Raw genomic sequence first — 45,466 nt, forward strand, 5'->3', positions numbered from 1 at the left:
CAATTGTTTTAATGCCCACAATTTATCTTTAAATTTATAATGTTTCATAAAAGACACCACCCTTTCCGAGTTGTGTCTTAAATTTTTATCCTAATATAGTTGCTATTTCTATATTTATTAATTATATATGCATAGTTAAAATAATTAATAATGTCATTTAATTACAATAAATATAACGTCTAAAGTATCTTTAATCTAGTTATTACCAATATTAAAATTATATATATTTGCTATTGTCAACTTTAATCAAAATTTTCATTTTAATCTTATTTATTTGGATAATAGGGCAAATATATTTTGCAAAATAAAAAAGCGATTATTTTTCGCTTTTTATGAATTTATCAGCAATTTCATACAAATTCTCTACTTCTTTTTCATTAAATATTTTAGAAATAATTTCAGAGTGAATAATTTGACGAGCTTCATTATAAACCCCATATGCCCTTTCACCCTCTTTAGTTAATAAAAGAGTTGATGTTCTAGTATCAATCTTAGATCTTTTCTTTTTAACAATACCTTTAGTAACTAATGCTTTAACAGCTTTTGAAAAAGCACCTTTACTCAATGCCATAACATCACATATATCCATCATATTCATTCCTTGACAATCTTTTAAGAAAACAATGTAAATAAGTTCTCTATGTGATATATTTAATTTTCTTTTTATAATTAAGTCTTCTTCTATTCTTCTGGTGTTTTGTTGGATCAAAAATAGCACTCTACTAAGTCTTTCTTCTTGATTTAAATCTAACTTTTGAATGTGTGTTTTAAGTTTCATAGAAAAATTATATAACTATTATTTTAAAAAGCAACTATTATTCAAGCCAAATTATAAATTTTGGCTCTCTCAACTAAATAGTATTTAAAAAACAAGAAAGAAAAAACCAACCTTTAGAGTTGATTTTAACACTGGCGGGCAAAGAGGGATTCGAACCCCCGCGGGCCGTGAAGCCCCTGCTGGTTTTCAAGACCAGTCCCTTCAGCCAGACTTGGGTATTTGCCCATGGTGGACCCAACAGGACTCGAACCTGTGACCGATCGGTTATGAGCCGAGTGCTCTAACCAACTGAGCTATAGGTCCCTATCTGTAATATATTGGGTTGTCCATTTGGTGTCACAAGAGAGATTTGAACTCTCGACCTTCCGGGTATGAACCGGATGCTCTAACCAACTGAGCTACCGTGACAATTTGGTGGAGAGGATGGGGATCGAACCCACTACCTCCTGCGTGCAAGGCAGGCGCTCTAGCCAGATGAGCTACCCCCCCAAATGGTGAAGAAGAAAGGATTTGAACCTTCGACCACTACGTCCCAAACGTAGCGCTCTACCAAGCTGAGCTACTTCTCCAATATTAGGTTTACAAAATACTTTGTTTCATATTGTGCTTAATTATTATATATAAAAAAATGCAAGTTTGTTAAAAAAAATCAAATATTTCGAATATAACCTATTAAAATCTTGAAATTTCACCTATTAATAACAATATAAAAGGTAGAAAAGTAGAAAATAATTAACTTTTTTGCTTAAACAATTCTTTAATTAACTGGTAAACCATTATCATTGCTCTAACATCATTTTCACAATATTCTTTAAGAACACCTTGTTTTTCTTCTCACTCATTATCACCAACAACACCGATAGCTCTTTGAATAGCAGCTTCCATGGCCATACCACCATTTTGAATAGTTAAATCTTTATAAGGTTTAATCATATCCTTAAATCAATAGTTATTTTTAGTGATATATTTTTCAATTAATTTTATTGAGTGTTTCCCTTTTAATTCGGGAATAAATACAATTGGTAAAGAATCTTTTGAACCTGCAGCAAAAGGTTTTGCTAAATCTACTGTTCTTTCTATAATTCAAAGAACCTTCTCTTGAACTTCAACTCATCCAGGATAGTTCATATCTCTTAATGTTGCAACCATTTCCATCATACGTGGATTTTCATAGCCAGCATTATAGACAACATAATAATCAGCTTTATTTGAATAAATCATATCTATTAATTCAGGAAAATCAGTATATGAGAATGTTTGTGGGTCATAGATGTGATTAATCTTTTTTTTCTCTTCCATATTATTTGTTTCTATTATCGATACTTGAAAAGTTGCTTGTTGGAATGGTGTAAATCCAGCAATAGTTGGAAAGGGTAGAGAAAATCCTTCAAAGTCATATCAAATAACTCTTGATTTTTCTAGCCTTTCTATATATGAATGGGCTTCATCACGTTCTGTAATTGTTACGGGTTCATTTAAAATAGATTGAATCAATAAACTATTATCAGCAATTTCCTGCAATGTCTTACCTTCTTGGATATCTTTCTTTTTAACAAATTTACCATTGTAACCAACAAATTGAGGATGAAGATATTCAATAATTGTTGGTGTCGCTGGATTACTACCAAAAGCTTGATTATCTTCAGCTGTTAATCCGTTTTCAAATTCTGCATCCTTTGCTTCTTTTATCAATCTAATATAATAATCAATACCTTCAAATTGAATTGGTTTTGACTTAGAACCAAATTCTGCAGCGCAAGCAACTATATTAAAAATTGTATTTTTTTCGTCGTGAACACCTTTTTTATTAACACCATTACCAGTTTTCTTTCTACGCATTGATACAAAATCATTATGTTGCTTTGCATTTTTATCATTTCTTGATGTTGTAGATGTATTAACTTTAAAAGTTTCATAAAAAGCAATTTCAAAAGCCTTATATTTTTTTGTATCTAAAACAAAGTATGAGATAGCTTCTACCTTAACATTACATTTATTTGCTATTTGATAATCAAAATATGGTTTAACTAAATCAATTCTTTTTGTTGAGGAAGAGATTTTTAAGTTAGAAATTTTTTTATTTTTTTTATCGTATATTGTTGGTACAGAGAATGCATCTCCATACCTAAAAACAGGTTCAAAGATAATATCTACACCTGGATTTCTTAATAATTTTTTAGTTTCTTCAGCTCTTTCTTCCATTGAACTCATCTTTGAAGTTCATGCAACTCTTCCTAGTGTTTGAATAAAATCATAAAATTCTTCATTGACTTTGTGGAATGTTTTCATTTGAACTTGTGTTACAGTAGGCGCTACAACATCTACAATTCCAGGCATTTGGAATGAAAATTGATCAATGTCATCATCATTCTTATCAAGTCCTAAATCCTCTACTGAATTTCAAATAAAATAAGGTTGACATGTAAGTAATTTTTTTAATTTACCAAAAGTTATTTTTTGTTCTACTTTTTCCATATGCATATTATAGAATAAAAAACAATCCCGATGGGGATTATTTATTGTTTTAGATAATCTTTTGCTGGACCATTTGCGATTATATTTTTTATTGCTTTTTCATTTAAAATATTTGCATCCATATTAGCATCTAATAATTTCTTAATTAATGGCATTCCCCCATTTGAAATTTCAGGAACAAATATTTTCATTAATCCATAAATACTGTTTGGATCAGTTGGAATTCCAGTTTTAAATTTTGAAGCTATATTTAAAAATGAAGCGATTATAAATTTAATATCTTGTTCAACACCCTTTTTAACAATTTCTTCATTTGAATTCAATCCTAGTTCAGCGGATTTAAAAAGTTGTTTAATAAATGGGAATAGATATTTTGCATTATCTGCCATTGAAGTATTTCCATAATTTTTTATTAAATCAGTTGTTAGAGAATTAGATGCATTGTTAGTCCTAACTATTTTAGCTATAAGGTTTGTTGCAAAACGGAAAAGCTTATATGGTTTTGCAAGCCCATCTACTTTTTCTTCTTCTTTAGTTAATGGAAAATTAATATCAGTGTATTCTTTTATAGAATCTCCATAAAAACCTTTCAAACGAACTTTTGAATCAGTAGGTAAAAATGCATTTCTTTCATCTATTTTGGTGTTAGTTATTCCAGTCAACCTTGATAGTATAGTTGCTGCAATCATTTTATATCCTCTTGCTCCTGGATGGATATCTAATAATTCAGGTGCAAGTGTTATCGAGTTTTTATCCCAGGTATTTTCTATATAGCCATCAATAAAATCAACAGTATTAAATTGATTTGCAATTCTACCACCAATTCCGTCAAGTGTTTTTAATAATTTTTCAGCAAGTGAACATCCATCTGAATCTCTAACTATTTTTATAATAGAAGATAATTGTGTAATTGGCATTGGATACCCAACTATTACTATTTTAACTTTTGAATTAAATGATTTAATCCTAGAAATTATTGCCATTAAGTTATTTTGCGCTTTTTTAACGGCAGCATTAAATTCCTTTTTATCATAAGTTATAAGTGAATTTATACCACCTGACATATTGATTTTATCTGTACCTTTCGCAAGAATTTCATTGATTGTTAATCCACCTATTTTAAGACTATATAAGATGTCATTAGCACCAATTGAAATAGTTACAAAATCAGCTTCTCTTAGTTTTTCTTGAATTTTTGTAAAACGTTCTTTCTCACCTTTTTCAGGAAATACTAATTTAGCATTTATCAAATTACTCCTTGTTTCAGAATTGCCATTTAGTTTATATTTTGGATCTAACTGGCTTCTTAGGGTATCAGTAGTTGCACCACCAATACCAAAATTATTAAATTCTGATAACTTATTATTTTTATTCAATGCTCTTGCGATATATGAACCATAAGATATTCCACTTATTTTGCCATTATTCGAGTATCCCCTATGATCCTTTTCATCTAATTGTGAATATCCTGCAGAAACAGAATCCCCAAGTGAAACAATTTTAATTTTTTTATAATCTAGAATAGGATTTGAATCATCATCATTTTCATAAATAAACTTTTGATTTTTTTCACGAATCAATGATGCCAAATCCACTTTTTGATTATTGGAATATTTTGGTTTTCTGATTATAGTTTCATCTTTTTTATGACCACATGAAACAACAGTTATAATAGGCATAGCAATTACAGCTGCACCAGTAAATGTACCCATAATAATTTTTTTATTTTTCTTCATTTATACCTCTTTTAAAAATTTCCCTTATATAAGTTGACTTTTAAAAGTATACAATATAAAAGTTTTCTTTTCAAAGTATTTAATATAATATAAAAAAATACCTACAATAAGGTATTTAAATATTATTTTGTATAGTCGTCCGCAGGTCCTCTTTTAATAAATTTATCATCATTGACATGTGTGATTTTTTTATGATTACTTGCCTTCGTTGTAAAACCATCATAAAAAACATTTAAAACTGGATCTTTCATTATTTCTGCACTTGATTTTTCAGGTGAATTAATTTTAATTGAATTTTCAATAATTACTCGTAACATTGGTCCAACAAGAGGCATGTCTTTTGTTTTTTTAGCTAATAAAGCAAATATAAATTCAAGATCTTGTCTAGTACCATCAACTATTTTTTTATCATTAGATAATAAACCAATATCCGCAGATCTAAATAATGAGTTAATGAATGGAGTGATTTTACTAAAGACTTCTTTAATATCAAGTGAACTTTTAGATTTAGATGATTTGTAAACACTTACTGCTGGTTTTGTTGTAGAAGTTGTTTTATCAGCATTTGTGTCTGAAATCACACTAATAATTTTAGGCACAATAGCAGCGGCAAAGTGCACTAATTTATAAGGCTTAGCTAAAGATTCTATTTTAGTTGCTTCTGGTGAAAGTGTTGAACTTAAATTACTTAAATCATTAATTTCTGGTGTGTAAGTTTCTTTTAATCTATTTTTTGTAAAAGATTTTTCAAATGGTTCATTACCAGTTTTAGAAAGAATAGTTTTATCTTGTGCTCAATTAGCTAATATAGTTGAAGCAATTTTCCTATATCCTCTAGCACCTGGGTGAATATCAACCAATTCAGGTGCTAGTTCAAGAGCATTTTTATCTCAAGCATTTTGTATATAACCATCTATAAAATCAATAGTTTTAAATCTTCTAGCGATATCTCTTCCAATTCCATCTACTGCACCCAATATTTTTTCAACCACAGGTTTCCCTTCATCATCGGTAACTAATTTTAATATTGATGCAAGTTGTGTAATTGGCATTGGATAACCAATTATAGAAATTTTTGCTGTTGGGTTTATTTCCTTAATCTTGGCAATTGTTGCCATTAAGTTTTGATTTGCTTTTTGAATAGATGTTTTTATTTTTTCTTTATCATAAGTGATTAATGAACTAAGACCACCTGTCATTTTTAGATTTCCAATTCCTTGTGTTAGTATTTGAGAAATTGTTAAACCACCTAATTTAATATGTCCCAAAATATCGTTAGCCCCAATAGAGATTGTTATTAAATTTGCTTCTTTGAGCTTCTCTTGTATTGTAGAGAATCTTTTTGCCTCACCAGGAATAGGATTAACAAGTTTGCTAATAATAACATCTCTAAGCCCTTCAGAAGAAGAATCTAATTTATACGAAGGATCAACTTGATTTCTTAATGTTGTTGTTGTCGAACCACCTATTGCAAAATTGTTGAAATCAGCAAGTTTATTATGCTTCTTAAAAGCTCTTGCTAAATATGAACCATACGAAATACCTGAAATTTCCTTTTTTGAATTCATAAATCCTCTGTGATCTTTACCATCTAATTGTGTATATCCAGCAGCAACTGAATCACCTAACGAAACAATATTCACTTTGTCATTATCTATTATAGGATTCGAATCATTATCAGCGTTTTTAATTATTGCAATATCTTTTGCATACTTAGCTCTTGCCTCTGTATTTAGAAATGAAGAACTACCTTTTTTTCTTATATCACTCTTTTTATCACCACATGATATAACTGTCGCTATTGGAGCAGCAATAGCTGTAAACATAGTTACTGATCCCAATATTATTTTTTTTGTTGTTTTTGTCATTTAAAACTCCTTTAACCTTTGATAAATTGCTCTCTTAATTTAAAAAACAATTTCATTAATTAGTATACTATAAAATAGTTTACCAAGCAAAGTATTTTAATGATATTGAAAAAACAAAATACAAAAAAAGTTATAAAAATAGTGAAATAAGTCCAATTGTTGGCTTTTAATTTGAATGTTATAAAAAAATAAGGAGAATGTTTTAATATTTTTATCTAAATATAAGACCATTTTCAAGCCAATCCTAAAAAGGATACACTCAAATATATAAATTTTCTTTTGGACTATTTTGACAATCTTATTTTTATAATCAGACATTCCTTAAAACTCAATAAAAAAAAGCGCTTCAGAAGCACAATTAATCCACTTGTTTAGTTGTATGAAGTGATATTTCTCTTATATTTAATTCTTGGGGAGCATCAAAAACATATTTAATAATTTTTGCAACCTCTATTGGTTTTGCCATCTTTCCCATTGAATTTTTTCAATCTTCATAACCATCAACTATACCCTCATTTGTTGTATGACCTAATAGTTCAGTTGCGAATGCGCCTGGAGAGATATTTGTTACTCTAACATTGAATGGTGCCAATTCTTGCCTAAGAGTTTCTGTAATACCCTTAACAGCAAACTTTGTCCCACAATACACAGCATGATTTGCAAAAGCTTTATTACCAGCGATTGAGGAAACGTTAATAATAGTTCCTTCTCTTCTTTTCTTCATTTTATTTACAACTGTTTCAATTCCATTGATAACACCTTTGATATTTACATCAATCATTGTATTATATTCATTTCTACTTTGTTCTCCCATTTGACCTAATTGCATAACACCTGCGTTATTTACTAAAAGATCAACTGGACCAAACATTTCCTCCGCTTCCTTAATCGATTCGTTGAATTCATCAAAATTAGTTACATCAACTTTCTTTATTAATACATTAGAAAGATCTAAATCTTTAATTAATTCTACTCTCCTTGCAATTAAAGTTAAATTATGACCATCTTTTGCGAAAAGCTTCGCCATTTCTGCACCAAATCCACTAGATGCCCCCGTGATAACAATATGTTTATTTTTCATTATATGCCCCTTTTTATTTTGAAATTATAGCAAAAAAAGTAACTATAAGTTACTAATGAAAATCTTAACTTCTTCTATTTCTTCTTCCTTTAAATATGAAACTTCTTTTGATACTTCCAATAATTCTTTTAGAGTTACAAGAGAGTGGTATTTTATACCCTTAAAATTCTTTTTAAGTTTCTCAAGACCATAAGAAAATATAGACACAACTCCTAAAACGTTATAACCCTTATCCTTTAAAACATTAATTGCCTCCAATGAAGAACCACCTGTTGAAAATAAATCTTCTATAACAACAATTTTTTCATTTTCAGAAACAAATCCTTCAATTTGGTTTTGCTTTCCATGATTTTTAGCACTCCCACGAACATAACCCATTGGTAAATCCATTATTGTTGAAAGATAGGCAGCGTGTGGTATCCCGGCTGTTGCTGTGCCCATTAGTAGGGTTACTTCGGGAAATTCAGATTTAATCATTTGTGCAAACGCCTCTTCTATTTCGTTTCTAATTTTAGGGTAAGACATAATTAATCTATTATCGGTATATATCGGTGATTGAATACCACTTGCTCATGTAAATTTTTCCTTTGTATTTAGTTGAACTGCTTTAATGTCCAAAAGATGCTTTGCTATTTTATTCATTTTCTTCCTCCGCTTGTTTGATTTGTTTTTCTATTTCTTCATAAACTTTAATTTGATTTTTTGATTGTGTTATAGTTCTACCCACAACAATAAAATCGGATCCATTTTTAATTGCTTTATATGGTGTAAGAATTCTTTTTTGATCTTGGTTGTCATCTGTTTCCAATCTTATTCCAGGTGTAATTGAGTAAAGGTTGTTTTTCTTTACTAAATGAGACTCTTGAGCACTTGAAACAGCACCCCAAATACCAGCTTTATTTGCAAGTTCAAGTAAGGTATTAACTTCATCTTTAACAGGTACCTTAATATTGATTAACTCAATATCTTGTTGTGACATTGACGTTAAAATTGTTACAGCTAACAGCTTTGATGCTGTCCCCTCAACTTGTGTTTGCATTGCTTGCATAGCTTCCAATCCATTTAATGCATGAATAGTAATGAAATCAGGACTATATTTCATAATTGATTTAACTGCATTCTTTGCAGTATTGGGTATATCATGTACTTTTAAATCAATAAATATATTATGTCCCATTTTTTTAAGTTCTTCAATAAATCCAAAACCTTCTTTATACAACAATTGCATACCCAATTTTAAAAATAATTTTTTATCCTTTAAGTTATTTAATAATTTAAATAATTGCTCTTTTGAATCAAAATCACATGCAATAATAATCCTTGAATTATATTTCATATTAATGTGAGTTTTGCCCTTGTGGTAATACTTGTGTAGGCTTAAATTTATGTGATCTACCAATAATATCATTAATATCTTTTACACCTAATTTTTCTAATAGTTCTTCAACTTCTTTATTTATTCTCGTAAAGAATCCAAGTTCATTATGAGAAGCTGTCACTACTTGACAAACTGAAGCACCAGCAGAAAGCATGTCAATAACATCTTGTCCTGTTGTAATACCACCAACACCCACAATTGGAATGTTAACAACTTTATATATTTGGTGTACAGCTCTTGCAGCAACTGGGAATATTCCAGGACCTGAATATCCACCATATCCACGAGCAACAACGGGTTTACCTGTTTCTGGATTAACCATGAATCCCAATAATGTATTAATAGCAATAATTGCATCTGCCCCACCTTTTTCAGCAGCAATTGCAATTTCTGCAATATTTGTAACATTAGGTGTTAATTTTACATAAATAGGTTTTTTAGAAACTTCCTTACATCTTCTAACTACTTCTTCTACAACTTCTACATCTGTTCCAAATGTTATTCCACCTTTATCAACATTTGGGCATGATAAGTTAATTTCTACAGCAACAACATCTTGTTCTGAAAGAATTCTTACATTTTCAGCAAATTCATCAATAGTATCTCCAGATGCAGAAGCAATTAATGGTTGCTCAATCATCTCATTAAACTCAGCAATCTTCTTAACAACACCTTCTATTGGTGGGTTTTGCAATCCAATTGAATTCATAATTTGCGATCCTTTTGAGTGCATTAAGTTTGATCTTTTTTCTGGTGTAATTTTTGATTTAATTGTTGATGTTTTTAATGTCACAACAGGTAGTCCACTAAAATCTTTTGCTTTTGCAAAGGCTGTTCATTGGTATTCTCCATACTCAAATGATCCTGAACCATTGTAAACTGGCTTTTCAAATATAATTCCCGGCATTTTAATTTTTGTATTCATATTTATCTCCTTTTATTTAAATTTAATATGCTTCATTTACAAGAAATCTCATAAATTCAGTCATTCTTGCAATAGCCCTTCCTAATCTCATCGATGTTATAACAGGAACACCTGCTTTTAATGCTATTGTCCTAATACTACGAGCATCATTTATTGAAGCATTACCTGAAGTAGGTATATTTACAATATATGATATTTGCTCTCTTTTAATTAACTCAATAATATTATTTTCACCATCTAATTTTTCAACAACATGGCATTCAATACCATTTTCTTTTAAAAATTTATGTGTCCCTGGTGTTGCATAAATTTTAATTTTTACTCTTCTTAAATTCTTAGCAATTTTAAGTGCTTGACTTTTTTCTTCGTCAGAAACACTCAAGATAACTTTCGAGTGTTTTAATGGATCAAAGTTTGCACCTAACAATGATTTATAAAGTGCTTTATCTAAATTGTAGTCAATACCAATTGATTCTCCTGTTGATTTCATTTCTGGACCAAGAACTATATCAGTAACTTTGTATAGTTTATGGAAAGAAAATACAGGCGATTTTACATAATACTTCTCGTTATTTGATTTATATTCACCAACTTGTTTTGATATTTCTTTTATCTTTTTACCATCCAATATTTGAACTGCCATATCCACAACATTTTGTTTTGTTGATTTAGAAATAAATGGAATAGTTCTTGAAGAACGCAAATTAACTTCCAATACATATAGCTTATCTTCATATACAATATATTGAATATTCATCAAACCTTTTACCTTAAGAGCTCTTGCAAGTTTTCTGGTAGTTTCTACTATTTCCACTTTCAACTCTTCCTTAAGGGAAATAGTTGGATAAACCGTAGTTGAATCTCCTGAGTGAATACCACTCTTTTCAATGTGTTCCATAATTCCTGGTATCAATATTTCTTCGCCATCAGAAACGCAATCAACCTCTATTTCTTTACCGGCTAAATATTTATCAATAAGAATCATATTATCTTTATAATCAAGTGCATTTAACTTTAAATATTGTTTAAGTTCTTTTTCGTTATAAACAACTTGCATACCTTTTCCACCAATAACGTATGATGGTCTAATCAATACTGGATAACCAACTTCTAGAGCTAGCTTTGGTAAATCTTCAAGTTTCATAGTTGCTTTTGAATTAGGTTGTCTTATTTTTTCTTTGGAAAGCAATGCTTCGAATTTTTTTCTATCTTCTGAAATATCCATAGATTTAACTGGTGTTCCAAGTATTTTTACGCCTGCTTTTTCAAGATATTCAGCAACATTAATTGCTGTTTGCCCTCCAAATTGAAGAACAACTCCATCAGGTTTTTCAAAGTCAATTATTTCTTTAACTTCTTCAAAATTAATTGGTTCAAAATATAATTTATCAGCAATTGAAAAATCTGTTGAAACTGTTTCAGGATTATTATTAATGACTATTGTTTCATATCCCAGTTTTTTAAATGATCATATAGAATGAACTGTTGAATAATCGAATTCAACACCTTGCCCTATCCTTATTGGACCAGAACCTATAATTATTACTTTCTTTTTATTTGAAACCTTTGATTCATTATCAAAACCATTGTATGTTGAATAAAGATAATTTGTTTTCGCTTCAAATTCACCACCACATGTATCAATCATTTTAAATACTGGTTTTACTTTTGCTTCTTCACGAAACTTATAAATTTCCATTTCATGCATACCTCATAATTTACCAATTGCAAAATCTGAATAACCATATTTCTTGGCCTTTAAAATAGCTTTTTTACTACCCTTATTCTCACTAAGTTCTTTTTCAAGTTTTATAATATTTTCAAATTTGTTTAAGAAGAATTTATTGATTTTTGTTGATTGATATATTTCTTCTATAGTTGCGCCAACTCTAAATGCATTAAATATTTGTCATATTCTATATGCAGTTGGGTTATTCATTTCTTCTAACAATTCTTCTTTTTTATAATTTGTTTTATCATCTCAAGTAAATTTAAATTCAGCGTCTAATGATCTTAATGATTTTAAAAATGACTCTTCAAAAGATTGACCAATCGCCATTGTTTCACCTGTGGCTTGCATATAAGTTGAAATATCAGCTTTATTTGATCTGAATTTATCAAATGGGAACCTTGCAAGTTTTGTTACAACATAATCAATAGATGGTTCAAATGATGCGAAGGTATTTTTAGTAATTGGATTTATTATTTCATCTAAAGTCATACCTACTGCAATCATTGCTGATATTCTAGCAATTGGATAACCAGTCGCTTTTGAAGCAAGTGCAGATGATCTTGAAACACGTGGATTAATTTCAATAATATAGAATTGATCAGAATGTTCATCCAAAGCAATTTGAACATTACATCCACCTTCGATTTTAAATCTTCTAATAATTTCAAGAGACACATCTCTAAGCATTTGATATTGCTTATTTGTAAGTGTTAATGAAGGTGCAACGACCATAGAGTCACCAGTATGAATACCTACTGGATCAATATTTTCCATATTACACACAACTATAGCAGTGTCATTTGAATCACGCATAACCTCATATTCAACTTCCTTAAAACCTGCAATAGATTTTTCAACCATACATTCGCCAATTGGTGATAACCTTAAACCTCTACTTAAAATATTTCTTAATTCCAATTCATTTTTAGCAATTCCTCCACCTGAACCACCCATAGTATAAGAAGGTCTAATAATTACTGGGAATTGTATTACTTTCGCAAATTCAATACCATCTTCAATATTATTGGTAATAATTGAAGGAGCCATTGGAGCACCAAGTTCTTTCATAACTTTTTTAAATGTATCCCTATCTTCTGCACCAATAATTGATTCAATTGGAGGACTTAAAATTTCAATATTATATCTATCTAAAATACCCTTTTCATGTAATTCAACACAAAGATTAAGAGCCACTTGACCTCCTAAGTTTGGTATGATTGCATCTGGTTTTTCAATAGAAGCTATCCATTTAACAAAATCAACAGTTAATGGTTCCATATATACTTTATCCGCTATTTGTTCATCTGTCATAATTGTTGCTGGATTTGGATTAACAAGAATAACTTCGTAACCAAGTTCTTTTAAAGTTAAACATGCTTGTGTACCAGAATAATCAAATTCAGCTGCTGAACCAATTACAATTGGCCCAGAACCAAGAACTAAAATCTTTTTAATATCTTTTCTATTAGGCATTTTTACCCCCTTCTACAAATTCAATAAACATATCAAAGAATTTATATGCATCACTTGGTCCAGGCGCAGCTTCAGGATGGAATTGAGTTGAAATAACACCAAATTCTTCTGATTTCAAACCTTCAACAGATTTATCATTCAATGATTTCAAGAAAGTATTTACCCCTTGAGGTAATGAACCCTCTAAAACTGTGTAATTGTGATTTTGAGTCGTGATATAAACTTTCCCATTTTCTATATTTTTAACAGGATGATTTGAAGAATGGTGACCAAATTTTAACCTTGTTGTTCTACCCCCTAAAGCGAGAGAGATTAATTGATGTCCTAAGCAAATTCCAGCTATTTTAACTTTATTTTTTATCAATTCTTTAATTTCATCAACTATTCCAGTTAGTTCAGCAGGGTCACCAGGACCATTTGACAAAAATACAAAATCAGGTTTTAAATTCATAACTTGTTTTGAAGTTGTGTCATGTGGAACAACAGTCACTTTAAAATTTCTTTTAATAAGCATATTTAAAATATTACCTTTGGCTCCAAAATCATAGAAAACAATATGTTTTTTGCCTTTAGGGTTTAAAATTTCTTTTTCTTTTGGGGAAACTTCTTTTACATGTTCTTCTAATTTAAGATTTTGAATCTTTTTCAATACCTCTTCTTTTGGTTCGTTTATGTTCACAATTGCACCATACATTGATCCTTTTTCTCTTATTTGTTTAACTAAGAATCTTGTATCAACACCAGATACACCTTGAACTTTATTTTCCACCAAAAAAATCTCTTAATGATTTAGTTGCATAATTATTAGAAAAATTATCTTCCAAATTATTAACCACAAATGCAGATAAATGGACTTTACTTGACTCAGAATCTAAATCATTAATTCCATATATACCTTGAATTGGAAATGACATAACTAATATCTCTTTTTTATATGAAGGATCTGTTAGTGCTTCTTGATAACCAACAATTGAAGTGTTGAATATAAATGGAGCATAAACATCCTTTCTATAACCAAAAGACTTACATGGAATTTCTACACCATTAGCTAAAACTATTTTAATATCATTCATTATTTTTCTCCTTTAAAATTCTTGTATTTACCATTCAGCACAATCCCTTTTACCCTACCAATAAGTTCTATACCAATAAATGGAGTATTAGAAGATTTTGATTTTATATCTTTTTCTTTAAATTCTCATTTTTCATTAACATCTAGAAAAGTTAAATTAGCTATTTTACCTTCTTTAATACTTGTGTCTATTCCAATTAATTGTCCTGGATTTAAAGACATTGACTCAATTATTGTTTTAAGCGGTATTTTATATTGCTTTGCTATTGTATTAACTACACCAAAAGAAGTTTCTAAACCTATTATTCCATTTACGGAATCTTCAAAACCACCTTGTTTTTCTTCCTTTGCGTGTGGAGCATGATCAGTTGCAATAATTGTTATATGTTTATTTTTCAATGCTTTTATTAGTTCTAACCTTCCTTTTGGATTTGCTAAGGGAGGGTTCATTTTGAACTTACCATCATTAATAATCATTTCGTTATCAAAGAATAAGTGATGTGGCGTAACCTCGGCAGTTATATTCATTCCATTTTTCCTTGCTTTTTTTATTAATTCAATTGATTGTTTTGTAGATAAGTGTTGAAAATGTAATTTAGCATTAATATTTTCATTAAGTTTAATATCTCTTCTTACAATATTGGATTCATAATCTTCATTAAATGCTGCTATTTTATTTTCTTTAGAAAGAGAACAATGGTACATTTGGCCTTTAATATTACTATCTTGCTCATGGAGTATTAATGTTGAATCAGTTTCCTTAGCACTTTTTATTGCCTTTTGCATTTCTATATCATCAACTACAGGTTCTCCATCATCAGTAAATAATCTTGTATATTTTGAAATCTTTTTAATGTTTACAACTTTTTCTTCTTTTGTAATTCTCGCAGCTTGAATAATATTAACTTCTGATTCATCTATTAATTTTTGGACTTTTTTGAATGTTCCAACAGTATTAGGTCTTGGGTTAGTATTAGACTGAGCAACTGCATGTGTAAATCCACCATAAATGAGTGCTTGTGTTACATGCTTTATGTCCTCTTTATATTCAAATCCTGGAACCCTAGTATGAATATGAACATCAACAAATCCCGGCGAAACAATGATGCCAGTTAAATCAATTTCTTCTTCACACCTATCAATATTTTTAAATGTAACTCTATTTTTAACTATAGCAAAATCTTTTTTAACCAATTCCCCCATATAATAAACTTTACCGTTTACATATCTCATAACGCCCCCTTAAAATTTGCAAAAAAATATAAGAGAATTAACTCTTATAAACGGCATATGTAATTAAAAATGAAAATTGAGAAGAGCAAGTTTCCTCGAAGACATTTTCATTTTTAATTAGTATTTGTTTTTGCATTATTAATATTTTACACATTTTTAATGAATAATACGTGACTTTGCATGTTAACTTTTACTAACATAAGAAAATGGCTATTTTATTTATTGGTTTAAAAGATAAAAAAATCACACTCCTTTTATATATGGAGAGTGTAAATTTTATTTTTATTACTTTACTTTTTCTTAATCAATTCGTGCAATTTTTGACCCCTTGCTTTTTTAAGTGCCATTGTTGATCCAGGAAATTCAAATGTTGTCATATCTCTTTTGATAAATTGAGAGTACTCTTTTGAAGCAAGATTTATAATTTCATCTTCATTTTTAAAATAATCATTTATTTTGTCGGCTCATTTTTCTTTTAAGTCAACTATATCTTGCTTAAGATCAAAATATATTCTATATGGAGCAACTAAATCAAATGGTTTAATTATCCCGTATAGAGCATCTATTATGACTACATGTTCATTTAGTCATTCTTTGTCATACTCTTCTAATTTAAGTTGTTTGAATACTTGCCCGGCATACATTTCAATTGCATAATACAATTTTTGCCCGTGAGTTTGGTGCATGTCATAAACTTCTTGTGTTTTTTTATCTGATAGTTTGTAAAGTTCTTTATGTTCTTTTAAAGAAAGAGCTTTAAATTTAGGGAAAATCTCTTTTGCAGTCAAGATGTATTTGGGTCTTGGAACTGATTCGTTAATTGGATTTTCTAAATTAAAAGTCTTTGCTGGTCCTAATATTATTTTCATAAGAAAATTATAAATAAAAAAGGCAAACTTGAACGTTTTACCTTATATTAATATTTTATATATTTCTCAATTTCTCAATTGTGTACAACTTGTGTGTACTCATATCACTCAGTATATTTAAATTCTTGATATTTTATTTTCTGCTCTTTACCTAATAATTTTTCAACAAAAGTTGATTCCTTAAACAATTCGATTGATTCACCTAAGTTTGCAGGTAGCATCTCTATACCTTTCGCCTTTAATTCTTGTGTTGATAATTTGAATAAGTTCTCATAGACAGGTTCCATAGGTTTTGCTTTATTTTTAATACCCTCCATACCAGCTGAAAATATAGCGGCCAACATAATATATGGATTAGATATTGCATCTACACACCTTACCTCAACCCTTGTTCCCATTCCTCTTGAAGCTGGAACTCTAATCATTGTAGATCTATTTGAATCAGATCATGCTATACAATTTGGAGCCTCAAAACCTGGAACTAGACGTTTATATGAATTTACACTCGGGTTTGTTAATAATGATATTTCTCTAATCCTTTGACTAATTCCTGAAATAAAGTGCATCATGTAAGTTGATAATTCATTTTTATCATTGCAAAATAAGTTTTTTTCATTTTTAAATACAGAAATATTAGTATGCAATCCTGAACCATTTACACCTTTAAAAGGTTTAGGCATAAATGTTGCTATATAACCATGTCTTTTTGAAACTGTTTTTACAATTCATTTAAATGTAATCATTCTATCAGCCGTTTTTAATACTGTATCATATTTATAATTAATCTCATGTTGCCCTGGTGCCACTTCTTTATGAAAAGCTTCAATATTAAAATCATGCTTTATTAGTTGCATAGATATTTCTCTTTTTAAATCAGCTGTTGTATCAAAAGGAGTTACTCCAAAATACTTGGCATTATCAGAGGAAACTATTTCCCCATTATCATTCCTTTTTAATAAAAAGAATTCGGCTTCAAGACCTGCAAATAATTGTAATCCTTGTTTTTGATATTTACTTTCAACTTTTCTAAGTATTTGTCTTGGAGCGCCTTCTAAAATTGTTCCATCCTTCTTCAAGATATCACATATAAATCTTGCAACTTTATACGGAGTGTCAAAGAAATGTAAAATTAAAAATGTTTCTAAATCAGGTTTCAAAAATAAATCAGAATCTTTTATTGTTGTATAACCTTTAATAGAAGAACCGTCAATCATTATTTTTGAGTCGAGTATATCTTCAATATTATTAACAGGTATCTCAACACTATGTAACTCACCAAGTATATTGATAAATTGCATTTGGATAAATTCAATACCAGAGTTTTCAATCTTTTTCATTAGTGTTTTTCTTGTCATTATTCATCCTCCATAGTCATTGTTAATATCATTTTTCTAACTTCAACCCCATTTGAAACTTGCTCCCAAATTTTACATCTTGAATCTTCTACAACTTCATCCGTTAATTCAACCCCTCTATTAAAAGGACCAGGATGCATTATTAAAGCATTTTTTTTCATTTGTTTAAGTCTTGACAAATTTAATCCAAAGTGTTCGTTATAATTGTCAACACTATATTTCCCATCTGAAAGCCTTTCGTGCTGCACTCTCAAGAGCATAACAACGTCATATTCGCCTATTCTAGAATCAAATTCATCAATTCAATTAGAATCATTAATTTTAAATTGAGTTGGACCAGAAATATCAACTCTTGAACCAACTTTTCTTAATGCAGCAATATTAGTCATTGCAACCCTGGAATGTTTAACGTCACCCAAAATTAGAATATTTAAATTTCTTAAAGTTTTCTTATTTTTGTAAATTGTATACATATCAAGCAATGCTTGTGAAGGGTGAGAACCACTTCCATCACCTGCGTTTATTATTGGCACTTTTATACCTTGCAATTTCTCTCAATATTTTTCTTGTGAATCTCTAATAATTATTCCATTAACTTTAAAAGATTCGAATGTTTTAACAGTATCATAAAAAGATTCTCCTTTTTTTATTGAAGAAGTGCGAGAGTTAAAATCTAATACATTACCCCCCAAATCTTGAATTGCTTTTATGAAGGAGTAGTGGGTTCTAGTTGAATTCTCAAAAAATAGAAGTGCGTAACTTTTTCCTTTGAGAGAGCAAAAATCATTCTCATCAATTCTTTTGAAGAATTCAATAAGATTTTGTTCACTTCAATTTTCCAAAGTTAAAAATTTCATTATGAATATTTTAATATAAAACTATTCCATTTTAGCAAATTAGTAAGTTATAAAAATCTAATTTTAAAAAATGTAAGCCCATAAAAAATTACAAACCTATATTCTTTCTTTAAAATAAAGGGATCCAACCAAGGATAAATATTAAAATATAGCACTTTATTAATGTTTTGCATTCTTAAAAGTTAGTTAAACTTAAAAAAATAATCCCTTAAGATTATTTTATAAATTTATTAGGATTTTAAAGTGTCTCAAGGTTTATTTTACCTTTGGCCAATCATTTTTCCTGTAATATTCTTCATTCTTCCTCATCTTTACATAATAGGTAATCAATTAAATCTGCATCTCTTTTTTCATTGAATTGTGGCGAAACACCAAGTTCAACATGTTTTGTATATCATTTTTTTACAAAAGCAATATCGTCTTCAACTTGTTTTGTATTAATTGTAAAGGGCCAAGTTTTTGTTCTACGTTTTTTAATTGGATATAAAGAAGGTAAATGATAATCTTCTTCTTCTAAAAATGTTCCAACAATAGCATAAGTCTTAAATCCCATTAGATAAGTATATAGTTGAGCTTGCTTAAGATAACCCTCAGGTACTCCAAAACGTTTTCATTGATCTAATTTTTTAGCACCTGCGGTTTTAACCTCAATAACAATATTCCCTGGTTGAGCTAAACCATCAGGTAATCCACCAATGATGTCATCTTTACCTGCAAAATAATCATAATTGTATTTTTTTGCATCAAATCCTCGAACTGATTCTACCCCTGGTTGAGATGCAATTAAATCAAGAACTTTTGGCTCTATTGCAATCCCGGCATTTATATACTTCTTATCAAGAATTGGCATATCAATTCATGACATTCTTGCAAATGCCTTAAATGGCGATTTAAATTGATCTGTTTCAAGAACATCCCCTATTGATGAACCACCCATTTTTTTAAAACCAAATCTTCCTCATAATTCCTTATTTTTCAATTTATCGTGAAAACTCGGTAGTAATCTAATTACTTTGTTTTCCATATCTAGAGAGTATTCTCTCCCATTGTAAAAGTGTCTTTTAATATTCATATATAAATTATAACGAAAATATTTAAATTATTATTTATTTAATAATTCTTTTATTGGTTTATAACTCTTTCTGTGAATAGGAGTTACACCAAAATTTTTAAGAGCTTCCATATGTTTTTTAGTTCCATAACCTTTATGTGATTCAAAGCCATATTCCGGATATTCTTTTGAATATTCAACCATAATTCTATCTCTTGTAACCTTAGCTAGAACACTCGCAGCTGCAATTGTTATTGAAAGTGTATCACCCTTTTTAATTCCCTCTTGAGAAATATTGGTTGGAATAGTTTCAAAATCAACTAAAACATAATCCGGTTGAGGATTAAGATTTTTAACAGCTTCAGCCATAGCAACTCTTGATCCGTGTTTGGGATTAAGTATATCAACTTGTTGTGCATCTAAAACTTGTATATTAAAAGCAATTGCATCTGCTTTTATTTGTTCAAATGCTATTTCTCTATTTTTTTCTGTCATTTTCTTAGAATCATTAATTAATTCATTTTTATAGTTTAAAGGCAAAATACATGATGCAGCAACTATTGGACCTGCAAGTGGGCCTCTTCCTGCTTCATCACATCCAGCAATTAACTTTTTCCCTTTTAAAATTTGTTCTCGTTCGTATTTATACATAGTATTAAAAGTATAAATAAAAAAATGCACATAACATGCATTATTTAAGTTATTTTTTTGTAAATTGGTGCAGCCCTGTTTGCTTTTCAACTCTTTTAACAAAAGTTTTTTTAAACATAGCTTCTTGAAGTTTTTTATTTAAAATAAGTTCTTCTTGACTGAAATATGTAGAGATTGCTTTTTCAATTTCATTAATGTCGATATCTTTTAGTTCTTTATCACCTTTTTTATAGTAAGTTTTTTTCATAAACCATAAAAAACTTTCTATTAAATCTGATTTTTCAAATGGCTTATATGTTTTTCTTATTCAACCTGCAAATTCAGGAATATTACTTGTTAATTTTTCCATATCAGTTGTTGTTTTATCTTTTCAAACATCATCATTATTTAAAAAATCTTTTTGTAATTTAAAACTTTGAAGGAAAACTTGTATTGCTTCAATGAAATCAGAAACTTTATAATAACCAGCTCCAGATTGGAATCAAGAATTTCACTCATATCTTTCTTCACTTAACTTAGCTAATTTTTTCTCATAATAATCTATATCTTTTAACTCACCTTTTTCGCCACCAATACCAATATTGTTTGAGTGATTCATTCTAGAACTAACATCATTTTTAATATTTGAATCTTTTTGTTTGCCACAAGAAGTAGCAATTATTGATGTTGTAGTTACAATAACCATTGCACCGATTGGTAAAAATATTTTTTTACTTTTAAATTTCATTTTGCCCTTCTTATTCTTTAATTAGTCTTATATGTTATAAATCAACTATTTTAATTAAACTTTAACTTATTGATTTGCTCACTAAATTATAGCATTTGCTTTTAAAATATTACATATTTAATTATGGTATTCAATCATTTTATTAATTTTAATGTGTAAAATACAAAATATAAGACAAATATTTATGTGTAAATATAGATAAATATTATTTAAAATATAATTAAGAGACAAATATGAAAAAAAATATACTAAAAAAACGTAAAACAAAAATAATTAGTAATTTAACAAATGAATTACCTAATCCAAATAAAAAAGAATCTAGAATGAATAAATTTATAGTAGCTATGTACAGTACTCAAATATTATTTGAAATTCTAGCTGTCATATTATCTATTTCATTAATTTCCACAAGTTTTAAATACTTAGGTAGTGGGTTGATAATTATACTTTCAGGAATAATGTTTATTGCAGCATTAGTTATAGGGGCTGCTATGTTAGTTTCCATTCCAAATAAAAAGAATCATGTTTATAAAATGAATGTAACAACCTTCGTGTTTTTAGCATTTGCAATGATTTGTATATTATCTTCGCTTGGTATGCCATTATTAGGAGTTATTGGGTATACAACTACTTTTATATTAATACCCTTACAAATAGCTCTTGTGTTATTTGGTCACTTCCATTGAAGTAGAAGAAAGGGTATACCAAAATTCATTTCGTTATTCATATTCATAACAACTATTTTTTGATGTACTTGATACTTAATAACATCATTATTAGTCCCAGTACTATTAATTTACATAAAAAGACCTTCACTTGAGTCAAGTAAACAAGATGTGCTATTTGCAACACGAATAGTAAACCAATCACTAAATAAAGAATTTGGACGTAATGACGATTGAAGAAAAGAATGAAATGATGAACCAAAAAAATCGAAAACACATTTTAAAATGGATCAAAGAGATGTTGATATATATGAAATAGCTCCAATCAAAGACCCGATTAAGCAAAATGATAATCTAGTATTATTTGCTCATGGTTTAAATGGAACAAGATATACTGCTATGAGATATATGGAGATGTTTTATAAATATATTAAAGAGCCTAATACTAATAGAGGGTATAAAATGTTGTCATTTGATATGAGAGGATTTGGTTCAAACCGTGATTTAGAAAGAACATATGCATTGAAAGAAGGGGATGACCTTAATAATGCATTTAAAGCAATTATAAGAGATTACAAACCCAAGCACCTTGTTATTTATGGAATATCTAATGGTGCGGCTTCAACAGTCTCTTTTGCTACAAAATGACAAAAGACAATTATCAATTCAAAAACAGATGTTAAATTAATTGAGGAATCAGGTTATACCTCAGCAAGGGATGAGTTAAGAGCCATGACAGAACAATTTGGTATTCCCCACCAAATAACGATGCCACAAGCATTCCCACTTTATAGACAAATAACAAAAACTTTTTGAGGATCAAGAAGTTATATTGATGATGTTAATAAAGTTGAACAACCTTTGATGATTATTCATGGTGGTAAAGACATTATCGTCCCATTTGATATGGGTCAAAGATATTTAGAAAAGAGAAACAAAGGTCAGTATAAAGATAGAACTTCCTCTTTATTTATTGAAGAAGCTGGACATGTTAAGGTTGGAAGGGAATTCTTAAAAGAGTTTATAGATGGCGTTAATAAATTTTTGAAAAAGAACAAATAAAAATGTTGATTATAGCGTCAACATTTTTTTAAATAACGTTAAAAAAAGGACCGAAGTCCAACGTACTTATTATGAGAATACTTATAAAAATAAGTGGTTACTTTAACAAGATACTAATATATTATATATTATTTTATTTTATTTCCAAATTAAATACTATTGAACTACAAAGAGACCACCAATTTTTTTAATATTTTTATTTGAATATTTTGAATAGTGATCAACAATATCATTCGCATATTCTTTATGTCTAAATATAAAGATTCCAGCTTTATCTATTTCTGTTCAATCACCAGTTTTTTTTGCATATTCAATGGTTATTTTATAAATACCATCATAATTTTTATCTTTACTAATATCATCTATATATTCTTTTCTACCTAGCATAGTAACAAATAAATCACTATGGAATAATTCCTTATCATCGGTCACATTCATTAAAGAATTAATATTTTTATCCATTGCGAAAATAGGCAAGTCGGAATATATTTTTTTTCTTGTATTACTATAATTATTAGAAATAGTATCTCATTCTTTATTAGTTATCCACATATAATTTCTTGATATGTTTGCAGAAGGTTTAGAATAGAAATATTGCGGTCTAGAAAGTGAATAATTATTAATTGATACAAGCATAAATGAAAAGCATATAAAAACATAATTTCATTTAATATACTTTTGCGTATTTTTTTCATATAAGAATAAAATACAAAATACAAGAGTTATTGTAATTAATGGTTCCATTAATCTAGCAAATGCAAATGCCGGTATTCTATTTGGTATTACATGAATTGCAACATAATAAGTTATTCCAGTTATTAAAAAACCTATGAAAAATGCAAGTCAAATTGTAATCCTTTTTTTTCAAAGACATTCTATAACCGCTAATGCAAATAATGGCATCAATAGCATCCTATATCTAAATATCGATGTTCAACTATTAGATTTTCAAATTGTAAATGAAAGTCCTATTTGCAATAATGAAAATAAACAAATAACGATAATTAATGAAATTATTTTGAATTTTTTATCAACATTATATTTGTTCCCGATATTTATTTTATATATGGGATTACTGATTTTTTTCTCAGGAACAAAATACATTAATAAAATCATAATTGATAAAAAATCTATAAAGATAAATACTTTAACATCTATTTTAAATGCCGAAAGAGAGAAAATTATTGCAAAAATAATAGCTAAAATAAATAATCTCAATATTTCTTTTAATGTAAATTCTTTATTAAACAACACTACAATAAATGTTACCGGTAAGAATAATGCGGCTGAAAATGAAAATGAAGTCAACCCAATGGGAGCCAAAATCAACATAATTGCATTTTTTCTAAAAGCTATAATAGAAAGAGCAACTAAAGATGTAGAAACTCAATTTAGCGAAGAGGTTACATAAGGCAAAGAAAGAGAAACAACTATAGAAATGGCAATTAGGAATATCCAAAAAGTAAGATCAAGTTTATCTTTGATATCAAACATTATTTTATAAATTAATACAGAAATCATTGTTAATACCAAAATATCAGAAACAACAGTGTAAAAATTAATTGGTCTTTTAACAATTGAAGCAATACTATACATAGATGGAATCTGATAATGTACAGGAACTTGAAAGTCTATCCCATTCTTTATTTTTTGAGATAAATTAGAATAATAAAGTGCATCCGTATTCATTCTAGTAAATCACATTCTAATAAATATTATTATCCCAAGCATCAAATACAAAGGAGCAGCAGTTTTTAATGAATTGATTGCATTTGCTTTTGTAAATTTTTTATTTTTTATACCTTTAAAAAGCAAGAATCCTCAAATAAATATTAAAGATACTATAAATATAGAGAGAATTACCTTAGAATTAATAACAAAAGCATTAATAGAATTTATACTAATAAATAAAACAAATAAGGACACAATAAAAACAGAAACTATATGTTTCTTATCTCATAAAAATATTGTTAACATCGGCAATGTTAATATTGTGAAAATCATTAGTGAAAGCATGTAATATATTATAACAATATTAATGCTTATATAAAAATATAACTCTCAAGATTTTGGATGTATTTTTCGAACGAGAAATATTCTCTAAGCTTCATAATTTCTTTTTCAGAAGGGTTTTTTTGTTTCAAAGCCTTTTTTAAAGATTGAATAAATTCTTCTTTTGTACTTGCAATATGGATTATATTCTTTAACTGAGGATCAAACGAATCTCAAGAGTCAGCACTAACTAATATATTTCCTGAACAAGCTGATTCAACCATAGATAGACTATAACCTTCTATTTTACCTGTATGCAGACCAATCTTTGTTTCGCTTAGAACTTTCATAGATTCACTTGTTCTACCCATATATTTTAAATTCTTTGGTTTCTCCATTTTATTTCAAATATTTTCATAATCTGGTGCAATATTTCCATAAATATAAATATTTTCATCAATTTCCTTTGCAGCTTCAACGATTCAATCAATATTTTTAATATGTGCAACTCTACCCATAAAAGTGATTTTATCTCTTTTATCATTAATTTTTCCGAGCTTTTCATTTAAGAAATTTGGTATGAATTTGAATTCAATATTTTTGAATTTTTCATTCAGTATTTTTTCTGTTTTAGGATCTAGACAAACTACTCTACCTATATATTTTTTGATATATCTTGCTTGGAACCTAATCATTTTACCCATTAGTGCCCCGCCACCAAATTGGTGATGCATATATAAAGTTGTTTTTTGTTTGTTTTTCTTGTTTAATCACCTTAATACCATTGGGTTTTGAACAATTATTACATCTTGTTTGGAAAGTTCTTTATTTAATCTCTCCTTAATCTTTATATTAATAGGGAACAACGTAGTTAAAATTCCTTTTATAAAACTGGGTTTTAGAGTGAATTTATTAGTACTTACCTCCATGTTTTTTCTTAATTGCATTTGTTTTACTTTAGAACTCACTTTGTAAGGTGATTTTACATAAGGTTCGTCTAAACCTATTCTTGTAACTTTATGTCCTTGTTCAGCTCAATAATTAGCAATTGTTGTAGATAATTTCGAAAGACCACCTGTTCCACCAAGGGAATAATGTAATATAACTATTTTTTTCATAAAATAATTATACAATTTAAAATTAAAAATCAGCTAATCTTAATCATTAACCAGTATGATAAACTTATTAATATTGTGATATTTGAGCATAAAAAAAATAGCTAGTGCTATTTATTGTCGTGTGTTTCTCATACTTCAGGTTTCATTCAATTGCCATAAGATTTTTCAAGTCTTTCTTCAGCAACATCAGAAACAAATATTTTTGTATCACCAAATTTAACTTCCTTAAAATTTTTCATCTTCTCTTTTTCAATAATAGTTCTTTTAAACATTTGCAATGAAGATGTTTCAGCGAAGTATTTAGAATCTTTATCTTGCATCTCTTTGAAAATATCTTTGTATTCTTTTTTTCCTCATATCAATATATGTGCAATTGGTTTAAGTATTTTTGTAATTAGTCTTATTTTTTTATTTCTAAAAGAGTTTATGCTATCTTTATTCAATACTTTTAAAAGCAGTAGATTGATTTTAATTTTTTTTAAAAAACTAATTTTTTCTTTTGCTGATCTTAAAACAAATATATCGATTGGTATTTCATTCCCTTTTTTATCCTTAAATTTATAGCCATCATTAGGATTATGAAAATAGCAAATCCAACCAAAAGTTTCTTCTAATTCTTTGGATATTTCTAGAAATCTTTCTTCTTGATCTTCCTTTATTTCTAAATCAATATCATCATCTCACTCAATAATTCCTCCATCTCGAATTGCTCCAAGTAACGTACCAGCAGAAGCTAATAATTCAAGACCTCTTTCTTTATAGAAATCGTTTATTTGATTAAAGTATTTATAAAGTTTTTTGTGAATTGGTTTCATAAAGACCTCTTTTCTTTTTTTATTATACACTTAAAAAAACTATCATAAGATAGTTATTATTGAATATTCATTGCATCTACAGTAATTTGAATAGATTCTTTATTATCAGGAGTTTTTAGTATGCTTGAAACAACTTTTTTATAATTACCTTCTGATAGTGGTTCAAAATTCTTAATATCAATTAATAATTCAGGATATTTTTTATTAAATTCTCTACAAAAATCTCTATCATAGTCACCTTTAATTCAATATGCTTGTATTCCAGATTTTATATACTCAAGAGGTGCTGCGGAATTATCTGAGAGCACATATTTTAATTTAAGTTTTTTTCGCTCTTCAAAATTTACAATAGTTCATCCTTCAGGAGCAACCTTATTTTTAGTTCTTGGATGAAATGAAACAAATTTATTTTTAGTTTTAACTTCTGGAAATTTCACTTCTTGTTTTTCATGTCAAGAAGGTAAAAATAGAAGATCTTCACCTTTGCTATACTTATTTGAAATTGGGAATCCATTAACTAAAAACTCAGTTTTTTTATCACCTTTATGAGCAAAAATTCTTTCATATGATTTTTTATCATATTCATCATGAGCAAAACATATATCAATTTGTTTCACTTGATTTTTATGAGCTATTTTTCTAGCCATCTTTTTAATGCCTTTGCCACTATTAACTCAATCAATACCCATAATCTTTACACTATAACCATGGTTTAAATAAAACACTTTAGTTTTTTTAGATAAAAATGGATTTTTAGAAAATGTTCCTGAAATAAAGTACTTAGCCCTTGAAACAACTCAAGCAGCCTTTAAAGTATCACCTTTAATGAACTTAACATCAGCACATAAGTTATTTCCTTTCTTTTCACCTATCCAGTAAAATTTATACTTTTTAGAGTATCTTTTATACATTTCATCAAAAATAACTTTTTCATATTTCCCTTCAGAAGAATCGTCGAAGGCCTTGAATATAATATTTGTTTTTTTACCAAATGGTAAGAACTTAAAAAATAAGTGAATAAAAATCATTATAAATTGATTAATTTTTTTCATATAATATCAAACCTCTCTTTCTTTTATCTTGTTATTGTTTTATCAAATGGCGATTTTGATTATTTACATAAATAATGTGTATATAAATAATTATACTATTTAAAATTGAATAAATATTATTTACTTAAATTTTTCATATTATTTAAAGATTTTACCCATTACTAAAAATCACAGAATTCTTCTCAAACATGGATATTTTCCATTTTAATTTGCATACATCATACTTCTCATATTTTTCCAAAATGTTATTTATAATTTAAGAATTCATAAGTTTTTTTACCTTAAACAAAACTAATGTTGATTTAGGAAATTCAATTTTAATTATCTTTTTAAAATTCCCTTATTTAAAAATTTTATACATATCATTATCTTAATGTGCAAAAACCTTTTTCCCAACTATGCAGAACAAACTTCCTTTTATTTATTATTTTTTATAATATTTTTATTTCCAACTTTTTTCTTAGTTAATAATGCAGTTATAGCTATTCCAATTAAAGAAATAGTTCCAGTAGCTCCGATTATCAACATTGCCTTTAATATACTTAAATCCACTTTACCAATATATCCAGGCACAATAAATCCTATGGATATAAATACACTTGCAAGTAACATAACAAATAACATCATGATGGTGTGCCACAATGGATTCACATCATTTATATATCTCCTTGCAGAAAATGAAATATGGATGAAGAAATATACCATGGCTATAGTTGTAACGATTAATATTCCATAAAGACCAAAAAATCAAACAACTATTAACGATCCACCAAGGTTTATAATTGCTTCAATTACATTTGGTAATAGCAATCTTTTAAAGTGTCCTTTAATATAAAATAAAACTTTATATGGAGTCATCGTTAAATAAAGGAAACAGTTAAGGGATATTATTGATGCCAATTTAATATCAAAGTAATCACTGCCTTTGTTAGATGCGAAAAATACTTGAACAAATATGGGCGTCGCAACAATTAATGCCAAGGTTATGAAAAGCGAAGAAGATATTACATTTAAATAATATAACTTAAATGTTTTACCATCTACATTTTCTTCTCCTTTTGTCTTAAGACCAAGGTAAGGCATCATTGAAGAGAATACCCCTTCCATTGTTGATCTTATAGTTGAAACTATCATTCCATAAAAAGAAAGCAATGAAATTAAGTACATTGAATAAGTGGCACCAACTTTGTGTGAATAAATAGTTAACACAATCTCATCTGTTGAAAAAACTATTAGCCACGTAATGTGTGATGCTAATGTATATCTAGCATTTTTTCATAATTCTTTAGTTTGACTTCAAGGTACATAAATAAATTTTAATCAAGGAAATTTTTTCTTACAAATTCTATGCATAACAAACGCTATAAAGAAATCAGACAAAGCAGGTAATGAAAGTGCAAGTATAATAAATCACTTATAGTTTTCATATCCGTTTGAAAGTATTGTGATGTTTTTTCCATTAAGAGCAATATCATGCAATATTGGTTTATTGACTCAAAGGACAACGGTTGCTAATGCATAGAAAAATAAATCCATAAAAAATGTAACTACTTTATATACATACCCTCTTTGAGTATTTGTCAAAATAATATCGTAATGCATAGTTCATAGATACCTAGGTATTAATTTTATTGAAAGTATAATCAATAATGCAATTGTAAATTGATAATCAATAACTTGATTTCTTTCAATAAATAAAGGGTAAATTAATGAGATAACGGTAGCTAAACCGATAAATATTAAAGAGATATATTTAAACATCTTCTTGGAAGCACTCATAATTCTAATTATTTCGTCTTTATTATTTACCATAATAACTTTATACAACCTTTGAGATACTATAGCAGCTACACCTGCATCCGCAATTGTAAAATAACCAGTAATCATTGTAGTTGATCTAACAATACCATTAACTTCATCACCATAAAAAGTAATTATAGACTTTGCAAATGCAAAAACTATCAATGCTGTCATTAACTTTGAAACAAGGTTAATAATTGCATTAATTTTAATATGCTTAGTATCGGGCATTTGTGCGTTTTCCATATAATGTATTATATCTTAATTAAAGTTTTTGGGTAAGTTAGTAATTAAAAAGATACTAACAAAAGTATCGATTATTTAATATTTAATATATACATGCCATTTTCTTCTTTTGAATTAAATTGCACATGATTAGTATTTAAAATTGGCATTAGCATTTTTTGATATTCTTTATTTCTAAAGGCAAATACAGTAATTCTTTTTATATTTTTAGAATCCTTAATGTTTTTATCAATTCAAATTTTTGCATAATCTTTATCAAAGTTTAAAAGATCTATTGAATCTGCAAGAAAACTAAATTCCAATGCTTTTTTAATTCAATCATGTTTATTAACTTCTTCTTTACCTAAAATAGTTAAATTTTCACCATCTCATAATTTAGGATTTCATTGAATTTTTTGTCTATATTCTAGAATATCTTCCCAATAAGAATTATCAATACCTTTGACTCTATACTTCATTTCACCAAAGAATAACCCTCTATCCTGATTGGTGAAGAATGAGTGCTTATCACCCACTTGTGGAATTGATGAAACTGCAATATCCGAATAAATAACTGCATTTGGATTTTTAGTAATAATATCGTTCATAACTTCTCTTTCAGATGAAGTTGTAAATTTATAATTTTGTTCTATATTAGTTGAAGGTGGAGAATAAAGAGCTGAAGGTAAAACTCCCATAAATAATGTAGTAAGATTTAAAGCCATCATTGTTGTTACAGCTCCTATTCTAACAATAATTTTTCCAGAATTAAATAAATCATTTTCATAGCACCTTATCAATACAATTAATCCTATACCCATTGAAAAAGGTAATGATAATCTATCTAATATATATGAAGGTACAAATGGAAGAGTTTGTACAATTGAATAAATAATCATAATCGCTACACAAGAAAGCATCCATTTAAATTGGTCTGACACTTTCCAATTTAACAACGCATCTGCAATAACTATTGCAAGAGCAATTGGTATTGTTGTCATCATTGCTTTTTCTCTTGCACCAACAATCAATGGAAAGGGCATAATGTTAAAAATCATCAATAACATAACTAATTCAGATATAAATAATATTGAAGCTGCAATTAAAATAGAAATAATCTTATGTTTTTTTGTTTTAATTATTTCTCGGTTTTTCAATAATTTAAATTTGTATAAAGGGTTATAAAGTTCCTTTTCAGGCACTTTAATATAAATTAAAACTATAAAAATGAATCCAAATGCAAAAAGAACATCAATAACTAGGAAATAAATATATCTAACATTCAAAATATTTAAAAATGTAAATACTATTGAAAATATAGAAATAATGATTAGGTAGAGAACTTCTTTTAAATCTCATTTTTTTCTCCAAGCAAAAATAATTACTGCAACTGGAAAAGTTAGCATAGGTGAAAAAGAAAATACTGAAAATGAGAAGGGAATCATCAAAAGCAATATTGAATTTCTTTTTCTGGAAGCAAAAATAAATATTAATGTAATAGATACTGCACTCCAGTTAACACCTGACGTTTTATATGAAAGAGCAAAAACTGATGAAATAGAAGTTAAAATAATCATTACGATTAATTGCCATATTTTTTTTCCTTTAATTTGTCTTAATATTATATTTATACCAACCGCAAATAAAATAGTGTGTAGCATTTCTCCATAAATAGTAAAGAAATCAATTGTGTAATTAGATAGTGATGACATTTGACCAAAAACCGGTGTTTTATATCAAAATGCAGATCCACTTAAATTTCAATCACCCGTTTTGATTAATTGAGCATCACGAGCATATGCTATTGAATCTGAGTTTATATGATTTGTAAATATTCTAATTATTACTGTTAAAGCAATCATTAAATAAAGACTTCAAGAATGTGATAAAGCTTCCATCATTTTCTGCTTTGTAAACGATCCTTTTTTAATACCGAATAAAATCATTAAAGATGCAACGGAAACTATACAAAAAGTTGTTAAAACTTTTACGGTTGTTGAATTAATAATAAAAATATGAATTGAATTAAAAGAAATAAAGAAAAATATGAAAGTTATAAGTATTGTTGGGATAATATTTTTCTTTCCAACACATAAAGTTATCAAAAGGGGTCATATTAAAGTTAATGCAATAAAAATTCCTATTATCATATCACGCTCCTTTATATTCATTAATTATATATCAACTTGCAAATCATTGTAATAAAAAAACGCTTATGCGCTCTTAGAATAATCTTCAAATTCTTCAACAGTATCAAGATCAAAAATTGTATTTTTAGGTATCTCCATAACTTTAAACGGAATACCCTTTTGTTTGGAAATAGTCAGCATCATATATTCTTGATATTCTTCAATATCAAAGTTTTCCTTTTGTTTTTCAATTTCTTGTGCAATTTCTCTCGTAATAAAAATAATTTCCCTTTGATAAAGACCTTTTTTACCTAATCCTTCTTTATTAAAGTTAAGAACTTGTTCATCTTTATCGATTTCCACTATTCATTCATCAATATCCTCATTTGATTCTGCATATGTAAGTGAATAAGGATATTGTGTTTGGATAACGTTTTCTTTCATAATTATGTCTCCATTAATTATTAAAGTATTGTCAAGCACATGACTTGCTGCATAAATAGATGTTATATTGTTACCTTTATTCCAAATTTTATTTTCAATTAATTTGACACCAAATTTTTCCTCAAGATATCTAAATTGCTCTTTCAAATATCCAACAACAACATAAACCTCATTAATACCTTTTTCTTTTAAGTTATTAATAATCGCTTCAATAAATGGGATGCCCTTTGGGGCCAACAGTGGTTTAGGAGTATTAGAAGTTAAGTGTTTAAGCCTACTTCCTCTTCCAGCTGCTAAAATAATTGCATTTTTAACTTGATAATTACTTTTCATTTAAAAATTTCTCCATTGAATTAATTAACATCAAATTTTCTTTATGTGTACCAATTGTTATTCTTAAACCAAAATCTCTTACACACCTAATCATTACACCAGAATCAGTAAGAATGAATTCCCTAATTTCTTTATTAGTAAATTCTTTATCTTTTGTATCAATAAATATGAAATTACCAGTTGTTTTAAGGTATTTTAGACCTAGTCTATCGTATTCACTATATAAAAATTCTTTTTCAGCCCAAACTTGTTCAATAACATTCATATAAAATTGTTTATCATTAAGCGCAATTGTAGCAGCTTGTAATGAATATTTATTAATTGGAAGCGCTTGTAATGCCTTGTCAAATATTTCAATAATATATGGTCTTGCTATTGCATAACCTATTCTAAATGAAGCAAGCCCATACATTTTAGAAAATGTATGTGTTATTAATACGTTATCAAATCTTTCAATTAGTTTTTTATCGATTTCAATTGATTTATCAATACCTTCGACAAACTCTGAATATGCTCCATCAACAACAACTAATATATTATTTGGCACTTTTTCTAAAAATTCAATCATTTCATTCTCATTATTATAGGTACCAGTTGGCATGTTTGGGTTAACAATATAAATAATTCTTGTGTTTTCATCTATTGCTTTTAAAGTTTCCTTAAGGCTAATTTTACCATCAACTAATTTAATCTTCTTAGTTTCAACATCATTAACAAGACATGTTGTTTGAATACGACCGAATGTTAACTCAGGAACGAGTACATTATGTTCTTTTCTTGCTGATGCAAATAGAGTGGGTATTGCTTCAAGTATTGCGTCAGATCCATTTGAAACATAAAAATGCTCTTTTGAAAGATCAAAATTTTCTGATAACTTATCAATTAATGGGTGGTCTCTAAATTCAGGGTAGATATTAGGGCTTTTTATTTCTATTGCGCCATTAAGGTTTGGAGTGAATCCAAATTTGCTTTCATTATAATTTAATTTAATTATTTCCTTGTGTTTATATTTTTTTGCCATGTCTTTTGAATTAGGCAAATTTTGTTCTTTTAATTCTTTAAATCTTGGTTTAATTTTTATCATAAAGGAATTATAATATATTTTATTTGTAAAAAATATTAAAAAGCAATACAAATACAAAAAAACTGTTCCACAAAATATTCGATCAATGATTTAAGATAAATTTATTATTATCCTAAATACAATTTAAATATTTTTTATTTCTAAGATATTCCATTTTTATGATTGCATCATTGAAAATTTATAAATTATTTATAATCTAATGTTTTTAAATTATTGATAGGTAAAGAAATGTAAGGGCATTCTAAATAAATTCATCAATGAATTAACACGTTTGTTTATTATTGTTATTTTATATTTCCTTCAAACTTTCTAAATGATTGCTCAAATATATGTTAAATTCACAACTTTTTTGAATTTAAAAATAAACAGCATCTTTTTTATTTTAAAAGTTAATAATAATATTAATAACTTTTCACTTAATTAAGACATCATTGTGAACTTAATATAAAAAACAACTTTAAAATCTGTCCCCATTTTAGTCAGACTATTTTTTAGAAATACATATCTATGAATTTTATAACTTAAAAATACTTAAAAGAGAGGATTTGTAAATTTACATATTTCCTCATAATTTAACAATCTTAATATTAAGTATGTAGCGAGATCTTATTTTGAACAATCCAAAAGTATTATGATGAAATATTAATTGCCACTAATCAAAAAATATATACGTTATTAAGATAAATTTAAGCTATTATTTCATTATTGTAAATGAACATAATAAATTAATCAAAGCAAATCCTTATATTCAAAGAAATGTCTTAATTTTGTATATAATAAAAATTACTTTTCCACAAATTTTATAACCCACCTATTAAATTAGATATAATTATTTTAATAATATGGAGGGGAAATGATAAAGAAAATAAATTTTAAAAATTTACCAACAATAATTTGACAATGCTTATTGCTATTGCACTACTTTTTATTCTTTATACCTTTTTGAATATGTAAAATAATATTTCGAAAGAATAAAATTGTTATTTTTACAGATAGAATTTATAAAAAAATACCTGAAAATGCTGAAAAATTATATAAACTAATCCAACCAGAGGATAAAAAGTTTTTATCTTTTATGATAAATTCAAAATTAAAGAAAATTATTTTTGACTTATTTATTTTTCCTTTTTCACAAGTTTTCATCAGTTCTCACATCGAATTAAGTTTTTCTATATTTCATGAAATATATAAAAAAATTAATTTTTTCGGTAAAAAGAAACTTGTTTATTACATACATGGCGTTGAGAGATTTTTCCATGAATTCGATAAAAATATAGATTATATTTGAGTGAATAGTTTAAGGGAGAAGGAAGTTTTTCAGGATAAAAGAGTTAATTTTGTTCCTTCGTTAATGTTGCAAAACCACGGCAATAGAGTTATTGATAAACCACTTGTTTTTATCGACTATGTTCACCACCATAAAAATATCCGCGATGTTATCAATTATCTTGGTTCATACTATAGTGATGATTATTATTTTTTATTCCATCCAAATTTAAATAAATTTGGAAATGATTTCGAATTTGCAAATAATGTTAAAGATAATATGAAACTTAAAGACTATTTTAATGCTGAAAATAAAATTATTTTTAATGATACTTCTATAGTATTTAATTTCATTTCCCAAGATAGCAGCATTTATAAAATGTTTGATTGTATAAAAACGCAAAAAGTTATGGGGAAAAATTCAAAAAAAGTTCCCATATGACCAGAACTAGAAGAATATCCAACTTGAAACAAAAAAACAAAGCACAATATCCCAAAGTTGAAGAAAGAAGTTTTAAAAATTTGAGATGCTAAAAAGTATCTTGAAAAAATAAATGAAATTATAAAATAAAATATTTTTATCAACAATAATTTATTGCAAACATTTTAAGATTTATTGAACTCTTTTATTGGAGTTCTTTTTTTGCAAAAATAATTGAATTTATTTCCAATATTGCCGAATCACCAAAATAAAATATTCGCTAAATTTACTAATATATTATTAGTATTCGAAGAATATTACTTTATTTCGGTTATTACTCTTGAAAGTACACCATCATTAACTTACTTGTATTTTCCATGAATAATGTATTGGAACTAATTTTATTAGTATACAGTAATTAATCCAATAACACAAATTAAGTTATGTTTTATTGTTTCTTATATAAGAAAATATTTAAAATAAAAGATCACTAAATCAATTAAAATGATGATTATTTATTTTCAGCCAATTAAATTCATACCTATAATACGACCATTATCTAATAATTATAAGCCACTTAATCTTTGTAATTTCTTGCTATTTTATATAAAATATGGAGCACAATATTAAAATTAAAAAATCCCTATATTTTATTTTAAGTTCCCACCCATTGTATGAGGTTTTATCATTTAACTATTTTAAATTTTTGCATAAAAAAAGCATTGCTTGAATTTTAAATTTTAGCAATACATTTTAAATGTCATTTAATCCACAACAAGTAATAATTTAACAGTCTTTATCTTGCCATTATCAAGAATTACTACCTACATCTCTTAAACGAGCTACTATAAAAAATTCTTAAACTCAGAAACAAATAATTTGCTCCCATATCTTCTATTTATATCACTTACTTGATTTTTTTTAGGTGAATTACTATTACTAATTTTTCTAATTATTTGTTCTCTCGCTTTTAGGATGTCGTCATCAATAAAATTAATATATCCTAAAAAGTGTTTATCCATATTATCCATATACTCATTAGTAAATAATAAACAATTTGATTTCAAGGCCTCTACAGCTGTAAACCCAAAATATTCTGTTCCATTTTTTGGAAACATTATTGAATATTTATATTCACCAAAAGTTAAAAGAGGGTTCTTGGTAATACCTTTATATTTACAATTTTTAGAATTAGAAATTAAATCAATTGTTTCCTTATTTGCTGTACCATAAAAATCAATCTCATAAGGAAAATCCTTGTGGTTAAAAATTTCAACAATAGAATGCACACGTTTTACTTCAGCACTCAATCTTCCTAAGTAAACAAATTTTTCAATTTTATTATTAGATATTTCTGCTTTTTTAGGGTGAACTCAAGGCAAACTAAAAACACGAATATTTTTAAGGTTATTTTCCTTAGCTTTTTTCTTTCACTTTTCCTCAGTGCCTTCTAAGACAATTAAATTTTCCACAAAACGAACCCTTCTTTTTAACATTATTCATTTTATTTTATTATCGAAAAAATGTGGATCATGAACAACTAAGGAAATATTATTTTTCTTAATAGTTTTCTTAGGAAGCAATAAGATAAGTGCAGGTCATTGGAATATTAAATTATGCCCCACACCAATCTCTTTTTTATTTTTTTTATAACAAAAAAAAGAAGTAAAAAGAGAAGAGAAAAAACCATTTCCCTTATTAATTTTTTTCACTCTTTTATCCTTTGGTTCATCTCCATAAAAAAAGTATTCTTTCGCCTCTAAACCTTCCATTTCAAAAGCATCCATTAAGTTTTTAACATATGTCTTTGTTCCACCCATAGAATTCAATCAGGTTTCAGTATTTAAAATTTTAATCATTTTTTCTCCTTAAAATAGACTTCAAACAAAATATAGGAACTTTCTTAATTAATAAAGATTTTATTTTGTTGTCAGAAAACATATTTCATCTAGTTGTTTTTCTTAGTTTGATAATTTCACCAAAAAAATCGTTATCGTATTTTTGAGAAATAAAATACATCAACTTATTAATCTCTAAACTTTTAGCATGATTATTTTTTGATCCTTCTCTTTTCATAGCCTCCAAAAGAACTCTCAATGAACCCTCTTTCTTTGAGAATGACATAGAAACTGAATTACCTTCTCTATATCTATAGTAATTATATACACTTGTGGTAACTCCATAATTTTTTGATGAATTAAAAACATTAAAAAGATGCATACTATCCATAAAGGGGTGTTTATGTGGTAAATTATACTTAAAGTTAGCCACCTTAGATATAACTGCCGCCTCTGGTAATTTATCTTTTAAAGAAAAATGCATTTTTCATTTTTTATAATTAGGCTTAAATGACTCCGAAGAATCTCAAACATGCATTTTTATAAAATAAGAATCTTTTTCTAATTTGGAATCTTTTTCAATAAAATTATCAACAAATTCTTTATCTAAAGCATCATCAGCATCAAGAAACATCCAATATTCAGAATCACAATTTCTAACACCTGCTTCAATAGCAGAACCTCAATGACCATTTTCTTTATTTATAAGTTTAATGTTCATTGTTTTATTTTTATCTATAAAATCACTTGCAGCCTTTAATGAATTATCAGTTGAACCATCATTAACAATAACTATTTCAAAGTTTTTATTCTTAACCAAAGAAAAACTTTCGAGACATCTAGAAATATATTTTTCCATGTTAAACATAGGCACAATTATAGCTAGTTTATATTTTTTCATTTAAGACCCTCTTTATTATTTGCTCCATATCATAATATTTATATTCAGCTAACCTACCTATAAATTTAATTTTTCCAGGATGTTGTTCATTGAAATATTTCTTATATAAATCATATTTTTTAATCTCATCATTTGTTGAAATTGGATAATATCTTTCATTAAAGTCCTCGGATTCCTTAGAGTACCAACCAGGTTCCTCAGTTAAAAACACATCGGAAGATCCTTCTATAAAATTCAAGTATTTAAAATTACTTTCTCTTGTTACGGATGGATGGTGAGGAAGATTTAAAGTTGGATATCCACCTATACCTTGCACAATACTTTTATTTGATATTTTAATTTTTAAAGATCTATATTTCAACTCGCCAAATTTGAAATTAGCTAATTCATCAATTGGACCGGTTCAAATAATTGTTGAATTAGGTGAGAAATCAAAGGAATAACTTTCTTTATTTATCATTGAATTTGCATTGGCATTCAATAAAATATCGATATTTTCGCTCTCTAGTATTTTTTCAAAGAATTTTGTATATCCATCTTTAGGTAATACTTGATGCTTATTATTGAAATATCCTTTTTCCCAAGTTTTTCTAAATGGAACCCTATCAAACGTAGAGGGATCTAATTTTTCAATTGGAGTACCCCAAGCTTTGGCAGAATAAGGTTTTATAACCTCATTAAATAATTTATTTGCAATATCTTTTGTACTTTCTTTTTTATAAAATTCCATTAATTTTATTTCATCCTGATTTTTAAAAGCTAAATTTATTTGTTGAATTTTATTCTCATAAGAATCAGGGAAAATGTTTTTTATAGATTCATAATTAAGTGGAAAGTGTATTAAACTATTATTACTTGATTTTGCATAAACAATATGTTTATATTCCTCTCAATCCCCAAATTTATTTATAAAATTTCATATTTCTTCATCATTTGTTCTGAAAATATGTGGTCCAAATTTATGAATAAAATTATCATTTTTTTTATAATCAAATGCATTTCCAGCTATTGAATCACGCTTATCGATAATTAAGACCTTTTTCCCCTTATTTATATACTTTCAAGCCATTATAGATCCTGCAAACCCCGCACCAACAATAATGATGTCATAATTTGCATTTTTATTTATTTTTGTTATTTTTTTCATAGTGTTTTAATTATACATTAAGTTCTAATTTCAATACAATATAAAGGTAATCCAACAAAAACTAGTTTTGTAGAATAGTTTTTCATATATCAAAACAATGAATTAATGCATGTACAAAGTCTATACAATAAAAACAAATAAGTAGTTGTTGTATAATTCATCATTCTTCTTGTGAAAATGCGACATTAAAAACAATTATGAGTAATTAGGGGATTATGTAAAAAATCATTCATATAGGTATTGCGCCATAAATTTATTGTATTATTTGTAAGAAAAAAACTATCGCGAAAAGATTCTTGCTTATCTATTTAAAATAAAAAAAACAATGAAAACATTGTTTAAAATACTAACTTTACAAATAACCATTTAAAATTTAATTTTCAATAAGAGATAAGGATGCACCAAATTATTTATGCTTAGTTATAATTTTTCCTACTATTTTTGGAAATCAACTAAAAATAGCAAAAATAATTTTACGGCTAAAAGTATTGTATTTCTCATTTTTAGACTCAGCTATTTTTAATTCTCAATTATTTTCTGCCTTAACTTTTCTTCGTCAAGAAGCAAGTGAAATTAATTCAACACTTTTAGAAAGTTCAAATAATGATATGCTTTCTATAATTTTTGAATCGCTTCAACTATTCTTAAAATACTTATATTTTCTTGTAACTTTTGAAATTGCTGCAGGACTTAAATATCCACGACAAACTAAGTCAAACGCTTTCCCGAACATTTCCATGTTATTATGATTGAACATTAAACTAGAAATATAAAAATCCTTATTTTCTTTTACTAAAAATGTTTTTTTAAAATCACCCAAAAAATTTATATCATTAACAACAATATTTGCATCTATATATACTGCATCATTGATTTTTGAAAGCATATAAAATCTTCAAATATCAGCACAAAAAGCATATTGTTTATTTTCAAAATAATATTTGTATCTTTTGTTATTTTTCAAAAGAAATTTATGACTTTCATGCTTGTAGCCTTCAATTATCTTGAATTTCTTTCTTTTAAAAAAAATAATTGTCTTATCAACATTTTCATTATAAGGACCAACTCAATATATTAACAATGTCATTCAGCTCCTCCAATTTTATTTTTATATTGTTTTAATTCAGTGGCAAAGCACCAAAAAAACCAAAAAATAATAATAAATACTTGCATAAATAAAAAATATTCAATAAAGAAACGCCCCCAAAGAAAAGAGTGAAAATATAATGAAATCTTTCTTTTTTTAATTTCAATTACTGTAGTTTCTTAATTTTGTAATTACAATTATCAATGCAGTATCCCTATTCATTTTTTTAATTATAACAACATAAACAAGAAAATAAAAATTATTAGTAAATTCTATAAATTTATAAATTTAGCGTTAATAGTTATTTAATAAAATAAATCTATTTAAGATACTCATTTAATTTAAGAAATTAATAATATAAACTTTGATAGATAAATTCCCTGTTTTATGATGAGAATATGGTTTTATGTTGAAATACAAATCAAATGAATAATTAATAAAATTATTTTAACTATACTATATAAAGTAATCCATAAAATACAAAAAAATTATTTTTGATCTATGAATTTCAAAGAATTAAAAATATCTAACAATGTATTTATGGTTTAAATTAAGATGAAGGAGGTAAGAAACCTAAATATAAACAAGCATGAGTTAAAGAGTGAAATTACACACTTTTAAAAGTTGGATTTCAATAACAAAAAGCCACAAAAGGAATCTTGAATCTAAAATACAAATGCATAACATTTGGTTATTATGGAGATAAACCATAATTAAAATGAGGTTGGTATCGTTAATAATGATATTTTTTATAGCAGAACAAATATTGAAAGTCATTATGTTTATTTATCTATTATAATAAGTCACAAAATAAAATTTATGTCGGAAAACTTCCAAAAAAATTAATGCTAAATCAAGTTTTGGTATACCAATGAATTTAAAGATAGAAAAACTCCACAAGCAGGGGAGACAATTCATTAAATAACAATGAAACAGAATACCCCTTGATCATTTAAAGAAATGGCGCAAATTATATAGAAAATAGTAATGATTATTAAGGAAATATAAAATACATCCCTTGATGCATCAATTGATATAATACAAAAAAAAGATTACAATAAAAGTACTAGTTCTTGCTAGTACTTGCGTGATATAAAGATGGAATTCATTTGTTTTAGTTTGTACGTACCTTTACAACAATATTTATTATACAAATAAGCCTATGAGTCTAACTCTTTAGCTTTTTTAATCGCTATTTTTTTCCTTAAAAAAGATGGAATAAATATGGATAAAGAAAATGATGTAATAAATATAAATTCTAATAATAAAACGGCTAAAATTGTTTCAATTCTTCCAAAGTTAATATAACTAACATTTTTCCAAAAAATACCAATTATAATTGTAAACACAATTATAAAAATTTGTAAAAGATAAAAAAACCATTTTCTAATTAGAAGTTTATCTTTTTTATAAATTATTTGAGTTTCCTCTGCAATTATCCTAAATGAAAAACCTATTATAGTTCCTAATACAACAGCGAAAATTGGTTCTCACACCAAACAAAGAACAACAGAAATAATGATATTTATAAAACCTTCTACTATGGTCAATAAATTAGCAGATTTAAATGAACCTCTAATAGTTATCATAGAAATATAATATGACCTGTAAATATATAATACTACCATCACGGAGAAAATAAATGCTACTTTAGTATTGAATAATAAATTAGTGCTCTTGTTCATGTTATAAAAGAAATCCAGAAAGAATGGTGACACAAACAACATATTAAAAGCACAAAAAATTGATACAGCACACACTAAACTTACCAATATTTTATTTGTTTGTTTCACTTCTTCTAATTGCCTTGAATACTCATGGCCCAACCTATCCTGCAATGATGTTATAAAAATATTGGAAAAAGTTATTAATAGTGTTGCAAATGAAGAATATATAGAATATAAACTTAGTTGAAATAGTACTTCTGATTTTCCAGTCTTCGAAAAAATATTCAAAACAATAAAATCAGTATTAAAAATAATTAATGAACCTATTTTAATTAAAAGCATACGACTTACATCTTTAGCAATTTCCTTATCCTTAATTTTTAAAGAATATTTTATACTTGGAAATATTTTCTTAGCGAATGCCATATATCCAAACCCCATAATAACGGGTGTTATGGTTATGCAAATAACAGGAAATAAAACAAATCAACTATACTTACTACCTAAGTTTAAAAAAACGTTAATCGATTGATTATTTGTAATTGTAATTAAACTTGGTTTTGGCAGAACCTTAATTAAAATAAACGCCGCTGAATAACAAGCTACAGTAGATAATAAATTAACTATGTTTGCTAGGTATCTTTTGTTAGATCCTAATAGTACAATTTCATATTTAGCGGTTACAAAATATGGTATTACAAACTTAGAGCCAACAATCATGGTCAACAAAACCAAAAAAGTATAATTCAGGTGTTCTGTTGAAGTTAATAAAGGATAAATAAATGCCCCACAAAATAATATGAATAAGTAAATAACCCCAATAATTTTAAAATATTTGTTTGTTAGAGACATAATAGAAGATATTTTCTCTTTATCTTTCCTTGCAAATGCACCATATAATTTAGAAACAATAGCAACACCTATTCCGCCATCTACTAATGAAAATATAACAATTATCGATAGTATTGTTTTATATTGAGCTTCAATGTGATTACCATATATTCCGAATAACATTTTAGAAAATACTAACATTAAAACAGCATTTAAAATCATAAAAACAAATCCGGTGACCATATTTATTTTACTAGCTTCAACTTTTTTAATTGATTTCATAGAAATTTTCATAAACACCTCCAATATTCTCAGTAGCAATTAATTTACCACCAGATATTTTATTTTTTGTAACTAAGATATATTTACCTTTATAGAAATTTTCCGCACTTGAAAGTGTTAGCATATTTTTTTTAGATTTAATAAACTCAGCAGAGCCATTTTTTAGAACACCTCTATAATCAAAAATACTTTTAACCAGCGAACTTGGCGGAACAAAGTATGGCAATTTAGTCCCTGTCAATTCATTAAAAAGAACTTTATTCCCTTTCAAATATTCATTAAAATAATTATTTAGTGGCTTAATTTTTTGTTTTTTGTATTGTTTAAAAGTGTATACAGTATTTTGATATGAAATTACTTGCAATGGAATTCCCACCATATATATAAATAATAATATTACTGCTCCTAAAATATCAGGAGTCTTGTGTTCATAAAATAAGAAGGGTCAAACCAATAATACAGAAATAAGAACTAGTGATCTAGAAAATAATAGATTGTTAATATCTAAAACTTTTTCTAAATATTGCACATTGAAATTTGGTATTTCAACAGACGCAAAAAATATGAATGCAATCATAGCTGCTAAACTAAATAAATTTTTATACATAAATGAATAAATAAAGAGCATAACAGGAACCAATCATAGTATTGTTGGTTTTTCTCACAATCATGTTGTACTACTATTTTTGTCATAAACAACTTTTATAGTTATAAAGACTACCATTAGACAAATAATTAAAATAGATGAAGTAATTATTTTAATTTTACTATTTAGGGTAAAACCTTTAATTTGATAATTTATTTTTTTGACAATGCTCATTTTATTAATAAATATTCACGAAGTTAAAAGAAGGATTTCTGATATACCAAGAAGTATCTCTAATATATATTGATTCTCTGAAGAGAAAAAGGCTTTACAAATTCCAAAAAACGCCATTAAAAATGATAATAATAAAGTTTCAGTAAGAATTTTTTTATTGAAGAAAAGTAAAACCAAAATAACTAAACCACATATACCAACTATTAATGATGTTCTCATTATCAGAAAAACCATGAAACTAGTTGAAATTGTTTTAAAGAGATTTTCAAAGCGTACACTTAAAACATAAATTGTCATCATTAAAGAAATTGAAAATGCGGGTTGAGCTATTGTCGAAATTTTAATATAAACAAGTGAAAAATTAACAACCATAATCATAATCATGTACACCAAAAATTGCCATCATTTGTTTTTTCCAGATATAAGTAAATTAATAATTAAAATTAGTGGAATTATTTTACTGATGGCAATAATTGTAAAATAAGTTCTTACAAAACTTTCTGAAAGTAAACCTGATAAACCAGATATAAAACCAACAAAAGCATCATTTTTATGTTCCGCAGAAATTGAAGAAATATTTGAAAAATGATCATCAAGACCTAAAAAAGATGTTCCGGAACCTAAGGAATTGTAATAAAAATTATCATCATTTGAATTGTAAAAGAAAATATCCGATAAGAAAAATGCGACCGTTACAATAAAAGTTATGACAAAAATATCAACAAGAATATACCTTCAAAAAATTCAACATTTATTTTTAATAAATATTATTAATGAGGAACCTGAAATTAGCATTACACATAAAATGGTAGGTATTATGAATTCACCACCAATTGATCAAGAAATAAAATCAAAAATAGAGAATGCACTATAAAAAAATAACATTGCAAATGGAGCAATAATTATTTTATGTTTATAAAATAATTGACCGAATCCCAATGTTGAAATAAATAAAGGTATTAATAGAAAAATCATATTATTATTATAGCAAAACATTTCATTTATAAAGATAAAAAATGTTGGGTAAAATATTCATTTTTTTCTTCTTTTTATTATCTAATACATTGCCCAAGTATTTAATATAAAAAATTGTATTTTTAAATTAAAATATAAAAAACAATTAGATTTAAAATATTACATCCAGATTACAACAAATTGAATATCAATTAACAGATCAATAAATATGGAAACAACTTATTTGATGCATTTATAAAATCATATGCTTT

At 27.0% G+C, this 45,466-nt stretch carries 34 protein-coding genes and 5 tRNA genes; 2 read left to right on the plus strand and 37 right to left on the minus strand.

Annotated features, from left to right (window positions below; all coding sequences use genetic code 4):
• Window positions 1-316: 316 nt before the first annotated feature.
• From C4B24_RS01710 to C4B24_RS01820, 23 genes are all read right to left on the minus strand, one after another.
• On the minus strand, window positions 317-778 hold the full coding sequence (locus C4B24_RS01710) for a MarR family winged helix-turn-helix transcriptional regulator (protein ID WP_131598750.1): 462 nt from the start codon (window positions 776-778) through the stop codon (window positions 317-319).
• Window positions 779-910: 132 nt separating this feature from the next.
• Window positions 911-1,003 (minus strand) — tRNA-Ser (locus tag C4B24_RS01715).
• Window position 1,004: 1 nt separating this feature from the next.
• A tRNA-Ile gene (locus C4B24_RS01720) sits at window positions 1,005-1,081 on the minus strand.
• Between the two features lie 28 nt (window positions 1,082-1,109).
• A tRNA-Met gene (locus tag C4B24_RS01725) sits at window positions 1,110-1,186 on the minus strand.
• Between the two features lie 4 nt (window positions 1,187-1,190).
• A tRNA-Ala gene (locus tag C4B24_RS01730) sits at window positions 1,191-1,267 on the minus strand.
• Window positions 1,268-1,270: 3 nt separating this feature from the next.
• A tRNA-Pro gene (locus C4B24_RS01735) sits at window positions 1,271-1,347 on the minus strand.
• Between the two features lie 163 nt (window positions 1,348-1,510).
• Complete coding sequence (locus C4B24_RS01740) at window positions 1,511-3,253, minus strand: DUF2779 domain-containing protein (protein ID WP_168388317.1); 1,743 nt, start codon at window positions 3,251-3,253, stop codon at window positions 1,511-1,513.
• 41 nt (window positions 3,254-3,294) lie between these two features.
• Window positions 3,295-4,989, minus strand: a complete 1,695-nt coding sequence (locus C4B24_RS01745; protein ID WP_131598754.1) for an SGNH/GDSL hydrolase family protein — start codon at window positions 4,987-4,989, stop codon at window positions 3,295-3,297.
• A 122-nt stretch (window positions 4,990-5,111) separates the two neighbouring features.
• Window positions 5,112-6,857, minus strand: coding sequence for an SGNH/GDSL hydrolase family protein (locus tag C4B24_RS01750; RefSeq protein WP_131598756.1), 1,746 nt, complete (start codon window positions 6,855-6,857; stop codon window positions 5,112-5,114).
• A gap of 358 nt (window positions 6,858-7,215) precedes the next feature.
• Window positions 7,216-7,938: an SDR family oxidoreductase gene (locus C4B24_RS01755; protein ID WP_131598758.1), complete on the minus strand. Its 723-nt coding sequence runs from the start codon at window positions 7,936-7,938 to the stop codon at window positions 7,216-7,218.
• A gap of 42 nt (window positions 7,939-7,980) precedes the next feature.
• Window positions 7,981-8,580, minus strand: a complete 600-nt coding sequence (gene pyrE / locus C4B24_RS01760) for an orotate phosphoribosyltransferase (protein WP_131598760.1) — start codon at window positions 8,578-8,580, stop codon at window positions 7,981-7,983.
• A complete protein-coding gene (gene pyrF / locus C4B24_RS01765; protein ID WP_168388318.1) occupies window positions 8,573-9,274 on the minus strand; it encodes an orotidine-5'-phosphate decarboxylase in 702 nt (233 codons plus the stop codon). Before pyrF ends, pyrE begins: the two co-directional genes overlap by 8 nt.
• A 1-nt stretch (window position 9,275) precedes the next feature.
• A complete protein-coding gene (locus tag C4B24_RS01770) occupies window positions 9,276-10,241 on the minus strand; it encodes a dihydroorotate dehydrogenase (protein ID WP_131598764.1) in 966 nt (321 codons plus the stop codon).
• Between the two features lie 22 nt (window positions 10,242-10,263).
• Window positions 10,264-13,446, minus strand: coding sequence for a carbamoyl-phosphate synthase large subunit (gene carB, locus C4B24_RS01775; RefSeq protein WP_131598766.1), 3,183 nt, complete (start codon window positions 13,444-13,446; stop codon window positions 10,264-10,266).
• Window positions 13,439-14,215, minus strand: a complete 777-nt coding sequence (locus C4B24_RS01780; RefSeq protein WP_246005071.1) for a carbamoyl phosphate synthase small subunit — start codon at window positions 14,213-14,215, stop codon at window positions 13,439-13,441. Before C4B24_RS01780 ends, carB begins: the two co-directional genes overlap by 8 nt.
• Window positions 14,205-14,519: a carbamoyl-phosphate synthase domain-containing protein gene (locus C4B24_RS01785; protein WP_131598770.1), complete on the minus strand. Its 315-nt coding sequence runs from the start codon at window positions 14,517-14,519 to the stop codon at window positions 14,205-14,207. The genes C4B24_RS01780 and C4B24_RS01785 overlap by 11 nt, the downstream gene beginning before the upstream one ends.
• On the minus strand, window positions 14,519-15,751 hold the full coding sequence (locus C4B24_RS01790; protein WP_131598771.1) for a dihydroorotase: 1,233 nt from the start codon (window positions 15,749-15,751) through the stop codon (window positions 14,519-14,521). Before C4B24_RS01790 ends, C4B24_RS01785 begins: the two co-directional genes overlap by 1 nt.
• Window positions 15,752-16,041: 290 nt before the next feature.
• On the minus strand, window positions 16,042-16,620 hold the full coding sequence (locus C4B24_RS01795) for a YaaA family protein (protein WP_131598773.1): 579 nt from the start codon (window positions 16,618-16,620) through the stop codon (window positions 16,042-16,044).
• A 47-nt stretch (window positions 16,621-16,667) separates the two neighbouring features.
• A complete protein-coding gene (locus C4B24_RS01800) occupies window positions 16,668-17,975 on the minus strand; it encodes a glutamine synthetase family protein (protein ID WP_131598775.1) in 1,308 nt (435 codons plus the stop codon).
• Complete coding sequence (locus C4B24_RS01805; protein WP_131598777.1) at window positions 17,975-18,832, minus strand: aspartate carbamoyltransferase catalytic subunit; 858 nt, start codon at window positions 18,830-18,832, stop codon at window positions 17,975-17,977. The genes C4B24_RS01800 and C4B24_RS01805 overlap by 1 nt, the downstream gene beginning before the upstream one ends.
• 238 nt (window positions 18,833-19,070) lie before the next feature.
• Window positions 19,071-19,904, minus strand: coding sequence for an MAGa7180 family putative nuclease (locus C4B24_RS01810; protein ID WP_246005069.1), 834 nt, complete (start codon window positions 19,902-19,904; stop codon window positions 19,071-19,073).
• A 30-nt stretch (window positions 19,905-19,934) separates the two neighbouring features.
• Window positions 19,935-20,564, minus strand: a complete 630-nt coding sequence (locus C4B24_RS01815; RefSeq protein ID WP_317133707.1) for a ribonuclease HII — start codon at window positions 20,562-20,564, stop codon at window positions 19,935-19,937.
• A gap of 19 nt (window positions 20,565-20,583) precedes the next feature.
• On the minus strand, window positions 20,584-21,261 hold the full coding sequence (locus tag C4B24_RS01820; RefSeq protein WP_131598779.1) for a hypothetical protein: 678 nt from the start codon (window positions 21,259-21,261) through the stop codon (window positions 20,584-20,586).
• A gap of 233 nt (window positions 21,262-21,494) precedes the next feature.
• Between C4B24_RS01820 and C4B24_RS01825 the strand changes: the two genes are divergently transcribed.
• On the plus strand, window positions 21,495-22,988 hold the full coding sequence (locus tag C4B24_RS01825) for a hypothetical protein (RefSeq protein WP_131598781.1): 1,494 nt from the start codon (window positions 21,495-21,497) through the stop codon (window positions 22,986-22,988).
• A gap of 156 nt (window positions 22,989-23,144) precedes the next feature.
• Here the strand turns inward: C4B24_RS01825 and C4B24_RS01830 are convergent, their stop codons facing one another.
• The 8 genes from C4B24_RS01830 to C4B24_RS01865 form a co-directional block, all read right to left on the minus strand.
• Window positions 23,145-24,965, minus strand: coding sequence for a hypothetical protein (locus tag C4B24_RS01830; RefSeq protein WP_131598783.1), 1,821 nt, complete (start codon window positions 24,963-24,965; stop codon window positions 23,145-23,147).
• A gap of 65 nt (window positions 24,966-25,030) precedes the next feature.
• Window positions 25,031-26,098 (minus strand): glycosyltransferase, encoded by a 1,068-nt coding sequence (locus tag C4B24_RS01835; protein ID WP_131598785.1) that lies wholly within the window; start codon window positions 26,096-26,098, stop codon window positions 25,031-25,033.
• Window positions 26,099-26,205: 107 nt separating this feature from the next.
• Entirely contained in the window at window positions 26,206-26,913 is a 708-nt protein-coding gene (locus C4B24_RS01840) for a LicD family protein (protein ID WP_131598787.1), read from the minus strand.
• A gap of 56 nt (window positions 26,914-26,969) precedes the next feature.
• The gene (locus tag C4B24_RS01845; protein WP_131598789.1) at window positions 26,970-27,965 is read right to left on the minus strand and encodes a CDP-glycerol glycerophosphotransferase family protein; all 996 of its coding nucleotides are present in this window, start codon (window positions 27,963-27,965) and stop codon (window positions 26,970-26,972) included.
• Between the two features lie 417 nt (window positions 27,966-28,382).
• Window positions 28,383-30,011, minus strand: coding sequence for a polysaccharide biosynthesis protein (locus C4B24_RS01850; RefSeq protein WP_131598791.1), 1,629 nt, complete (start codon window positions 30,009-30,011; stop codon window positions 28,383-28,385).
• A gap of 71 nt (window positions 30,012-30,082) precedes the next feature.
• Window positions 30,083-32,140, minus strand: a complete 2,058-nt coding sequence (locus tag C4B24_RS01855) for a hypothetical protein (RefSeq protein ID WP_131598793.1) — start codon at window positions 32,138-32,140, stop codon at window positions 30,083-30,085.
• Between the two features lie 63 nt (window positions 32,141-32,203).
• The gene (locus C4B24_RS01860; protein ID WP_131598795.1) at window positions 32,204-32,896 is read right to left on the minus strand and encodes an NTP transferase domain-containing protein; all 693 of its coding nucleotides are present in this window, start codon (window positions 32,894-32,896) and stop codon (window positions 32,204-32,206) included.
• A complete protein-coding gene (locus C4B24_RS01865; RefSeq protein WP_131598797.1) occupies window positions 32,886-33,980 on the minus strand; it encodes a pyridoxal phosphate-dependent aminotransferase in 1,095 nt (364 codons plus the stop codon). Before C4B24_RS01865 ends, C4B24_RS01860 begins: the two co-directional genes overlap by 11 nt.
• 853 nt (window positions 33,981-34,833) lie before the next feature.
• Here C4B24_RS01865 and C4B24_RS01870 point away from each other — a divergent pair.
• Window positions 34,834-35,817 carry a hypothetical protein gene (locus C4B24_RS01870; protein ID WP_131598799.1) on the plus strand — a complete coding sequence of 328 codons (984 nt, stop codon included), beginning with the start codon at window positions 34,834-34,836 and terminating at the stop codon, window positions 35,815-35,817.
• 695 nt (window positions 35,818-36,512) lie between these two features.
• Here C4B24_RS01870 and C4B24_RS01875 read toward each other — a convergent pair.
• The 6 genes from C4B24_RS01875 to C4B24_RS01900 form a co-directional block, all read right to left on the minus strand.
• Window positions 36,513-37,526 (minus strand): hypothetical protein, encoded by a 1,014-nt coding sequence (locus C4B24_RS01875; protein ID WP_131598801.1) that lies wholly within the window; start codon window positions 37,524-37,526, stop codon window positions 36,513-36,515.
• Window positions 37,519-38,406: a glycosyltransferase family A protein gene (locus tag C4B24_RS01880; RefSeq protein ID WP_131598803.1), complete on the minus strand. Its 888-nt coding sequence runs from the start codon at window positions 38,404-38,406 to the stop codon at window positions 37,519-37,521. Before C4B24_RS01880 ends, C4B24_RS01875 begins: the two co-directional genes overlap by 8 nt.
• Window positions 38,393-39,553 (minus strand): UDP-galactopyranose mutase, encoded by a 1,161-nt coding sequence (glf, locus tag C4B24_RS01885; RefSeq protein ID WP_131598805.1) that lies wholly within the window; start codon window positions 39,551-39,553, stop codon window positions 38,393-38,395. Before glf ends, C4B24_RS01880 begins: the two co-directional genes overlap by 14 nt.
• 406 nt (window positions 39,554-39,959) lie before the next feature.
• Entirely contained in the window at window positions 39,960-40,640 is a 681-nt protein-coding gene (locus C4B24_RS01890; RefSeq protein WP_131598807.1) for a hypothetical protein, read from the minus strand.
• A gap of 1,160 nt (window positions 40,641-41,800) precedes the next feature.
• The gene (locus C4B24_RS01895) at window positions 41,801-43,432 is read right to left on the minus strand and encodes a hypothetical protein (protein WP_131598809.1); all 1,632 of its coding nucleotides are present in this window, start codon (window positions 43,430-43,432) and stop codon (window positions 41,801-41,803) included.
• Window positions 43,407-45,215, minus strand: a complete 1,809-nt coding sequence (locus C4B24_RS01900; RefSeq protein ID WP_131598810.1) for a hypothetical protein — start codon at window positions 45,213-45,215, stop codon at window positions 43,407-43,409. Before C4B24_RS01900 ends, C4B24_RS01895 begins: the two co-directional genes overlap by 26 nt.
• Window positions 45,216-45,466: the final 251 nt, after the last annotated feature.

The organism is Mycoplasma marinum, assembly GCF_004335975.1.
Taxonomy (GTDB): Bacteria; Bacillota_I; Bacilli_A; order Mycoplasmatales; family Metamycoplasmataceae; genus Mycoplasma_K; species Mycoplasma_K marinum.